Raw genomic sequence first — 57,323 nt, 5'->3', positions numbered from 1 at the left:
CGTCGACTCCTCGTGGGTGGCCTCGGTCAGGCCCTCCCACAGCACCGCGTCCGCGCCCTCTCCCGGCGCCTCGTCCTCGGCCTCCTCGGCCCGCCGGGACAGGGAGAGGTCGATGGTCTCCACGGCGATCGAGCCGGTGTCGTCCAGGCCGAGGCGCCGTAGCCCGGCGATGAGTTCGTCGCCCGCCTCGCGGGCCACGTCGCACAGCACGACATCGCCGGCGGGGTCGCGGGCGGCGCGGGGCAGGACCACGAGGTGGGTGGTGCCGACCGTCGTCTCGATCAGGCGGACCACCTCGTCGGTCCGCTCCGCGGGGGTGATCAGGCGCAGATGCAGCATGTGCCCATCCAACAGGTACCGCTACAGCTTGCGGAGCCTGAGGCGCTGGACCTTGTGGTCCTGGCCCTTGCGGAGGATGAGGGTGGCCCGGCCCCGGGTGGGGGCGATGTTCTCCACCAGGTTGGGCTTGTTGATGGTCCGCCAGAGCGTGCGGGCGTAGTCCAGGGCCTCCTCCTCGGAGACCTGGGTGTACTTGCGGAAGTACGAGTTCGGGTTCTGGAACGCCGTCTGGCGCAGCTTCTTGAAGCGGTTGAGGTACCAGCTCTCGATGTCGTCGGTGCTCGCGTCGACGTACACGCTGAAGTCGAAGTAGTCGGCGAGACCGACCCGGGTGCGGCCGTCCTTGCCGGGCAGGGCTGGCTGGAGGACGTTCAGGCCCTCCACGATCAGGATGTCCGGGCGGCGGACGGTGAGCTTCTCGCCGGGCACGATGTCGTAGATGAGGTGCGAGTAGACCGGCGCGGACACCTCGCCCTTGCCGGCCTTGATGTCGGCGACGAAACGGGTGAGGGCCCGGCGGTCGTAGGACTCGGGGAAGCCCTTGCGCGACATCAGGCCGCGGGCCTCCAACTCCCGGGTGGGCAGCAGGAAGCCGTCCGTCGTGACCAGCTCCACGCGCGGGTGCTCGGGCCAGCGGGAGAGCAGGGCCTGGAGCAGGCGGGCGACCGTGGACTTGCCCACGGCGACCGAGCCGGCGACCCCTATGACGAACGGGGTCCCGGACTGGGAGCCCTTCTCGCCGAGAAAGGTGTTCAGCGCGCCCCGGAGGCCGTCCGTGGCACCGACGTAGAGATTGAGGAGCCGGGAGAGCGGGAGGTAGATGTCCCGCACCTCGTCCAGGTCGATGACGTCGCCGAGGCCACGGAGCTTCTCCACCTCCTCGGCGGTGAGCGGCAGCGGCGTCTTGTCGCGCAGCGCGCTCCACTCGGCGCGGGTGAGATCGACGTAGGGAGTCGCCTCCGGCCTGTGCCGGTGGGCGCTCCGGGGCATCGAGGAGACCGGTGAGATCACAGTCCATTGTTAACGGAGTTTGAACGGCACGGCGGGTGGGGTCCGTCACGCACGTCGTTCCGGCCGCCACGGGCCTTCGTACGACGGTGGGAATTTCCGATTTCGGGCAGACTCAGGCCGTTTTTGATCGTTGTCGGCCCGTAGGCTGCCGCTCATGTGCGGAATCGTGGGATACGTAGGGTCGCAGTCGGCGCTCGATGTCGTGATGGCCGGGCTGAAGCGGCTGGAGTACCGGGGTTACGACTCGGCCGGTGTCGCCGTACTGGCGGACGGCGGGCTGGCCGCCGCGAAGAAGGCCGGGAAACTGGTCAACCTGGAGAAGGAACTGGTCGAACGGCCGCTGCCGGCCGGGACGACCGGCATCGGTCACACGCGCTGGGCCACGCACGGCGGCCCCACGGACGCCAACGCGCACCCGCACCTGGACAACGCGGGCCGGGTCGCGGTGGTCCACAACGGCATCATCGAGAACTTCGCGGTGCTGCGCGCCGAACTGGCCGAGCGCGGCCATGGGCTGAACTCCGAGACGGACACGGAGGTCGTCGCCCATCTGCTGGCCGAGGAGTTCTCGGCGACCGCCGACCTCGCCGAGGCCATGCGGCTGGTGTGCCGGCGGCTGGAGGGCGCGTTCACGCTGGTCGCGGTGCACGCTGACGATCCGGACGTGGTGGTCGGCGCCCGCCGGAACTCCCCGCTGGTGGTGGGCGTTGGAGAGGGTGAGGCGTTCCTGGCCTCCGACGTGGCCGCGTTCATCGCCCACACGCGGTCGGCGATCGAGCTGGGCCAGGACCAGGTGGTGGAACTGCGGCGCGACGGCGTCACGGTCACGGGCTTCGACGGCCGCCCGGCCGAGGTCCGCTCCTACCACGTGGACTGGGACGCCTCGGCGGCCGAAAAGGGGGGGTATGACTACTTCATGCTCAAGGAGATCGCCGAACAGCCCAAGGCGGTCGCCGACACGCTGCTCGGGCGCATCGACCCGTCCGGCTCGCTGACCCTGGACGAGGTGCGGATCAGCCCCTCCGAGCTGCGCGAGATCGACAAGGTCGTCATCGTGGCGTGCGGTACGGCCTTCCACGCGGGCCTGATCGCCAAGTACGCCATCGAGCACTGGACGCGGATCCCGTGCGAGGTGGAGCTGGCCAGCGAGTTCCGCTACCGGGACCCGATCCTGGACGGGCGGTCGCTGGTGATCGCCATCTCCCAGTCCGGCGAGACCATGGACACCCTGATGGCGCTCCGGCACGCCCGCGAGCAGGGCTCGAAGGTGCTGGCGATCTGCAACACCAACGGCTCGACGATCCCGCGCGAGTCGGACGCCGTGCTGTACACGCACGCGGGCCCCGAGGTCGCCGTCGCCTCCACCAAGGCGTTCCTGACCCAGCTGGTCGCCTGCTACCTGGTCGCGCTGTACCTGGGCCAGGTGCGGGGCACCAAGTGGGGCGACGAGATCCAGGCGGTGATCAAGGACCTGTCCCGCATCTCGGAGGAGGTCGAGCGGGTCCTGGAGACCATGGAGCCGGTGCGGGCGCTGGCGCGGACGCTGGCCGACAAGGACACGGTGCTGTTCCTCGGCCGGCACGTGGGCTACCCGGTCGCCCTCGAAGGCGCGCTCAAGCTGAAGGAACTGGCCTACATGCACGCCGAGGGCTTCGCGGCCGGCGAGCTGAAGCACGGCCCGATCGCGCTGATCGAGGAGGACGTGCCGGTGGTCGTCGTCGTCCCGTCCCCGCGCGGCCGGTCGGTCCTGCACGACAAGATCGTCTCCAACATCCAGGAGATCAGGGCGCGGGGCGCGCGGACGATCGTGATCGCGGAGGAGGGCGACGAGGCGGTCGTCCCGTACGCCGACCACCTGATCCGCATCCCGGCCACGCCCACCCTGCTCCAGCCGCTGGTGGCCACGGTCCCGCTCCAGGTCTTCGCCTGCGAGCTGGCCACGGCCCGGGGCAACGAGGTGGACCAGCCCCGCAACCTGGCCAAGTCGGTCACGGTGGAGTGAGGGGACAGTGAGGGGACGGGGCCTCGTCGAGCGAGGTTTCGTCAGTGGACGGAGAAGCCGCCGTCCACGTGGATGGACTGGCCCGTGACGTAGGCGGAGGCGCGGCCGGCCAGGAACACGGCCGCGCCCGCGAAGTCCTCGGCGAGGCCGTTGCGGCCGGCCATCGTGCGCGCGGCCAGCGCCGCCACCCTCTCGGGGTCGGACTGGAGCCGCCTGTTCAGCGGGGTCAGCACGAAGCCCGGCACCAGGGTGTTGCAGGTGACGCCGTGCGGCGACCATGCCTCGGCCTGGGAGCGGGCCAGGGACTCCAGGCCGCCCTTGGAGACGCCGTAGGCGCCGCTCTGCACGAAGGCGCGGTGCGCCTGCTGGGAGGTGACGTGGATGATCCGCCCGAAGCCCCGCTCGGCCATGCCGGGGCCGAACCGCTGCCCGAGCAGGAACGGGGCCTCCAGGTTCACCGCCATGGTGGTGTCCCAGACGTCCTCGCCCAGCTCGTCCATCGGCGGGCGGAGGTTGACCCCCGCGGAGTTGACGAGGATGTCGGGCTCACCGAAGACGGCCGCGGCCTCCTCGGCCGCCGCGCGCACCCCGTCGCGGGTGCCCAGATCACCGCTGACCCAGGCGGCCCGGCAGCCGTCCGCCGTCAACTCGTCCACCGTGGCGGACAGTTCCGTCTTCCGCCGCGCCACGATCACCACGCTCGCCCCGGCCCGGGCCAGCGCCCCGGCGATGGCCCGCCCGATACCGGAACTGCCTCCGGTCACCACGGCGACACGGCCGTCCAGGGAGAAGAGGCCGGAGAGGTAGGCATGCGAGGACGTCATGCCGGAAGCGTAGAGCGCGGGTTCCGGCGGTCGTGCGGCGCCCGGCGTCCGACGTGGTGTCGCGGTGCCGTCCGTCAGCGGGGTCGTAGGGTGCTCGGCATGAGCATCATCGGGGTGGGCATCGACGTCGCCGAGATCGACCGGTTCCGGGCGTCCCTGGAGCGGACGCCGGGCCTGGCCGACCGGTTGTTCGTGGAGCGGGAGCTGCTGCTGCCCAGCGGGGACAGACGCGGCATCGCCTCGCTCGCGGCCCGGTTCGCCGCCAAGGAGGCGCTCGCGAAGGCGCTGGGCGCGCCGTCCGGGCTCCAGTGGACCGATGCCGAGGTGTACGTGGAGGACACCGGGCAGCCACGGCTGCGGGTGAAGGGCACCGTGGCCGCGCGGGCCGCCGAGCTGGGCGTGCGGGCCTGGCACGTGTCGCTCAGTCATGACGCGGGCGTGGCCTCGGCCGTGGTGATCGCCGAGGGCTGACCGGTCCCGGCCCGGGTGTGGGCGGTGGGGGTTACGGGGCAGACTCGGTGCCATGCGTACTGCGTACAGCGTGGAGACGGTAAGGGCCGCCGAGCGGGCGTTGATGGCACGGCTGCCGGAGGGCGCGCTGATGCAGCGGGCCGCCGCCGGGCTGGCCGCCGCCTGCGCCGAACTGCTCGGGCGGGTGTACGGCAGCCGGGTGGTGCTGCTCGTCGGCAGCGGGGACAACGGCGGGGACGCCCTGTACGCGGGGGCCCGGCTGGCCCGGCGCGGCGCCGGGGTGACGGCCGTCCTGCTGACGCCCGGCCGGGCCCATGCCGGGGGACTGGCGGCCTTGCGGCGGGCGGGCGGCACGGTGGCCACCGCGGACTCGGCCGCTGTGGACGAACTGGTCCTGCGGGCCGACCTGGTGGTGGACGGGATCGTCGGGATCGGGGGCAAGGGCGGGCTGCGGCCGGACGCCGAGCGGCTCGCCGGGGTGGTGGCGCGGTCCCGGGCCGCCGTCGTGGCCGTGGACCTGCCCAGCGGTGTCGACGCGGACACCGGGGAGGTGCGGGGGGCCGCGCTCCGGGCCGACCTGACCGTCACCTTCGGCGCGTACAAGCCGGGGCTGCTGGTGGATCCGGCGCGGGAGTACGCGGGAGTGGTGCGGCTCGTCGGCATCGGTCTCGAACCGCCGCCCGCCGACGCCGTACTGGAGGCTCTGCAACACGCCGACGTGGCACGGCTGTTGCCGCTGCCGACGGGGGAGAGCGACAAGTACCGGCGCGGGGTGGTCGGGATCGCCGCCGGGTCGGCGCGCTATCCCGGGGCCGCCGTGCTCGCGGTGTCGGGCGCGCTGCGGGGCGGGGCCGGGGCCGTACGGTACGTCGGGCCGGCCGGGGACGCGGTCATCGCGCGCTTCCCGGAGACCCTCGTCTCCGACGCCGGGCCCGCGAAGGCCGGGCGGGTGCAGGCCTGGGTGGTCGGGCCCGGCGCCGGCGACGACGCGGCTGCCGTCGCCGAGGTGCTGGAGGCGGACGTGCCGGTGCTGCTGGACGCGGACGGGCTGCGGCTGGCCGACCGGGACGCGGTGCGGCGGCGTACGGCGCCGACGCTGATGACCCCGCACGCGGGGGAGGCCGCCGCGTTGCTGGGGGTGCGGCGCGAGGAGGTCGAGGCGGCCCGGCTGGCCGCGGTGCGGGAGCTGGCGGCGGTGTACCGGGCGACCGTGCTGCTGAAGGGGTCGACGACACTGGTCGCCGACTCCGCGGGCGGACCGGTGCGGGTGAACGCCACGGGGACGCCGTGGCTGGCCACGGCCGGGAGCGGGGACGTGCTGTCCGGGCTGGCCGGGTCCTTGCTGGCGGCGGGGCTGCGGGCGGCGGACGCCGGGAGCGTGGCGGCGTACCTGCACGGACTGGCGGGCCGATTCGCCGCGGAGGGCGCGCCCACGGGGGCACATGACGTCGCGTCACACATCCCGCAGGCATGGAGGGACGTACGGGACTGACCGGACCGCCGGGGTGTGGCCGACGGCGGTGCAACGCCCTGGGAAGCGGCGAGAGGCGGGACCGATCCGGCCCACGTCCGGGGGGACCGGCGCCGGCCGGGACGGTGCGGCGCGACCGACGGTGGTGCAACTTCCCAGGGGTGCGGGGGGCTGTGTGTCCAGCCCTCGCGAACCCGTGGCCCGGTGACGGCCGAAGCCTGGTGGCGGGTTCGCCCGGGGCGGTGTGATGTGGCGGACGGTGGTGCAACTCCCCAGGGGTGCGGGGAGCTGCGCGTCCAGCCCCCGTGCACCCGCACCCCGGTGACAGCCAGAGACGCAACGGCGGGACCCCGGCCCGCGTCCCACGGAGGGTGGCTCTGAGAGACTGGGGGTGCCATGAGTGAGACACCAGCTGTGCCGACCGCCGCCCTGCGCGCCCGCGCCGAGATCGATCTGGGCGCCCTGCGCGCCAATGTGCGGGCCCTGCGCGCCCGGGCCGAGGGCGCCGCCGTGATGGCCGTCGTCAAGTCCGACGGATACGGCCACGGCGCGGTGCCGTGTGCCCGCGCAGCCCTCGCGGCGGGCGCGAGCTGGCTCGGCACGGCCACGGCCGAGGAGGCCCTCGCGCTGCGCGCGGCCGGGCTGCCCGGCCGCATCCTGTGCTGGCTGTGGGTGCCCGGCGGACCCTGGCGGCAGGCGATCGAGGCCGACATCGACGTCTCGTTGAGCGGCATGTGGGCCCTGCGGGAGGTCGTCGAGGCCGCCCGGGCGGCGGGGCGCCCCGCGCGCGTGCAGCTCAAGGCCGACACCGGGCTCGGCCGCAACGGCTGCCAGCCGGGGGAGGACTGGGCCGAGCTGGTGGGTGCCGCCCTGCGCGCGGAGGCCGAGGGGCTGGTCCGCGTCACCGGAGTGTGGTCGCACTTCGCGTGCGCCGACGAGCCGGGGCACCCGTCCGTCACCGCCCAGCTCACCCGGTTCCGGGAGATGCTGGCGTACGCCGAGGACCAGGGCGTACGGCCCGAGGTGCGGCACATCGCCAACTCGCCGGCCACCCTCACGCTGCCCGAGTCCCACTTCGACCTGGTCCGCACGGGCATCGCCCTGTACGGCGTGTCGCCCAGCCCGGAGCTGGGCACCCCGGCGGACTTCGGGCTGCGCCCGGTGATGACGCTCAGCGCCTCGCTGGCCCTGGTCAAGCGCACCCCGGCCGGGCACGGCGTCAGCTACGGCCATCACTACGTCACGCCCGGCGAGACCACGCTCGGCCTGGTGCCCGTCGGCTATGCGGACGGCATCCCGCGGCACGCCTCGGGCACCGGCCCGGTGCTGGTCGGCGGCAAGTGGCGGACGATCGCCGGGCGGGTCGCCATGGACCAGTTCGTGGTGGACCTGGGCGGTGACGAGCCCCCGGTGGGCAGCGAGGCCGTGCTGTTCGGGCCCGGCGACCGCGGTGAGCCCACGGCCGAGGACTGGGCGCAGGCCTGCGGCACGATCGCGTACGAGATCGTCACACGCATCGGAACGCGCGTTCCCCGCGTCTATGTCAACGCGTCCATGTGAACGCCCCCAAGTGAACGCGCCCATGTGAGCGCATTCATGTGATCGCGCAAGAACCCGGGTGACCCGTTCCGCGGCGGCACCCATCCAGGCGAACTGTAGTACGGCGAAGAGGAGCGGTACGTGAGCGAGAGCAGCGCGGAGGTCGTGGCGGACGTCGTCGCCTCGGCGGCTGCCGCCTCCGCCGCGGGGGCGGCCGGGAGCTGGCGCAGGGCGACCGGCATCGCCGGTGCCGCGATAGGCGTGCTCGCCGCGGGAGCGGCGGCCGGTGTCGCCATCGAACGGATGACGGTGGGGCGCGGAATGCGCCGCAGGGCCCGGCTGGCGCTGGACGCGGCGGGCCCCTACGGCACCCTGCGCGGCACCCCCGGCAAGGCGTACGCCGACGACGGCACCGAGCTGTACTACGAGGTCGACGAGGCCGAGCCCGACGCCGGCCCGAACGTCTCGCCGCGCCGGCGCCGGCTCTTCGGCCGCAAGGCGCCCGCCCCGGTCACCGTCGTCTTCTGCCACGGCTACTGCCTCAGCCTGGACTCCTGGCACTTCCAGCGGGCGGCCCTGCGCGGGGTCGTACGGACCGTGTACTGGGACCAGCGCAGCCACGGGCGGTCCGGGCGGGGCGTGGCCCAGACCCGGGACCGGGAGCCGGTCACCATCGACCAGCTCGGCCGCGATCTGAAGGCCGTGCTCGACGCCGCCGCACCGGACGGGCCCCTGGCGCTGGTCGGTCACTCGATGGGCGGCATGACCATGATGGCCCTCGCCGCGCAGTACCCCGAGCTGATCCGGGACCGGGTCGTCGCCACCGCCTTCGTCGGGACCTCGTCCGGGCGGCTCGGCGAGGTCAACTTCGGGCTGCCGGTGGCCGGCGTCAACGCGGTCCGCCGGATCCTCCCCGGGGTGCTGAAGGCGCTCGGGCAGCAGGCGGAGTGGGTCGAGAAGGGGCGCCGGGCCACCGCCGACCTGTTCGCCGGGATCATCAAGCGGTACTCGTTCGCGGGCCGGGACGTCGACCCGGCCGTGGAGCGCTTCGCCGAGCGGATGATCGAGTCGACGCCGATCGACGTGGTCGCCGAGTTCTACCCGGCGTTCACCGACCACGACAAGACCGGGGCGCTCGTCTGCTTCCGCGACATGCCGGTGCTCGTGCTGGCCGGCGTCCAGGACCTGGTCACGCCCAGCGAGCACAGCGAGGCCATCGCCGACCTGCTGCCCGACGCCGAGCTGGTGCTCGTGCCGGACGCGGGGCACCTGGTGATGCTGGAGCACCCGGAAGTGGTCACCGACCGCCTCGCCGACCTGCTCACCCGCGCGGGTGCGGTGCCCGCAGGGGCTACCGTAAGTGGCTATGGAAGCACCAGCAGCACCGCACAACCCCGCTGAGACCCAGCTGACCGTCACCTCCCCGGAGCAGATGCGGGAGCTGGGCCGCCGACTGGCCAAGCTGCTGCGCGCGGGCGACCTGGTGATGCTCACCGGCGAGCTGGGCGCGGGCAAGACCACGCTGACCCGCGGGCTCGGTGAGGGCCTGGGCGTGCGCGGCGCGGTCACCTCGCCGACCTTCGTGATCGCCCGGGTGCACCCGTCCCTCGGCGACGGCCCGCCCCTGGTGCACGTCGACGCCTACCGGCTCTCCGGCGGCCTGGACGAGATGGAGGACCTGGACCTCGACGTCTCGCTGCCCGACTCGGTGATCGTCGTGGAATGGGGCGAGGGCAAGGTCGAGGAACTGACCGAGGACCGCCTCCAGGTGGTCATCCACCGCGCGGTCGGCGACACCACGGACGAGGTACGGCACGTGACGGTCACCGGCCTGGGCGAACGCTGGTCCGAGACGGACCTGGAGCCGCTGTCCGGCTGAGACCGCGGACACGTTCCGACAAGCCGTCGGCAAGATATTGCGCAGGGCATCCCGGGCGTGGTCACATGGTACCCAGCCCGTACTTAGGTCTGCCTAAGTACGTCCGCCGTCGTAGCTCAGGAGGCGTCCATGCCCACGGTGCGACCGGTGTCCATGCGCGATCTGCTGGCGGCCTGCGCTGCGGCGGACGCGGTCTCCAGGCCGCCGCGGCCCGAGCACCCCGACGGGGCGCGGGGCCCTGCCGAGCAGGTGGCCGCCGCCGCGTGGACGCGCCCGGCCGAGACGGCCCCACAGCCGTCCGACAGCGCGTCCGGGCACGGCGCCTAGCGAATCACCACGACCTTCACGCCGATCGTCGCGAAGTTCCACATCGCGGTCCCGTCCGCCCGTGTCTCCCGGATGCCGCCCGTCTTCACGCCGGAGTCGGCCGCCATGCCCTCCGCAGCGCCGTTCACCGCCGCGCTGAACCCGACGGTCACCCCGTCCACGCTGGTGAACCGCACCACGTGCTCGATGGGGATGCTGTCGGTGCCGGTGGCCGTGCTGGAGCGGGACGTGACCCAGTACGTGCCGACCGGCGGGTCGACGGTGCCCGGCCGCACCGGGAAGGTGCGCTGCACCCGGTTGCCGGGGGTGACCAGCCAGACCCGGTCGTCGTCCACCGAGTACACGACCCGTTCACCCGTTCCGGAGCCGTTCGGCAGGGCGGTCGGGTGGTGCCGGTCCCGGGGTGCCTTGGACGTGGGCGTCGCGTGCACCACCGGCCCCGCGCCCAGGCCCGCCGGGACGGTCGCCTGGGCCCGGTAGGCGAGGAAACCGACCGTTCCCAGCGCCGCCGCGGTGAGGGCGGCCACGATCCCCGAGCTGGTCCCTGCCACCTGCGCCACCTCTGCCTCGTGTGCCTCGTGCCGTCATCCGGTGTAAATGTCGTACTTCGTACAGACCGTAGCAGTCGGTGACCGTCCGTCCCGGACGACCCTGCGGGCGGCGCGGGCGCCGTAGGCTGTTCGCGTGCTCTTGCTCGCTCTGGATACCGCAACACCCGCCGTCACCGTCGCCCTGCACGACGGCACCGACGTCATCGCCTCGTCGAGCCAGGTGGACGCGCGCCGGCACGGAGAGCTGCTGCTGCCGGCCGTCGACCGGGTCCTCACCGAGGCCGGACTGAAGCTGGAGGCCGTCACCGGGATCGTCGTCGGCACCGGGCCCGGCCCCTACACCGGTCTGCGCGTCGGTCTGATGACCGCCGACACCTTCGGCCTGGCGCTCGGCGTCCCCGTGCACGGCCTGTGCACGCTCGACGGCCTCGCCTACGCCGCCGACATCGAGAAGGGCCCCTTCGTCGTGGCGACCGACGCCCGGCGCAAGGAGGTCTACTGGGCCACGTACGCCGACTCCCGGACCCGGCTGACCGGCCCGGCCGTCGACCGCCCGGCCGACATCGCCGAGCGGGTCGCGGGCCTTCCCGCGGTCGGCGCCGGCGCGCTGCTCTACCCGGACACGTTCCCACGCGCCCACGAGCCCGAGCACGTGTCCGCCGCCTCGCTCGCCTCGCTCGCCGCGGAGAAGCTGGCCGCGGGCGAGGAACTCACCGCCCCCCGGCCGCTGTACCTGCGCCGGCCGGACGCCCAGGTCCCCAAGAACTACAAGGTGGTCACCCCCAAGTGACACAGCCGGCACCCCCCCGACTGCGCGAGATGCGCTGGTGGGACATCGACCCGGTCCTGGGGCTGGAGCGGGACCTGTTCCCCGAGGACGCCTGGTCCCGCGGCATGTTCTGGTCCGAGCTGGCCCATTCCCGGGGCCCCGAGGCCACCCGCTGCTATCTCGTCGCCGAGTCCGCCGACGGCCGGGTCGTCGGGTACGCGGGCCTGGCCGCCGCCGGTGACCTGGCCGACGTGCAGACCATCGCCGTCGCCCGCGACCACCAGGGCACCGGCCTCGGTGCCCGGCTGCTGACCGAGCTGCTGCGCGCGGCGACCGCGTTCGAGTGCCACGAGGTGATGCTCGAATGCCGGGTGGACAACCTGCCCGCCCAGAAGCTCTACGAGCGCTTCGGCTTCACCCCCATCGGCTTCCGGCGCGGCTACTACCAGCCGGGCAATGTGGACGCCCTGGTGATGCGCCTGACCACGGAACCCGGCAGCGGCTCGGCCGCGGGCTCCGCCTCAGTACAAGGAACCGATATCAATGACTGACTCACGCGACGAGCCTCTCGTACTCGGCATCGAGACCTCCTGCGACGAGACCGGCGTCGGCATCGTCCGCGGCACCACCCTGCTGGCGGACGCGGTCGCCTCCAGCGTCGACGAGCACGCCCGCTTCGGCGGTGTGGTGCCGGAGGTGGCGTCCCGGGCGCACCTGGAGGCGATGGTCCCCACCATCGACCGCGCGTTGAAGGAGGCGGGGGTCAGCGCCAAGGACCTGGACGGCATCGCGGTCACCGCCGGTCCCGGCCTCGCGGGCGCCCTGCTCGTCGGCGTCTCGGCGGCCAAGGCGTACGCCTACGCGCTCGGCAAGCCCCTGTACGGCGTCAACCACCTGGCCTCGCACATCTGCGTGGACCAGCTGGAGCACGGCCCGCTGCCCGAGCCGACGATGGCCCTGCTGGTCTCCGGCGGCCACTCCTCGCTGCTGCTCTCGACGGACATCACCTCAGACGTCCGGCCGATGGGCTCGACCATCGACGACGCGGCCGGCGAGGCCTTCGACAAGATCGCCCGCGTGCTGAACCTGGGCTTCCCCGGCGGCCCGGTCATCGACCGGTACGCCAAGGAGGGCGACCCGGGGGCCATCGCCTTCCCGCGCGGCCTGACGGGCCCGCGCGACCCGGCGTACGACTTCTCCTTCTCGGGCCTGAAGACCGCCGTGGCCCGCTGGATCGAGGCCAGGCGCGCGGCCGGCGAGGAGGTCCCGGTCCGCGATGTGGCCGCCTCCTTCCAGGAGGCCGTGGTCGACGTGCTGACCCGCAAGGCCGTCCGCGCCTGCAAGGACGAGGGCGTGGACCACCTGATGATCGGCGGCGGTGTGGCGGCCAACTCCCGGCTGCGCGCGCTCGCCCAGGAGCGCTGCGAGGCGGCCGGCATCCGGCTGCGCGTACCGCGCCCCAAGCTGTGCACGGACAACGGCGCGATGGTGGCCGCGCTCGGCGCCGAGATGGTCGCCCGCAACCGGGCCGCGTCCAGCTGGGACCTGTCGGCCGACTCCTCCCTGCCGGTGACCGACCCGCACGTGCCCGGCCACGACCACGACCATGTGCACGAGGTCAGCAAGGAGAACCTCTACTCGTGACCGTCGCCCTGATGTGGGAGGCCCGGGCCGCCGAGGGCCGGGGCGCGGACCTGCTGGCCTGGGTGCGCGAACAGCCCCTCGCCGCCGAGCCGTTGCGCCGCGAGACCTTCCGCGCGCCGCAGGACCGGGTGCTGGTCGTCACGTGGTGGGACGCGTCGTACGACGCCCCGCTCCCCGAACTGCCGGAGCCGGACCCGGAGTTGGTGACCCGGGCGGTGCACCGGTGGCGGTTCGAGGCGGTGGCGGAGGACTGAGTTGGGGAAGCGGTCCCGACTGCGCTATGATCATCACACAGCGAACGGCCGGAACACCGGTCCGGACGCAGTGCGTTGGTGGTCCAAGGAAAGACGCCCCGCTTCCTGCGGGGAAATGCAGGTGCAAGGCCTGCCCGGCGCTCCACTCGACACCCCGCCCCCGGGTTCCCGGCGGCGGGGTGTTCGCGTTTCACGGGACACCGGCTCGAATGTTTCGCCAGATCTTTCGAATGTTCCGGGTGGGCCCTCGTCCGCCGAGGGCTTCGTCAAGCGGTCCGGCGGGGATACGATCGCGGGCATGAAGCCCTCGAAGCCCGCAGGAACGCAGACGGCGACCCTCGCCGAGATCGCCCGTGAGGCGGGGGTCTCCGCTCCGACTGTTTCGAAGGTCCTCAACGGCCGGGCCGATGTCTCCCCCGCGACCCGCACCCGCGTCGAAGAGCTGCTGCGCGCCTACGGCTACCGGCGCCGCCGCGCCGAGGCCTCCCGCTCGCCCCTGATCGACGTCGTCTTCCACGAGCTGGAGAGCGCCTGGGCGATGGAGGTCATCCGGGGCGTGGAGAACGTCGCCCGGGACGCCGGGCTGAGCGTGGTCCTGTCCGAGTCGGCCGGCCGGCTCACCCCCGGCCGCACCTGGGCCGACCAGGTCGCCGCCCGCCGCCCGCACGGGGTGGTGCTGGTGCTCTCCGAGCTCGACGAGTCCCAGCGGGCGCTGCTGACCAGCCGTTCCATCCCGTTCGTGGTGATGGACCCGGCCGGCGACCCGGGCCCGGACGTGCCGTCGATCGGCGCCACCAACTGGCAGGGCGGTCTCGCCGCCACCCGCCACCTGGTCGAACTCGGCCACACCCGGATCGGCGCGATCAGCGGCCCGACCCGGATGATGTGCAGCCGGGCCCGGGTCGACGGCTACCGGGCCGCCCTGGAGACGGCCGGGCTGCCCGTCGACCCCTCCCTCGTCGTGGCCGGCGACTTCCACCACGACGCGGGCTACCGCCTGGGTCTGGAGCTGCTGCGCCGCCCGGACCGGCCCACCGCCGTCTTCGCGGGCAACGACCTCCAGGCGCTGGGTCTGTACGAGGCCGCACGTGAGCTGGGCCTGCGCGTCCCGGAGGACCTCAGCGTGGTCGGCTTCGACGATCTGCCGGTGGCCCGCTGGGTGGGCCCGCCGCTGACGACCGTACGGCAGCCGCTCACCGAGATGGCCGAGGCCGCGGCCCGGCTGGTGCTGGAGCTGGGGAGCGAGCGGGAGGAGCGGGCGGCGACCCGGGTGGAGCTGGCGACGAGCCTGGTGGTGCGGTCGAGCACGGACGTGCCTCCGGCCGCTTAGCGGTGCCTGCGGGCGGGGTCTCCTCCAACGGGCCGGTGCCGGACGGCGGTTCGCTGCCGGACGCCGGTTCGGTGCCGCCAGGATGAGAATTTCCCAAGAAAACCGACCCTGACCGGCTTCCGCTAACAGTCCCCTCACAATTCGGACGTATGTTCCTGTCGTGACGCGACACGAGGAGCAAGGCGACGCGGGCAGACAGGCGGGCCGGCGATCGAGAGCGCTGAGGATCGTCGGCCTCACTCTGACGGGAGCCCTGGTACTGGGCGTGGCGGCGGCCGGCTGGGCCTACTGGCGTCTCGACCGCAACATCCGAAGCGTCGACATCGACAGCGCACTCGGCGACGACCGGCCGGCCAGGGCCGTGGTCACCCCGTCCCCGACCGCCCCGGCGGACGCCTCCCCGCTGCCCACCGGCTCCCTCAACATCCTGGTCCTCGGCTCGGACTCGCGCAGCGGCAAGGACAACCAGGAGCTGGGCGGCGGCGACAGCGGCGGAGCCCGGTCCGACACCGCGATGGTCGTGCACATCGACGCGGGCCGGACGAAGGCCACCGTCGTCAGCATCCCGCGCGACACCCTCGTCACCCGCCCGTCCTGCCCGCTCACCTCCGGCAGCACGGCACCGGCGTACGGCGCCATGTTCAACAGCGCCTACGCGGTCGGCGGCCCGGTGTGCGCGGTGAAGACCGTCGAGACCCTCACCGGGGTCCGCATGGACCACTACCTGGAGATCGACTTCTCCGGCTTCGCCAAGCTGGTCGACGCGCTCGGCGGGGTCGACGTCACCACCGGCCAGGACATCGACGACGACAAGAGCCACCTGCGCCTCAAGGCCGGCACCCACCACCTCGACGGCAAGCAGGCCCTCGCCCTCGCCCGCACCCGGCACGGCATAGGCGACGGCAGCGACCTGGGCCGCATAGGGCTCCAGCAGACGCTGGTCAAGGCCCTGCTGGAGCAGATGGCCGGTGCCGGCCTGCTCTCCGACCCGGCCCGGCTGTACCAGGTCGCCGACGCCGTCACCACCAGCCTCACCACAGACACCGGCCTGAACTCCCTGAACGAGCTGGTGAGCCTCGGCCGGAGCCTGAAGGGACTGACCGCCGACCGGGTGCGGACGGTGACCATGCCGGTCGTCACGGCGCCCTCCGACCCCAACCGGGTCGTCGCCCAGGAGCCGGCGGCGGACGACCTCTGGGCCTCCCTGCGCTGAGCCGGAGAAATCCCGGAGATTTTTTCCGCGGGTGTGTCGATCCGGGTGTCTCCCGTTCGACGCAAGGGGTGAGCGGCGGGAACGGACCCGCCGCCGCGACCGAAGGAGTCACCATGCCCCGCTACCTGTCCCTCGTGCGCATCGACGAGTCCACCGGCCCCGCCGGGGGCCCCAGCGCGGAGCTGATGCAGCGGATGGGCGAGCTGATCGAGGAGATGACCAAGGCCGGTGTGCTGCTCGACACCGCCGGGCTCACCCCGTCCGCCGAGGCGGCCCGAGTCGACTGGGACGGCGAGAAGGCCGCCGTGACCGACGGCCCGTTCACCGAGTCCAAGGAGGTCGTCGGCGGCTACGCGCTCATGCAGTGCAAGGACCGGGCCGAGGCGCTGGAGTGGACGCAGCGCTTCCTGAAGATCCACGGCCCGGAGTGGCGGCTCGCCTGCGAGCTGCGGGAGATCGCCGAGGGCTGAGCCCGTTTGGCCCACCGCCGTCCAGGGTGTTGCATGGTGGGCTGTGGAGACACAGCCCACCACGGCGCACGCCATCGAGACCGTCTTCCGCCTGGAGTCGCCCCGGGTGATCGCCGGGGTCGCCCGGATCGTCCGGGACGTCGGCATCGCCGAGGAACTGGCGCAGGACGCCCTGGTCGCCGCCCTGGAGCGGTGGCCGCTGGACGGGGTGCCGGACAACCCCGGCGCCTGGCTCATGGCCACCGCCCGGCACCGGGCCGTCGACCTGGTCCGGCGCCGCGAGACCTACACCCGCAAACTCGCCGAGCTCGGCCGCGACCTGGCCACGGCCCCGCCGTCGTACGACGCACCGGCCGACCCGGACGACATCGACGACGACCTGCTCCGGCTGGTCTTCACCGCCTGCCATCCGGTGCTGTCGCCCAAGGCCCGCATCGCGCTGACCCTGCGCCTGCTCGGCGGCCTGACCACGGCCGAGATCGCCCGCGCCTACCTGGTCCCGGAGCCGACGGTCGCCCAGCGGATCGTCCGTGCCAAGCGCACCCTGGCGAAACGGAACGTCGCCTTCGAGGTGCCGTACGGCCCCGACCGCGAGGCCCGCCTCGGCTCCGTGCTGGACGTCATCTACCTGGTCTTCAACGAGGGGTACGCGGCCACCGCCGGCGACGACTGGCTGCGCCCCGGCCTGTGCGAGGACGCGCTGCGGCTGGCCCGGGTGCTGTCCGCGCTGATGCCCAAGGAGCCCGAGGTGCACGGTCTGACCGCGCTGCTGGAGTTCCAGGCGTCCCGCGCCGCCGCCCGCACCGGCCCCGACGGCACACCGGTGCTGCTGGAGGACCAGAACCGCAGCCGCTGGAACCGCATGCTCATCGCGCGCGGCATCCGTGCCCTCGACCGCGCCGGGGCCACCGCGAGCGGCCCCCCTGGCCCGTACACCCTCCAGGCGGCCATCGCCGCCTGCCACGCGCGCGCGTACACGTACGAGGAGACGGACTGGCGCGCCATCGCCACCCTGTACGGCCTGCTGGCCGTCCGCGCGCCCTCCCCGGTGGTCGAGCTGAATCGCGCGGTCGCCGTGTCGATGGCCGACGGCCCGGCGGCGGGCCTGAGGCTGGTCGACGCCCTGGCCGCCACGCCCGCGCTGCGCGGCTACCACCTGCTGCCCAGCGTCCGCGGTGACCTCCTCTCCCGCCTCGGCCGCACCGCCGAGGCCCGCGAGGAGTTCCTCCGGGCGGCGGCCCTGACCCACAACGAGAGGGAACGGCAGCTGCTGTCGCGCAGGGCGCGCGCGTGCGGCTGAGCGTCAGCCGAGCGGGCGGCCGATCAGCATCGTCGGTGCCCCGGCGACCCGGGTGAGGAAGACGGTGGCCGCGTTCGGCCCCTGCGGTCTCACCTTCCGGCGCAGCTCCTCCGGCTCGACCGCCGAGCCGCGCTTCTTCACGGTCAGCGTGCCGACCTCGCGCTCCCGCAGCAGGGCCTTGAGCTTCTTGACGTTGAACGGGAGCCGGTCGGTGATCTCGTAGCCGGTGGCGTACGGCGTGGGCCGGGCCTCGTCGGTGGTGACGTACGCGATGGTCGGGTCCAGGAGCCCCCCGCCGACCTCCTCGGCCACTTCGGCGACCAGGTGCGCGCGGATCACGGCGCCGTCCGGCTCGTACAGGTACCGCCCCACCGGCCGCACCCCGGGATCGGGCAGCCCGCGGCCGAGCAGCGTGCGCGGGCCCGGCAGCAGCGTGGCCCGCACCGCGCCCGGCGCCCCGGTCCCGAACCACAGCACCGCTTCCTTCACGTCGCCGCCGTCGGAGATCCACTCGGCCTCGGCCGCGGCCGGGACCACCTCGTGCGGGATGCCCGGCGCGATCTTCAGCGCGGCGCGGGGTGCCTGGAGGGCCGTCCCGATCGCCCAGGACAGCGGCGGCGAGTACGCCTCCGGGTCGAACACGCGGCCGCGCCCGCCCCGGCGCGCCGGGTCCACGAACACCGCGTCGTACCCGGCGGTGTCCACCTCCGTGACGTCGGCCTCGCGCACCTCGATCAGGCCGGCCAGCCCCAGCGCCTCGGCGTTCGCCCGCGCCACGGCCGCCGTCAGCGGGTCCCGGTCCACGGCCAGCACCCGGATCCCGGCCCGCGCCAGGGCGATGGCGTCCCCGCCGATCCCGCAGCACAGGTCGGCGACGGAGGCCACGCCCAGCTCCTTCAGCCGCCCGGCCCGGTACGCCGCCACGGAGGCCCGCGTCGACTGCTCGACCCCGTTGGGCGTGAAGAACATGCGCCCGGCGTCCTCGGCCCCGAACTTCGCCACCGCCCGCTGCCGCAGCCGGGCCTGGCCGAGCGCGGCCGAGACCAGTTCGGCCGGGTGGTCGCGGCGCAGCCGGGTGGCCACGGCCAGCTCCCGCGCGGGCTCGGTGTCGCGGACCTCGTCGAGGAGGGCGCGGCCTTCGGGGGTGAGGAGCAGAGCGAGGTCGTTCACCGGGTCATTGTGGGCCAGTCGGTGGATGGTGCGCCTCCGGCGGCGGTGTCGTCCGGGGTCGCGGGCCGGGGCCTGGGAGGATCCGGCACCATGCGAGCAGTAGTACAAAATGACAAAAGTCGGACTCGTTTCCGGCGGCTGGCCCTCGGGGGCGGAGCCGCCGCGCTGGCCGCCGCCACCCTGCTCTCCGCCTGCGCCGGGCCCGAGTCCGTGCGCAGCGCCTCCGGCCACGGCGGCCCCGCCAAGCCCCAGGACCCGGCGGCGCGCCGGGCCGCCGAACACGCCCGGCTGGCCGCCGCCGCCCGGCGCTGGGGGCTGGACCAGGTCCCGCTCACGCCTCCGCCGCCCCCCGCGGCGAAGCCGAGGATCACCGCCCGCGACGGATTCGAGGTGGACCACCAGGAGGACTGGAACCTGCCCCCCGTCTTCACCACGGTCCCCACCCGCGACAAGGTCGTGTTCCTGACGATCGACGACGGCGCCGAGAAGGACCCGCGGTTCCTCGCCATGATGCGCGAGCTCAAGATCCCGTACACCGCGTTCCTCAGCGACTACCTGGTCAAGGACGACTACGCCTACTTCCGGAAGATGCGGTCCTACGGCAACACCCTCAACAACCACACCCTGCACCACCCCTACCTGCCGGGCCTGTCCTACGAGGAGCAGAAGGACGAGATCTGCGGCATGCAGGCCGTCATGAAGAAGCAGTTCGGCAAGGCACCCACCGTCTTCCGTCCCCCGTACGGCAACTACAACCAGGACACCCTGGTCGCCGCGAAGGAATGCGGCATCACGTACGCGCCGATCTGGAACGAGGAGGTCTTCGTCGACCACTGGGAGTACCGCGAGGACGACAAGCGGCTGCGCCGCGGCGACATCGTCCTCACCCACTTCCGCGGCCGGGACGACTGGGACGGCACGATGGTGGACGACATGCGCCGCTTCCTGAACAAGGTCACGCGCGAGGGCTACGCCGTGGCCCGCCTGGAGGACTACCTGTGAGGCGGGCTCGGGGCAGGGCCGCGGCCCTCGCCGCGGCCCTGCTCCTGACGGGCTGCGCCCAGTCCGTCGACCCCATCGAACGCCTCGGCAAGAAGGCCGCCGAAGGGGTACGCCCGCACATCACCGACCCCGACCACCGCTACCGCGCCTGGGGCCTGACCCGGCCCCTCGCCCGCGCCCCGGTGCACCCGGCCCGCCCGCTCGCCGAGCACCAGGGGGCCGGCGCCCCGCCCCCCGTGGTCGACCGCGTCCCCACCCGTGACCCGGTCGTCTTCCTCACCTACGACGACGGCGCCGAGCGGGACCCCCGCTTCGTCGACATGGTCCGCGAACTCCGGCTGCCGGTCACCCTGTTCCTCACCGACAGCGTCGCCGCCCCCGGCTACGGCCACTTCGCCCGGCTGCGCGCCCTCGGCGCCGGCATCGAGAACCACACCGTCGACCACCGGGCCCCGGCCGGATTGCCGTACGCCGGCCAGCGCGCCGAGATCTGCGGCCAGCAGGACCGCCTCCGCACCGCCCTCGGCGTCCGCCCCCGCCTCTTCCGCCCGCCCTACGGTTCCTACGACCGCACCACCCTGCGCGCGGCGGCGGACTGCGGCATCTCCGCGCTCGTCCTGTGGCGCGCCGCCCTGACCCCGGCCGGCCTCGCCTACACCCACGGCCCCCACCACCTGGGCCCCGGCGACATCGTCCTGGTGGGCCCCGACGACTCGAGGGGGCCGGCCCTGCGGAAACGCACGGCGGGGGTGCTGAGGGAGGCGCAGGGGCGGGGGCTGACGGTCGGGCGCCTCGAGGACTACCTGTGAGGACCGGCCGCACACCGCGATTCCGGCCGACGCGCCGCGGGCAATTGGCACTCCGCTTGACCGAGTGCTAATCGCGGTCATAGTCTCGGCTCTGGCACTCCCCCCTGGAGAGTGCCAGACAAACGCGACGGGCAGGTCCGGCACCCGCGACGACGGATCGACCTGGTCGCCACCTCAGACAGTTAACCCCGTGAGATCTCCGAAGGGGGAGGTCGGATCGTGACGACCGCCAGCTCCAAGGTTGCCATCAAGCCGCTCGAGGACCGCATCGTGGTCCAGCCGCTGGACGCCGAGCAGACCACGGCCTCTGGCCTGGTCATCCCGGACACCGCGAAGGAGAAGCCCCAGGAGGGCGCCGTCCTCGCCGTGGGCCCGGGCCGGTTCGAGAACGGCGAGCGTCTGCCGCTCGACGTCAAGGTCGGCGACGTCGTGCTGTACAGCAAGTACGGCGGCACCGAGGTGAAGTACAACGGCGACGAGTACCTCGTCCTCTCGGCTCGCGACGTCCTCGCGATCATCGAGAAGTAATCACCTCAAGCGACTCTCCGCTTAGAGCTGCGCCCCTGGCCCCCGCGACCGATAAGAAGCCGGGCGCCCGGGGCGCAGCGTCTTTTCACCCACAGATTTCCGAGAGGGCTCCCGCTGTCATGGCGAAGATCCTGAAGTTCGACGAGGACGCCCGTCGCGCCCTTGAGCGCGGCGTCAACAAGCTTGCCGACACCGTGAAGGTGACGATCGGCCCCCGTGGCCGCAACGTCGTCATCGACAAGAAGTTCGGCGCGCCCACCATCACCAACGACGGTGTCACGATCGCCCGCGAGGTCGAGATCGAGGACCCGTACGAGAACCTCGGCGCTCAGCTGGTGAAGGAGGTGGCGACCAAGACCAACGACATCGCTGGTGACGGCACCACCACCGCCACGGTCCTCGCCCAGGCGCTGGTCCGCGAGGGCCTGAAGAACGTCGCCGCCGGTGCCTCCCCGGCCGCCCTGAAGAAGGGCATCGACGCCGCGGTCAAGGCCGTCTCCGAGGACCTGCTCGCCTCGGCCCGCCCGATCGACGAGAAGTCCGACATCGCCGCCGTCGCCGCGCTGTCCGCCCAGGACCAGCAGGTCGGCGAGCTGATCGCCGAGGCGATGGACAAGGTCGGCAAGGACGGTGTCATCACCGTCGAGGAGTCCAACACCTTCGGCCTGGAGCTGGACTTCACCGAGGGCATGGCCTTCGACAAGGGCTACCTGTCGCCGTACTTCGTGACGGACCAGGAGCGCATGGAGGCCGTCCTGGAGGACCCCTACATCCTCATCAACCAGGGCAAGATCTCCGCCATCGCCGACCTGCTGCCGCTGCTGGAGAAGGTCATCCAGGCCGGCTCCTCCAAGCCGCTGCTGATCATCGCCGAGGACGTCGAGGGCGAGGCCCTGTCGACCCTGGTCGTCAACAAGATCCGCGGCACCTTCAACGCCGTCGCGGTGAAGGCCCCCGGCTTCGGCGACCGCCGCAAGGCGATGCTCCAGGACATGGCCGTCCTCACCGGCGCCACCGTCATCTCCGAGGAGGTCGGTCTCAAGATCGACCAGGTCGGCCTCGACGTGCTCGGCTCCGCCCGCCGCATCACCGTCACCAAGGACGACACCACGATCGTCGACGGCGCCGGCAAGTCCGAGGACGTGCAGGGCCGCGTCGCCCAGATCAAGGCCGAGATCGAGAACACCGACTCCGACTGGGACCGCGAGAAGCTCCAGGAGCGCCTCGCCAAGCTGGCCGGCGGCGTGTGCGTGATCAAGGTCGGCGCCGCCACCGAGGTGGAGCTGAAGGAGAAGAAGCACCGTCTGGAGGACGCCATCTCCGCGACCCGCGCCGCGGTCGAGGAGGGCATCGTCTCCGGTGGTGGCTCCGCCCTGGTCCACGCCTCCAAGGTGCTCGACGGCAACCTCGACAAGTCCGGCGACGAGGCCACCGGTGTCTCCGTGGTCCGCAACGCCGTGGTCGAGCCGCTGCGCTGGATCGGCGAGAACGCCGGCCAGGAGGGCTACGTCATCGTGTCCAAGGTCAAGGACCTGGACAAGGGGCAGGGCTACAACGCCGCCACCGGCGAGTACGGCGACCTGATCAAGGCCGGCGTCATCGACCCGGTCAAGGTCACCCGCTCCGCCCTGGAGAACGCCGCCTCCATCGCCTCCCTGCTGCTCACGACCGAGACCCTGGTCGTCGAGAAGAAGGAAGAGGAGCCGGAGGCCGCGGGCCACGGCCACAGCCACGGCCACGCGCACTGAGCCCAGCGCTCTTGAGCGAAGGCCCGGCACCCCGGTGAGGGGGCCGGGCCTTCGCCCTGTCCGCTGCTCCAAGCGGCCCGACGCGGCTACTGCTCCAACGCGTCGAGCGCGCCCAGTTGCTGCATCAGCCCGAGCTGGTCGTGCTGCCACCACAGCTCGGCGATCTTGCCGTTGTCGCCGAACCGGAACAGCGCCATCCCGGTCATGGTGACCTGCCTGCCGGTGGACGCGATCCCCAGGAAATCGCCCTGGTGCGTGGCGTACCAGGTCCACCGCGCGCAGGCCCGGTCGCCCTGGGTGAGCACATCCTCGACCGTGAACGCGAAGTCGAAGGCGCCGCGCCACATCCGGAACTCGGCGCGGACGTTGTCCAGCCCGATGGTGTCCTGCGGGTTCATCGGATCATGGCTGTGGATGTCCTCGTCCAGCAGGTCGTTGAGCGGCGGCAGCTCGCCCTCGGTGCACAGCGCCTCGAAGAACGAGCGCACCATGCCCTCGGACAGGCTCTCGTCGCGTACGACGTCCAGGTCGATGAACGTCGGCATCTCGTCGCACAGCGCGACCAGCCCCCGGAAGATCCGGTCGGTCTCCGGGAGGTTCGAGTTCCGCATCGCGTCCTCGTACGACGGGAACTCCACCACTTCGACGACGTGCGACGCGTCCGAGCGGTCCGTGCCCATCACCGCGTGCGTCGCCGTCCGCCTGCCCTTGGTCTGCTGGACCCAGTCGTCCATGAGCCGGTTCATCTCGTCCAGCCGGCTCGTCCTGCACTCGATGAGCTGTACGAAGGTCATGCGCCGCCTCCGGCCCCCCTGGTCCGGTACCGTCCCGCCCATTTTCCCACCGGGACGGCGGCGCCACCCGCCCGCTACCGCGGCCCGTACTTGCGCCCGGTCCGGGAGCTGACCCCGCCCAGCAGCCCGCGCGGCGCCACCTTCACCAGCCCCATCAGCGCCTTGTACCGGGGGTCGGGGATGGACAGCGTCTTGCCGCGCGCGAGGTCGGACAGGGCCGCCGCGACCAGCTTGTCGGCGTCCAGCCACATCCAGCCCGGGATGTTGTCCGTGCCCATCCCGGCCCGCTGGTGGAACTCGGTGCGCACGAACCCCGGGCACAGCGCCATCAGCCGGACCCCGCTGCCGGCCAGGTCCTTGGCCGCGCCCTGGGTGAACTGCACGACCCACGCCTTGGACGCGCCGTAGGTGCCGCGCGGGACGAACGCGGCCACCGAGGCGACGTTCACCACTCCGCCCCGGCCGCGCTCGCGCATCGCCTCGGCCGCCGCCGACGTCAGCCGGAGCACCGCCTCGCAGTGCACCTTGAGCATCCGTAGCTCGTCCGCCATCGGAACCTCCAGATAGCGGCCCTTGTTGCCGAAGCCGGCGTTGTTGACCAGCAGGTCGACCGGGTTCTTCCGGTCGCCGAGCCGGTCGGCCACCGTCTCGATGCCCTTGTCCTGCGCCAGGTCGGCGGTCAGCACCTCCACCTCGATGCCGTGCCGGTCGTGCAGTTCCGTCGCCTGCTCGCGCAGCCGCTTGGTGTCCCGCGCGACCAGGACGAGGTCATGCCCGTCAGCCGCCAGCCGCCGCGCGAACGCGGCACCGATCCCCGCGGTCGATCCCGTAATCAGAGCCGTTGTCATGGCCCAAGCGTAGTGACCCGGACCGACAGCCTCAGCGGTCCGCGCGCCGTGCCCGGTGCTCTGTGGGCGGGTTACCGGACTCCGTGCTCGGCCACGTACGCCCGGGCCTTCGCCAGCGTCTCGGGGTGCAGCGCCGTGCCCGCCGCGAGCAGCCGGGGCAGCAGCTCGCGCTCGGTGGTGACCGCGCGGAACTGCATCGCCGCCGTCACGCCGTGGTCCGGCCGGTGCACGATCTCGACCGGATCGCCCGCCCGGATCTCACCCGGCTCGATCACCCGGAGGTAGGCACCCGTTGCGCCCTTCTGCGTGAATCTCCTGACCCAGCCGCGCTCGCCCAGATGGCCCTGGAAGGTGGCGCACGGAATGCGGCCGGAGGTCACTTCCAGTACGACGGTGGGACCGATCCGCCAGCGCTCTCCGATCAGCGCCCCGGAGACCTCCAGACCGTCCGTCGTGAGGTTCTCGCCGAAGCACCCGTTGGCCAACGATCTGCCGAGTTCGCGCTCCCAGATGTCGAGGTCCTCCCGGGCGTACGCGTACACCGCCTGGTCGTCCCCGCCGTGGTAGCGCGTGTCGCACACCGCGTCCCCGGCGAGCCCGCCCGCGCCGACGCCCTTGGGCCCGGGCGCCGCCACCGGCACCGGGCCGTCGGCCGGGTGCTTGTCTATGCCGGTGAGGCCGTCCGGCTGGTTCGTGTAGGGCACATGCCGGGGCCGGCCCAGATTGACCGAGAGAAGCTTCATCCCGGCACGGTAAGCGATCCGGGCCCAAAGCGTCGACGCATTATCGGACACTCCTCCCAAGGTTGCCTTATGCTCGTCGGGTGATCGAGGCCCGTCATCTCCGTGTCCTGCGCGCCGTCGCCACCACCGGTTCCTTCTCGGCGGCCGGACGCCAGCTGGGTTGCACCCAGCCCGCCGTCAGCCAGCAGATGAAGGCCCTGGAAGCCTCGGTCGGCACCCCGCTGCTGGTCCGCACCGGGCGCGAGATGCGCCTGACCCAGGCCGGTGAGGCCCTGGTCCGGCACGCCTCCGGCATCCTCGCCGGGCTCACCGCGGCCGAGGAGGAGGTCGCCGCCATCGCCGGCCTGCGCGCGGGCCGGGTCCGGCTGGTCTCCTTCCCCAGCGGCAGCTCCACCCTGGTCCCCACCGCCCTGGCCGCCCTGCGCGCGGGCCACCCCGGCACCCGCGTCTCCCTGGAGGAGGCCGAACCGCCGAGGTCCGTGGAACTGCTCCGCGAAGGCGACTGCGACCTGGCCCTGGCCTTCCGCTACGAGGGGGCGGCGGTCGCCGAGGACTGGGACGACCTCGTCGTGCGCCCCCTGCTGACGGACCGCCTGGTCGCCCTGGTGCCCGAACGGCACCGGCTCGCGCGCGCGGACAGCGTCGCCATCGGCGAGCTGGCCCACGAGCCCTGGATCGCGGGCTGCCCGCGCTGCCGCGGCCAGCTGGTCGAGGTGTGCGAGGGGGCCGGATTCACCCCGCGCATCGACTTCGCCACCGACGACTATCCGGCCGTGATCGGCCTGGTCGGCGCCGGCCTCGGCGTCGCCGTCCTGCCCCAGCTGGCCGTGGAGTCGGTACGGCCGCGGGGCGTGCGCACGGTACGGCTGGAACCGGCGGTACGGCGGGAGATCGTCGCCCTCACCCTGCCCGACCTGGCCCAGGTGCCGGCGGTGTCGGCCACGCTGGAGCAGCTGGCGCGGGCGGCGCGGGCGGCAGGGCGCGGCCAGGCGTAGCCGGAGAAGAGGGGGTCACGGAGCCGCGGGGCGTCGCGGAGGCGAAGGGTGGCGCGGAGAGCGAGGGGCGACGCGGAGAGCGAGGGGCGACGCGGAGGCGAGGGGGCCGCCCCGACGAGGCACGGGCACGCGCGTGCGTGCCCGGTAAGGAAGCGGATGTTTTGCCGATGGTGATGCAGAAACGTTCCTTCAGTGCTCCGAAGCGGTGTCCCCGCTGGTGGTCGAGGCCGCCACCAGGCGGTTGCGTGCCCGCCCCATCAACTCCTCGCGCTCGTCCTCGGTCAGGCCGCCCCAGACGCCGTACGGTTCGCGCACCGCCAGCGCGTGCGCCGCGCACTCCGCACGGACCGGGCACCTCATGCAGACCTCTTTGGCCGAGTTCTCGCGAGCGCTCCGAGCCGCCCCGCGCTCGCCCTCCGGGTGGAAGAAGAGCGAGCTGTCCACCCCGCGGCAGGCAGCCAGCAGCTGCCAGTCCCACAGGTCCGCGTTCGGTCCGGGAAGGCGGGAGAAATCTGCCATTACGTGACCCCTTGTCGCCGTTCTGGGCGGATACGGTGCCAACGACCGTACATCTCCGGTCTAAGGAGATGAAAATATGACTCATTGCGAATCTAGCCCCGGACACTGCAAAACGGGAAGAAAAAGGGCCGAATGGGGCATAGGTTGTGATGAAAAGTTGTGGGTCCGTCGAGCATGTCGGCACCGTGTCGACGCCCTCACGTAGAGTGCCGAAGACGGCACGCGGGCCCGTAACTCTTTCGAGTGACCGTCGTTGAGAGTGCGGATGCGGTTGAGAAAACAAGCGCTCGGGCAGGCGTCCGAGACGGTCGACCGCACAGGTGACGATTCCGTACCAGCCTGGAGGCTCAAGGTGACGCGCATCAGCTGCGGAGGGCGGTCATGACATCCGTCCTCGTCTGCGACGACTCCCCGCTTGCCCGAGAGGCGCTCCGCCGCGCGGTCGCGACCGTGCCCGGTGTCGAGCGCGTGACGACGGCGGCCAACGGCGAGGAAGTCCTCCGCCGCTGGGGCGCCGACCGCTCCGACCTCATCCTGATGGATGTGCGCATGCCCGGCCTGGGCGGCGTCGAGACCGTGCGCCGGCTGCTGTCCGCCGACCCGGGCGCGCGCATCATCATGCTCACCGTCGCCGAGGACCTCGACGGGGTGGCCCTCGCCGTCGCCGCCGGTGCCCGGGGATACCTGCACAAGGACGCCTCGCGCGCGGAGTTGCGCGCCACGGTGACCCAGGCGCTGGCCGACCCCACCTGGCGACTCGCCCCGCGCCGGCTGCGCTCGGCGGAGATGGGCGCCGCGCCCACGCTCACCGCGCGTGAGATCCAGGTGCTGGAGGGCATGAGCCACGGCCGCTCGAACGCCGAGATCGGCCGCGAGCTGTTCCTCTCCGAGGACACCGTCAAGACGCACGCCCGGCGCCTGTTCAAGAAGCTCGGCGCCTCGGACCGGGCGCACGCGGTGGCCCTCGGCTTCCGCTGGGGACTGGTCCGCTAGCGACCGCGAAGCCGGACGGGCCGCTCGGCGCCGGGGCGTTCCGGTGCCGTCCGTGCCCGCGGCTCCCGTGCGGGTGTGCGGCCGACCGCGCTCGTCGGGCGCGGCTGGGTGTGCCCCGGTTACCCCTGGTCTCGTGTGCCCCCGGGGCGTGACGCCCGCCGGTGGTGTGCGGGCGGACGCGGTGCGGGGCACTGGTCGTACGGGCGGTGGCGCGCCGGGCCACCGTGCCGTTACTGCCGTGCCGTGCCGTGCCGTTCGGCGGACGGACGGGGCTGTCCGGGTGATTCCGGTCGTCCCGGTCCGCCCTGGTCACCCGGCTGCGCCAGCCGTCAGGGTCCCGCACCGGCGGGCGAGCCGCCATAGAGACCGGCGGCGAATCGTCGTACAAGTCGGTGGCGGACGCCGCGGAAGTCGGCAGGCGGGCTCGCCTGCCGGTGGAACGCGTCGACGGGCAACCGCCCCGGCGCACAACGGTGCGGAACGCGACGCGTGACCACGCCGGCGCACCACACCGCCGAACGCCCCGAGTGGCGCGTGTACGACGGCCCGCCGGACGCGCGCTGCTCGTTTCGGCGCGGATGCCGCATCCTTGAGGGTGTGGAGTCTCTCGGGGACGAGTCGGTCGAGCGGAAGGGGAGGGCGCAGGGAATGAGTGCCGGCGCACCTGCTCATAACGCTTCGGTGCACAACCACGAGCACGATGCGACGGACCGGACGGCCGCAAGGCACCATGGACCGATGCGCGACGACGAGGCGGGCACGGCCCACGGGGCGATCGGTGCGCTCGTGCATCGTGCCGTCGACGGGGACGAGCAGGCCACGCACGATCTGCTCGCCCGTGTCCACCCCTTGGCGCTGCGCTACTGCCGCACCCGGCTGTCCCGGCTGCCCGGCGACGCACGCCACTTCGTGGAGGACCTCGCCCAGGAGGTCTGCGTGGCGGTCCTCCTCGCCCTGCCCCGCTACCGCGACACCGGCCGCCCCTTCGAGGCGTTCGTCTTCGCCATCGCCTCCCACAAGGTCGCCGACCTCCAGCGGGCGGCGATGCGCCACCCGGGATCGACCGCGGTGCCGTCCGACGAGATGCCCGAGCGGCCCGACGACTCCCTCGGCCCCGAGGAGCGCGCCCTGCTCAGCAGCGATGCCGAGTGGGCGAAGAAGCTGCTGGCCAACCTCCCCGAGAACCAGCGCGAACTGCTCCTGCTGCGTATCGCCGTGGGCTTGACCGCGGAGGAGACGGGGCAGATGTTGGGAATGTCACCCGGCGCGGTCCGCGTGGCCCAGCACCGGGCCCTGAGCCGCCTGAGGGCGCTCGCCGAACAGTGAACCCCCTGCGCGGAGCCTGGAGTAGCCCCCGCGCCGAACAGGTACGCCGCCGTTTCCGTACGAACATACGAAGCCTGAGGCGACCCCGTACCGTGGAATTTGCTAGCTACGCTTCCCGTTAGCATGGACATCCGCACCGATCAAGGCCATTTGGGGAAGGTGTCATGACTGCAAACGTCGACGGAGTGCCCGGTAAATTCGCGACACTCGGGCTGACCTACGACGACGTGCTGCTGCTGCCGGGCGCATCCGAGGTGCTCCCCAACGCGGTCGACACCTCGTCCCGCATCTCCCGCAACGTCCGGGTGAACATCCCGCTGCTGTCGGCCGCGATGGACAAGGTGACCGAGTCCCGCATGGCGATCGCGATGGCCCGGCTGGGCGGCGTCGGCGTCCTGCACCGCAACCTCTCCATCGAGGACCAGGTCAACCAGGTCGACCTGGTCAAGCGGTCGGAGTCCGGGATGGTCACCGACCCGATCACGGTGCACCCGGAGGCCACGCTCGCCGAGGCGGACGCCCTCTGCGCGAAGTTCCGCATCAGCGGCGTCCCGGTCACCGATCCGGCCGGCAAGCTCCTCGGCATCGTGACCAACCGCGACATGGCCTTCGAGAGCGACCGCACCCGGCGTGTGCACGAGGTCATGACCCCGATGCCGCTGGTCACCGGAAAGGTGGGCATCTCCGGCCCCGAGGCCATGGAGCTGCTGCGCAAGCACAAGATCGAGAAGCTGCCGCTGGTGGACGACGAGGGCGTCCTCAAGGGCCTGATCACGGTCAAGGACTTCGTCAAGGCCGAGAAGTACCCCAACGCCGCGAAGGACGCCGAGGGCCGGCTGCTCGTCGGTGCCGCGGTCGGTGCCAGCCCGGAGGCGCTGGAGCGCGCCGAGGCGCTCGCCGGCGCCGGTGTGGACTTCCTGGTCGTCGACACCTCGCACGGCCACAACAGCAACGCCCTGAGCTGGATGTCGAAGATCAAGTCGAGCGTCAGCGTCGACGTGGTCGGCGGCAACGTCGCCACGCGTGACGGTGCCCAGGCGCTGATCGACGCCGGTGTGGACGGCATCAAGGTGGGGGTGGGCCCCGGCTCCATCTGCACCACCCGTGTCGTCGCCGGTATCGGTGTCCCCCAGGTCACCGCCATCTACGAGGCGTCCCTCGCGGCCCGTCCCGCCGGCGTCCCGCTGATCGGCGACGGCGGCCTCCAGTACTCCGGCGACATCGGCAAGGCGCTGGCCGCCGGCGCCGACACGGTGATGCTGGGCAGCCTCCTCGCCGGCTGCGAGGAGTCCCCGGGCGAGCTGCTCTTCATCAACGGCAAGCAGTTCAAGTCGTACCGCGGCATGGGCTCGCTGGGCGCCATGCAGTCGCGCGGCCAGGGCAAGTCGTTCTCGAAGGACCGCTACTTCCAGGCCGACGTCACCGCCGACGAGAAGCTCGTGCCCGAGGGCGTCGAGGGCCAGGTGCCCTACCGCGGCCCGCTCGCCAACGTGCTGCACCAGCTCGTCGGCGGCCTGCGCCAGACCATGGGCTACGTCGGCGCCGCCACCATCGAGGAGATGGAGTCCAAGGGCCGGTTCGTGCGGATCACCTCGGCGGGCCTGAAGGAGAGCCACCCGCACGACATCCAGATGACGGTCGAGGCGCCGAACTACAGCAGCAAGAAGTAACCACAGCGGCGAGAAGTGACGCCCACGCGCGCGTGCGGCTCGTGCCACGGCGGTCCCGGAGCATCCGGGGCCGCCGTTGTCGTACCCGTCGGCGATACTGGAAGGCGCTGCAACGCATAGGGAAAGGCCACCAACGTGACTGAGATCGAGATCGGGCGCGGCAAGCGCGGCCGCCGGGCGTACGCCTTCGACGACATCGCCGTCGTCCCCAGCCGCCGTACGCGGGACCCGAAGGAGGTCTCGATCGCCTGGCAGATCGACGCCTACCGCTTCGAGCTGCCGTTCCTGGCCGCCCCCATGGACTCCGTGGTCTCCCCGGCCACCGCGATCCGCATCGGCGAGCTGGGCGGCCTCGGCGTGCTCAACCTGGAAGGCCTGTGGACGCGGTACGAGGACCCGCAGCCGCTGCTGGACGAGATCGCCGAGCTGCCCGCCGAGCAGGCGACGCGCCGCCTCCAGGAGATCTACGCGGCACCGGTCAAGGAGGAGCTGATCGGCGCCCGCATCAAGGAGGTGCGCGACTCCGGCGTGGTCACCGCCGCCGCGCTCTCCCCGCAGCGCACCGCCCAGTTCTCCAAGGCGGTCGTGGACGCGGGCGTGGACATCTTCGTCATCCGGGGTACGACGGTCTCGGCGGAGCACGTGTCGTCCTCGCACGAGCCGCTGAACCTGAAGCAGTTCATCTACGAGCTGGACGTCCCGGTGATCGTCGGCGGCTGCGCCACGTACACGGCGGCCCTGCACCTGATGCGCACGGGTGCCGCGGGTGTCCTCGTCGGCTTCGGCGGCGGCGCCGCGCACACCACGCGCAACGTCCTCGGCATCCAGGTCCCGATGGCCACGGCCGTCGCCGACGTGGCCGCGGCCCGCCGGGACTACATGGACGAGTCCGGCGGCCGGTACGTGCACGTGATCGCGGACGGCGGTGTCGGCTGGTCCGGCGACCTGCCCAAGGCCATCGCCTGCGGCGCCGACGCCGTGATGATGGGCTCCCCGCTGGCCCGGGGCACGGACGCGCCCGGCAAGGGCCACCACTGGGGCATGGAGGCGGTCAACGAGGAGCTGCCCCGCGGCCAGAAGGTCGACCTCGGCACGGTCGGCACGGTCGAGGAGATCCTCACCGGTCCGTCCCACACCCCGGACGGCTCGATGAACTTCTTCGGCGCCCTGCGCCGCGCCATGGCCACCACCGGCTACAGCGAGCTGAAGGAGTTCCAGCGGGTCGAGGTGACGGTGGCGGACAGCCAGCACCGGCGGTAGTCGCCGGGACGGTCGCCACGACACCGGAAGGGCCGGTCATCCCCAGCGGATGACCGGCCCTTCCGCATGCCCAGGCATGGTCAAGTGCGCCTGAAGGGGGCACGTTACACGAAAGGGGGCGCGCGGTTGCGTTCGCGGCGAATGTGGGCCGAACGGGCGTAGTGGGGCGGTAGTGTCCGTGATCGGCGACCCAGTTCCGCTGGGTGCCCCCTTCCAAGGACATGGACCGGACCCCGCCCTCGGGGCCCGGCCCGAATTCCAAGCGGACCGCCTACCGGGTCTCTGGGCGGATCGTGGAAGGGGGCGCCCATGGGACGCCACCGCAAGCCCACCCACTGGGACCGCATTCGGCTTCGGCTGGTGAAGTTCCGGAGGAGGTGCGTCTTGTGGATCTACGGGAAGTGAGCGGCCACCCCCAGACGGAATAGGGGTGGACACTCCGATCACTTCCAGGAGCCTGCCGCAGTGACCCCTGCGGTGGGCTCCACCTGATCCCAAGGTACCGGCGCCGAATCCCCCACGCCACCAACTCCCAGCCCCGGCACCCCCACGCGCCCCCCTTCACAACCGATGCGCCGCCCCCGTGGGCGTGGCCCCCCGCGTGTCCAGCAGCAGCTGGGCCTTCACCGAGAGTCCCTGCAAGTCGTACGTCCGGTGCTGCTGGAGCAGGATCGTGAGGTCGGCGTCGGCCGCCGCCTCGTACAGGGAGTCCGCGCGCGGCACGGGCCGGTCCAGGACGCTCCACTCGGGCACGTACGGGTCGTGGTAGCTCACGGCCGCGCCCAGCCCCATCAGCCGTACGGCGACCTCCTGGGCCGGGGTGCCCTGCTGGTCGGCGAGGTCGGGCTTGTAGGTGACGCCGAGGAGCAGCACGCGCGCCCCGCGCGCGGACTTGCCGTGTTCGTTCAGGAGCGTGGCGGCGCGCTGGACGACGTACCGGGGCATCCGGCTGTTGACCTGCTGGGCCAGCTCGACCATGCGCAGGGTGCGGGTCGCGTGCCCGGTGAGGTCCAGCGGGACCCCGTGCCCGCCGACGCCCGGACCGGGCCGGAACGCCTGGAAGCCGAAGGGCTTGGTCTCCGCGCACCGGATGACGTCCCACAGGTCGACACCCAGCTCGTGGCAGAGCACGGCCATCTCGTTGACGAGCGCGATGTTGACGTGCCGGAAGTTGGTCTCCAGCAGTTGCACGGTCTCCGCCTCGCGCAGCCCACGCGCGCGTACCACCTTGTCGGTGAGCCGGCCGTAGAACGCGGCGGCCGACTCGGTGCAGGCGGGGGTGAGGCCGCCGATGACCTTGGGGGTGCTCGCGGGGGTGTGGTCGCGGCTGCCGGGGTCGACCCGGCTGGGGGAGTAGGCGAGGTGGAAGTCGCGGCCGGCGCGCAGCCCCGAGCCCTCCTCCAGCAGCGGGCGCAGGAACTCCTCCGTGGTCCCCGGGAGCACCGGCGACTCCAGGATGACCGTGGTGTGCGGGCGGAGCCGCGCGGCCAGGGTGCGGGCGGCGGCCTCGACCTGGCCGAGGTCGAGTCCGCCGTCGGCGCCGCGCGGGGTGGGCGCGCAGATCACCGCGGTGCGCACCCGGCCGAGCTGGGCGGGGTCGGTGACGGGGCGGAATCCGGCGGAGTGCATCCGGCGCAGCTCCGCGGGGCTGAGTGAGCCGGCCTCGGGGCCGGTGGCATAGCCGACGGTGGGGATACCGGCGGCGACGGCGGCCTGGGCGAGCGGCAAGCCGTAGGGACCGAGTCCGATGACGGCGAGGTCTGCGGGCATGGAGTGGGCCGTCCTTCCCAGTAGCCGAAGCGGGACAGGTGCGCAACCGCTGTGGAGAAGACGAGCGAGTGCACTGTCAGACTAGGTACATATATGACCGTTATGTGTGATTGTGTTTGTGTGTCTTCCCAGGGTTGTGTGCAAGTTGTCCACAGGGCGGGAGTCCGTGGTGGCTGAAGTCGGGCAGCCCGGTCAGAATTTGGGCATGAGGAGGGGATGAACCGGGCTTCGCCCACCGGGTGCGGCCGACGCGAGCGAGTCTGCGACAGCGGGAGGCAGCGGTGAGGACAGCGACTCTGGGACCGGCGCAGCGCGCCGGGGCACTGGCGGCGATGGCGGAGCGCGAGCTGGACGTGCTGGTGGTCGGCGGCGGAGTGGTGGGCGCCGGTACCGCGCTGGACGCCGTGACGCGTGGCCTGTCCACCGGCCTGGTCGAGGCCCGCGACTGGGCGTCCGGCACCTCCAGCCGGTCCAGCAAGCTGATACACGGCGGCCTGCGCTATCTGGAGATGCTCGACTTCGCCCTGGTCCGCGAGGCCCTCAAGGAGCGCGGACTGCTGCTGGAGCGCCTCGCCCCGCACCTGGCCAAGCCGGTCCCGTTCCTCTACCCGCTCCAGCACAAGGGCTGGGAGCGGCTGTACGCGGGCTCGGGCGTCGCGCTGTACGACGCGATGTCCATGGCCCGCGGCCACGGCCGGGGCCTGCCCGTGCACCGCCACCTCACCCGCCGCCACGCCCTGCGGGTGGCCCCCTGCCTGAAGAAGGACGCCCTGGTCGGCGCCCTCCAGTACTACGACGCCCAGGTGGACGACGCCCGCTTCGTCGCCACCCTGGTGCGCACGGCCGCGTCCTACGGCGCGAAGGTGGCCAACCGCGCGCGCGTGACCGGGTTCCTGCGCGAGGGGGAGCGGGTCGTCGGCGCCCGGGTGCAGGACGTGGAGGCCGGCGGGGAGTACGAGATCCACGCCCAGCAGGTCGTCAACGCCACCGGTGTGTGGACCGACGACACGCAGGCCATGGTCGGTGAGCGCGGCCGGTTCCACGTCCGCGCCTCCAAGGGCATCCACCTGGTCGTGCCCAAGGACCGCGTCCACTCCACCACCGGCCTGATCCTGCGCACCGAGAAGTCCGTCCTCTTCGTCATCCCCTGGGGCCGGCACTGGATCATCGGCACCACCGACACCGACTGGGACCTGGACAAGGCCCACCCGGCCGCGTCCAGCGCCGACATCGACTATCTGCTGGAGCACGTCAACTCGGTGCTGGCCGTGCCGCTCAGCCGCGACGACGTCGAGGGGGTGTACGCGGGGCTGCGCCCGCTGCTGGCCGGCGAGTCCGACGCCACCAGCAAGCTGTCCCGCGAGCACACGGTCGCCCACCCGGTGCCGGGACTGGTGGTCGTGGCGGGCGGCAAGTACACGACGTACCGGGTGATGGCCAAGGACGCCGTCGACGAGGCCGTGCACGGGCTCGACATGCGCGTGGCCGACTGTGTCACGGAGGAGACCCCGCTGCTCGGCGCGGAGGGCTACCAGGCGCTGTGGAACGCGCGAGCGCGGACCGCCGCGCGCACCGGACTGCACGTGGTCCGCGTGGAGCACCTGCTGAACCGGTACGGCTCGATGGCCGAGGAGGTCCTGGACCTCATCGCCGCCGACCCCTCGCTCGGCGAGCCGCTGCACGCCGCCGACGACTACCTGCGTGCCGAGGTGGTGTACGCCGCGTCGCACGAGGGCGCCCGGCACCTGGACGACGTCCTCACGCGTCGCACCCGCATCTCCATCGAGACCTTCGACCGCGGCACCCGCAGCGCCCGCGAGGCGGCCGAGCTGATGGCCCCCGTCCTCGGCTGGGACGAGGACCAGATCGCCCGCGAGGTCGAGCACTACGAGAAGCGGGTGGAGGCCGAGCGGGAGTCCCAGCTCCAGCCGGACGACCACACGGCGGACGCCGCGAGGCTGGGCGCACCGGACATCGTGCCGCTGTAGCAGCGACCGACGTTCACTCGAACGAGTGGCCGTTTTGGGGATCTCCGCTCGAATCCCGGTCGTTCTACCAGGTGCGAGGGCAGAACCCGGCAGCGAGCGGCGCGGGTTCGAGGTGCGGGTCTGCGATCGTGTCCGTGTCCACCCGGAAGGTGAGGACCCGGCGGCCGTCGGCGGTGGCTGCGCTGCGCACGTAGCTCCCGGACATCCGGCCGTTGTGCCCCCCCACACCGTGGTGCCGCACGGCAGCTTCACCGGAAGCAGCCCCGTGCCGTACGAGCCGTGTGCGGCACGGGTGTCGAGCATCTCGCGCAGCCGGCGCGAGGGCAGCAGCCGGCCACCGAGCAGGGCCGCGTGGAAGCGGTCCGGGTCGGCCGGTGGGGTCACCGGCTCACCCGCCGCGCCGGCCACGCGCGGGTCGAGCTCGGTGACGTCGGAGCCGTCGGCGGCGTTAGGCGCGGCCGTGCGGTGAGGGCAGTGATGCGTCGAATTAGGGAAAGGAGGTACCCGTCAGACCCAGATGATCCAGAGGAGCGATGGCGCGGTGTTCGGCCTCGGCCGCGCGGGAGTGACCGGTGACCTGGCGGACGACCGGGCCGAGCAGGACGTAGTGGGTGCTGGAGGAGGAGCAGCGGCCCGGACGGGCCGGGGGGAGGGCGAGAGCGATGCGTACGGCCTGAGGTGGAGTCAAGCGCACGGCCTCCCGGGTGGCTTGGGTGAGGTCGGCCAGTCCGCTGGTGTGGGTGGGCAGCGCCCGCGGGGTGGTTGGTGCCGCGCCCGCGGAGCAGACCCGGCAGGTGGTGTGCCCCACGCTGACGCGCAGCGGCAGGACCGCGTCCGTGGCCGTCACCGGGGAGGTGTGCCCGGAGGTGTTCCGGACGGCGGCCGGGGCGAGCAGCAGCGCGAGGGACACCGGTATGGACGGCGCTGTCCGAAGCGTCGGCATGCCGGTTCCTCCCTCCTTGCGGCCCATCATCCCGGTAAGCGGAACGCCTGCTTCAGGCGGGCTTCCGGGGCGGCGGGGGCGGCCTCAGGCCAGGGACACCCTGGGCGTCGGGCACTTGCCGGGTGAGAGACAATGGAGGCTCTGTCAGGGCGGGTTGTATGAGGGGACGCATGTCGGAGGCGGAGCGGGCGGGTACATCTCGTCAGGAGACTCGTCAGGACAAGAACGAGCGGCGTCTCCTCGCGGGGCGGTACCGGCTGGGAGACGTGCTGGGCCGTGGCGGTATGGGCACGGTCTGGCGCGCCGAGGACGAGACCCTGGGCCGGACGGTCGCCGTCAAGGAGCTGCGGTTCCCGTCGAACATCGACGAGGAGGAGAAGCGGCGCCTGATCACGCGCACCCTGCGCGAGGCCAAGGCGATCGCCCGGATCCGCAACAACAGCGCGGTGACGGTCTTCGACGTGGTCGACGAGGACGACCGGCCCTGGATCGTCATGGAGCTGGTCGAGGGCAAGTCCCTCGCCGAGGTCATCCGCGAGGACGGCGTGCTGGAGCCGAAGCGCGCCGCCGAGGTGGGGCTCGCCGTCCTCGACGTGCTGCGCTCCGCGCACCGGGAGGGCATCCTGCACCGGGACGTGAAGCCGTCCAACGTGCTGATCGCCGAGGACGGCCGGGTCGTGCTCACCGACTTCGGTATCGCGCAGGTCGAGGGCGACCCGTCCATCACCTCCACCGGCATGCTCGTCGGCGCCCCCTCCTACATCTCCCCGGAGCGGGCCCGTGGCCACAAGCCGGGACCGGCGGCCGACCTCTGGTCGCTCGGCGGCCTGCTGTACGCGGCGGTCGAAGGCACCCCGCCCTACGACAAGGGCTCGGCGATCGCCACGCTCACCGCGGTGATGACCGAGTCCCTGGAGGAGCCGAAGAACGCGGGACCGCTGCGGGACGTCATCTACGGCCTGCTGACCAAGGACGCGGCCAAGCGGCTGGACGACGCCGGGGCGCGGGCCATGCTCAACGCCGTGATCCAGGCGCCCGAGCCCAAGCCGTTGGACGCCACGCAGGTGGTCCCGCTGCCGGCGCAGTCCGGTGGGCCCGAGGGCAGGCGGGGCGAGGAGGGCGGCGAGAAGCTGCGAGGCGCCCTGCGGTCGGTCCGCAAGGCGGCCGGGGCGGCCACGGCGGCAGCCACCGCGCGGACCAAGAGCGGGAACGAGCCGTCCGCGCCGGGAACGGGTGGCGCGGTGGGTGCCGGGGGCGCTGGAGGCGTGGCTCCCGGCGGGGCGCGGCCCGGGTCCTCCGGTGGGCCGGGGACTGTGCCCGCCGGGCGGCCGGGCGGTCCGGCGTCGGGTGCCGCCGGTGTGCCGAACTCCAGCGCGAACAAGCAGGGTTCCGGCTGGCCCGTGGTGCCGCCGCCGGACCTGGACCTGCCGACGCGGCCGGTGCCGAGGGCGCCGCTGACCGATGTGGTGTCGAAGCGCACGCTGCTGATCATCGCCGTGGTGGTCGTGCTCGCGGTGCTCGGGACCGTGCTGGCCTTCGCCCTGGGGGGCGACGACGGCAAGGCCGACAAGAGCGGCGGGGCCAAGGCGGCGGCCAGTGCCGACGCGTCGGCCAAGCAGGACAAGGGCACGGGCGGCACGGACAACGCGACCCGGACGGACGGGGCGAGTTCGGCCTCCGCGACCACCGGGCCGACGACGGACGCCGGGGCGAGCCGGTCCGCCGGTACCGGTTCCGACTCCGACTCTGACTCCGCCGACGACTCCGGCTCCTCCGGCGCGAAGGGGGGCGGGAGCGCCCCGGTGGTCTCCACCCGCAAGGGCGGCCAGGGGTACTCGATCGGGCTGCCCAAGGGGTGGAAGTACGGGTCCAGCGGAGCCGCCGGTGACCGCTACACCGGGCCCGGCGGGCAGAAGCTGCTCGTCGCCTGGACCGGCACGCCCAAGGACGACCCGGTGGCGGACTGGAGGAACCAGGAGCACTACATGGTGCGCTCCCAGTACCACAAGATCCGCATCGAGAGGGTGGACTACCGCGGCTGGAACACCGCCGACTGGGAGTTCACGTACGTCGAGGGCGGCACCGAGTACCGCACGATCGACCGGGGTTTCGTGGTGAACGACCACCTCGGTTACGCGCTGATGTACACCGCGAAGAGCGCCGACTGGAGCGGCGAACTCCGCAAGGACACCTGGAAGACGTTGACGAGGTCCTTCAAACCCAAGTCGTAGACGCCGTGCGTCGGTTTCGTTCGTGAGAATCCGTCATCCTCTCAATGCGGGTTGCCTCCGGCACGTATCGTGAAGGGTCGCGGACCGTACGCGGCCGAATGCGTGTGCGAAACGGCTCGTGAGGCGAACGGACGTGACCAACCGGGCGGCCGGGGGAGGCAAAGTGGACGACTACGCGGGTCGGGTGCTCGCCGACCGCTACCGCCTGCCGCTGCCGCCGTCCGAGGAGTACGAACTCACTGAGACCCGCGCCTTCGACACCTACAGCGGTCAGGAAGTCCTCGTCCGGCAGGTGCCGTTGCCGGAGGTGGTCGAGGCCGAGGTGCTCGACGCGGAGGGGCTGCCCGCCGGGTTCACCGCACGGGAGCGCGCGTCCCGCCGGGCGCCGGAGGCGAGGGCCGCCACCCGGCAGCCCGCCGATCCGGCGGTGCGGCGCGCCGTCGAGGCCGCGCAGGCGGCGGCCGGCATCCCCGACCATCCCCGGCTGGACCAGGTCTTCGACGTGTTCGCCGAGGGCGGGTCCCTGTGGATCGTCAGCGAACTGGTGAACGCGCGTCCGCTGGCCGCCCTGCTCGCCGAGAGACCGCTGACGCCGTACCGGGCGGCCGAGGTCGCCTCCGACGTGCTCATGGCGCTCCGGGTGCTGCACGCCCATGGCTGGGTGCACCGCAACGTCACCGTCCGCACGGTCCTCGTCTGCGACGACGGCCGCGTGATGCTGACGGGCCTCGCGGCCGGCGCGGCGGAGGAGGCGCTGTGCGGATACGACCCGGTGCCGGCTCCCGAGGACCAGGACGGCGGCACGGGGGAGGGGTTCGCCGCAGCGCCGGGTTCCGTCGGCGGCGGAGCCGTGGGCGTCGGACCCGGCACGGGAGCCGGCGAGGTCCCCACCGGCGGAGGGCCGGCCGCGGACGCCGATCCGGAGGCCGCGCGGCGGGCCGCCATCCAGGCACGGGCGGCCGGAGCGCTCCCGGCGCCGGGAGCGAACGGGGTGTCCGGTACGGCGGGTCAGCCGGCTCTGGAGAGCGGTGCCGACATCCGGGCCGCCCGGGCCGGGGCCATCGCCGCGTACCGGGCGGGCGCCCGAGCCGCCGCCCGGGTGCACGAGGCCCAGCAGGGCGAGCGCGCCGCCCTGCCGGGCGCGCGGCCACCCGTCGACGACGACACCGACACCGGCGCGGCACCGCCGTACCCCTCCGGCGAGGGCACCGGCCCCACGGCGCCGCCCGGCCGGATAGCCGACCCCTACGGGGTGCGCGGCGCCCCCTGGCACGGCGCCGGACCGCGCCCCGGCTCCGGCGGCACGCCCCCGACCCCGGACGGCGGGGCAGGGCGGCCGGGCCTGCCGCCGGCGGACCCCGGCACCGGGCAGGCGTTCGTGCCGGGTCAGGGGTACGGGGCCGGGCGGCAGGCGTCGGCGCCTGGCCAGGGCTACGGCCCGGGGCGTGCGTCGGCGCCGGGTGGTGAGCTGGGCCGGCAGGTGCGAGGCGGATCCGGGGCCGGCTACCCGGGCGCCACCCCGCCGTACTCCGAACTCGCCCCCGCCCCCCCGTCCGGCACCGCCCCCGTACCCGGCACCGCCTCCGGCGCCGGTCTCTCCGTGCCGCCGGGCGGTGGTTGGGATCAGCCCGGGGCCGCGCGTCGTGGGCCCGGGACCGCGCTTGCCGCCGAGCGGGCGCGGCAGGTGCGGATGACCGTGGTGGGCCCGGTGACCGAGCGCTGGGCACCGGAGCAGGCCGGGCCCGTGCACGAGAACTGGCAGCTCGCGGCGCCGATCGGCCCGGCCACTGATCTGTGGGCGCTGGGCGCGCTGCTGTTCCGGGCCGTGCAGGGGCACGCGCCGTACCCGGAGGAGTCCACGGCCGAGCTGGTGCAGCTGGTGTGCGCCGAGCCGCCCGCCTTCGCCGAGGAGTGCGGGCCGCTGCGGCCGGTCGTGGAGTCGTTGCTGCGTCAGGACCCCACCGAGCGGCCGGACGTCGAGGAGCTGAGCGGCTGGCTGCGGTCGCTGGTGCGGTCCGCGCCCGAGCCGGACGCCGGCACCCATGTCGTCCCCACGCCGCCCGCCGACCCGAGCCGGCTGCCGATCGTCCGGCGCCGTGGCGAGCTGGTGCGCCGGCGGCGCGCCGGACTGCCCGAGGCCCATCCGCACGGCCGGCACAAGCGGGCCCGGGACGGCGAGGGTTCGCCGCGCAGCCTCGGCCGGACCCTGCTCCTGCTGATCCTGCTCCTGCTGGCCGGCGCGATCGCCTACGCGATGCTCTTCATGCCGAAACAGGGCGAGAGCGGCGCGGCGGGCGGCGACCGTGCCGGCGGCGCCGGGCAGACCGGCCCCGCGCCCTCGCACACCCCGCAGCCCTCCACCGGGCAGAGCGCGCCCGGCGGTGACGCCTCCGCGCCCGCGACCGAGACACAGACGGGCGGTGACCCCGCCGTCCCCGACGGGTTCACCCTGCGCAAGGACCCGGACGGCTTCAAGGTCGCCGTCGCCCAGGGCTGGGAGCGCAGCCCGAAGAACGGCAGCGGCCAGGTGGTCTACGCGCACGGGAACTTCGAGCTGATCGTCGTACCGGGACGGGACGGCACGTCCGCGTACGGCAGCGATCCGATGGTCTATCAGCGGGACAAGGAGCGCGAACTCCAGCCGTACCGCGACTCCAGCTGGGCCACGGCCACCGGACTGCGGACCATCGAGGTGGGCGGACGGACCATGGCCGAGGGGCAGTTCACCTGGACCGACGGGCAGGGCCGGGACCTGTTCGTGCGGAACATGGCGCTGCTGCTGAACGGCCGCTACCACGTCGTGCAGGTGCGTGGTCCGGAGGCGGAGCGGGACGAGGTGACGCGGTTGTACGAGCAGGCTACCGCGACGTATCGCTACACCGGTTGAGCAGCGTGTACCCGGGGCCGGGCGTTGCCGGCGCGGTTCCCTCTCCCGCACGGAAATGACCATCGTCACAGTGCGGTGTCCTTGGCACCCCGCTGGTTCCCTGGGGGCAGGCCGGTCCTTACGCTGACCCTGTCAAGAGCATTGCGGGGCAACGTGAATCAGATGCAGGGCCTGCTCATAGCGGGCCGCTACCGGCTCGCCGACTCCATCGGCAGCGGCGGCATGGGCCGGGTGTGGCGCGCCCACGACGAGGTGCTGCACCGGAAGGTCGCCGTCAAGGAGCTGACCGCCGCGCTCTACGTCTCCGACAGCGACCGGGCCGTGCTGCTCGCCCGCACCCGGGCCGAGGCCCGGGCCGCCGCGCGCATCAACCACTCCGCCGTCGTCACCGTGCACGACGTCCTGGAACACGACGGCCGCCCGTGGATCGTGATGGAGCTGGTCGAGGGCGCCTCGCTGGCCGACGCGGTCAAGGAACGGGGACGCGTGGAACCGGCGGAGGCCGCGCGGATCGGGCTGTGGGTGCTGCGGGCGCTGCGCGCCGCGCACTCCGCCGGGGTACTGCACCGGGACGTCAAGCCCGGCAACGTCCTCCTCGGCGCGGACGGCCGGGTCCTGCTCACCGACTTCGGCATCGCCCAGATCGAGGGCGACACCACCATCACCCGCACCGGGGAGGTCGTCGGCTCGGTCGACTACCTGGCCCCGGAGCGGGTGCGCGGCCACGACCCCGGCCCGGCCTCCGACCTGTGGGCGCTCGGCGCCACGCTGTACACGGCGGTCGAGGGACGCTCGCCGTTCCGGCGGACCTCCCCGCTGAGCACCATGCAGGCGGTCGTCGAGGAGGAGGCGGACGCGCCGCGCCACGCCGGTCCGCTCACCCCGGTCATCGCCGCGTTCCTGCGCAAGGACCCGGCCCGGCGGCCGGGCGCGGAGGAGGCCGAGCAGATGCTCGCCGAGGCGGCGGAGGGCCGCCGGCCGCGCACGGCCCAGGCGTTCGTCCCGACCCAGGGCTCGGGCATCCCCGCGACCACCGACCGCCACCAGGGCCCGGCCTCGGGCACCACCCCGCCCGGCCACGGCGACCCCACATCGGGCGGAGGCTACGGCTCCGGGACCTCGCCCACCGGCTACGCCCCGGGCGCGTCGGGCGAGGGCTACGGACCGAACTCCGCCGGCCAGGGCTACCGCTCCGGTGGCCCGACGGCCGCGTACGGTTCCGGATCCGCCGCCTCCCCGTACGGTTCCGGATCCGCCACCTCCCCGTACGAAGCCGGAGCCCCCGTGCCCGGACACGACCCGGGTTCCGCCGGCGCGTTCACGGTCCCGGGGCCCGCGCCCGCCCGGCCCCGCCGACGGCTGCGCACCCTCGCGCTGGTCGTCGCCGTGGCCGCGGTGCTCGGCGCTGCCGGGGCGGTGGCGATCCAGTACTGGGGCGGGCAGAAGCCGGGGGCCGGCGGCGAGGTGAGCCCGGCGCCCGCCGGCAGCGAGACGGCCGGGACCGACGGCACGCTCCCCGCCGGCTGGAGGACGTACCACGACCCGCTGGGCTTCAGCCTCTCCCTGCCCAAGGGCTGGAAGCGCGAGGTGTACGGCATCCAGGGAGACCTCAAGCAGATCGACTACACGCCCGACAACGGCAAGCACTTCGTCCGCATCGCCATCGACGGCTCACCGGACTTCGCCGACCCCCTCTCCCACCAGCAGGACCTGGAGCAGCAGCTCCAGCGGCTGGTCGACTACCGGCGCGTCACGATGAAGGAGAACATCTACCGCGACCGCAAGGGCGCCCGGTGGGAGTACACCTGGACCGCGCTGAAGAAGGACCCGCCGTACGTCCCCGGGCCGCGGCACGCGGTCGAGGAGACGTACTTCTCGCGGCAGGGCACCGAGTACGCCCTCTACATGTCCTCGCCGGCCGAGGACTGGGCCACGACCAGCAAGCAGTTCACCTGGGTGCTGCGCGGCTGGCAGCAGCCGGACGAAGGCTGAACCGGCGTCAGCGGTCGCCGGGTCGGCCGAAATTGGCAGGCTGACCGGTGTGTCTTGGCCGGTCGGAGTCCCGGGGGGCGCGGGTCCCGTGCGGCATGATGGGCGCATGGGGACCGAGGGAGCCGGCTTCCGGCTGATCGCGGGCCGTTACCGCCTGGAGGAACGCATCGGGCGCGGCGGCATGGGCGTCGTGTGGCGGGCGAGCGACCAGGTGCTGGGCCGTCAGGTGGCGGTCAAGGAACTCCTGCCCGACGACGCGCTCCCGGACGACGACGCGCGCCGCCGCCGTGACCGTACGCTCCGTGAGGCGCGCGCGGTCTGCCAGTTACGGCACCCGCACATCATCGTCGTGCACGATGTGGTGGAGCAGGACGAACGGCCCTGTCTCGTCATGGAGTTGATCGACGGCGGTTCGCTCGCCGACCGGATCGACCGGGACGGGCCGGTCGACGCCGCCGAGGCCGCGCGGATCGGCATCGCCCTGCTGAGCGCGGTGCGCACCGCGCACGAGGCGGGGGTGCTGCACCGGGACATCAAGCCCGCGAACGTGCTGATCGAGTCGGGTACCGACCGGGTCGTCCTCACCGACTTCGGCATCGCCCAGGTCGAGGGCGCCACCACGCTCACCGAGACCGGCTCGTTCGTCGGCTCGCCCGAGTACACCGCGCCGGAGCGGATGTCCGGGCTGCGCACCGGGCCGGAATCCGATCTGTGGTCGCTGGGCGCGCTGCTGTGCACGGCGCTCAGCGGCGAGTCGCCGTTCCGCCGCGACTCGCTCGGCGGCATCCTGCACGCCGTCGTCTCCGACGACATCCGCCCGCCGGCCGAGGCCGAGCCACTGCTGCCCGTCGTCCTGGGGCTGCTGGAGCGCGACCCGGACCGGCGGCTGGACGCGGCGGAAGCCGAGCGGATGCTGTGGACCTATCTGGAGACCGGCCGGACACCGCCCGCTCCGGGTGACCCGGGCCCGGCCGGGGCGCACGGCGGCGGGCTCATCCACCGGATCGGCGGGAGCCTCACGCCGAAGTCCCCGGCACCGTACACGCCGACGCAGCGGGACCTGCCCCACGGCGGGCCGCCGCCGGCCGGCCCGGTCCGGCCGCTCGAACCGCCCCCGGCGCGTTCCTCCCCGCGCGGCCTGCTGGTCGCGGCACTGCTCGTCGCCGCGCTGGCCGGGGCCGGCGTGTCGGCCGCGGCGCTGCTGCTGCACGGGAACGGGGGCGGGGGCGGCGGCACCCCGGGCGGTACCGCGACGAGCCCGGCGACCAGGACCGGCACGGGTGGCACGGCGGTGTCCCCGTCGCCGACCGGCACGGGCCGGGGAGGTACGGCCGCCTCCCCGTCGCCGACCGGGACCGGGCCGGCACCGCCCCCCACCCCGTCGCCCATGCCCAGCGCCGACTCGCGCACCGCGCCCTCCGGTTACCGCACGGCCCGTGACCCGGCCGGTTTCTCCCTCGCCGTGCCGGAGGGCTTCACCCGCAGCCCGGAGGGGCCACGCGTCTTCTACCTCTCGCCGGGCGGGACCTTCCGCCTGGGCATCCGGGTCGGCGGGTCCCAGCCGGGCGGCCCCGAGGCGGCGATGAGCCGCTCCGCCGCCGACGGCCCCTCCACCAACCCCGGGTACCACGACGGCCGGGTCATCCGGACCACGCACCACGGGCACCCGGCCGCGCTCTGGGAGTTCACCTGGGACGGCTTCAGCGCGGCGGAGGGCCCGCGCCACACCTACGACCTGTGCTGGGAGGAGAACGGCCGGCTGTACGACGTGTGGGTGTCGGCGCCGGTCGGGCAGGTGCGGGAGGCGCGGGAGTACTTCGACGTGGCGGTCGGCACGTTCTCGTTCACGGGTGTGTGACCGGTTCGCCCTCCCGGTGCCCCGCTGCCCGGCGCGCGGACGGCGACCGGCCGCCCGGGGATCAGGAAGCCCTGAGCCCCCGGTACGCGCTCGGGTGTGATCCCGAATTCCCGGCTGAACGCGTGCGAGAGGGCGTAGGGGCTGCCGTACCCCGTCTCCCGCGCCACCGTGGGGAGCGGCGCGTCCGTCTCGCGCAGCCGGGTCGCCGCGAGGGTCAGCCGCCACCAGGTGAGGTAGGCCATCGGCGGCCGGCCGACCAGCGCGGTGAAGCGGCGCGCCAGCGTGGCCCGGGAGACGCCCGCCTCGGCGGCCGGCCGGCGGTCCAGGGGGCGCCCGCTCGCCGCGCGACTCGACCCGCAGGACGGCGGAGCCCGGCGTGTGCCCGGGGCGGACTCCAGCACGAGGTGCTCGTCGACGCGGTGGGTGTCCTCCCCCAGCACCGCCTGCCCGGCCCGGTCCACGGGCCGTGCGCCGCCCGCGTAGCCGCCCGCCGGGCCGGATGCTTCTGCCTCGGCCCGGGGCAGGCGGCGCGCACCCGGCAGCGGGTACTGCAACGGGCGGCGCAGGAACGGGCGTTGGTGGACCCGGCGCACTTCGGCGGGGCCGGGGCGGTGGAGGTGCGCGAAGCCGCGCACGGCTTCAGCCTGCACCGGTGGGCCGCGTGACCGCCCACCTGCGTCCCCCGGCCCGTCTCCGACCTCCCGCTTCGACAACGGTGTGGTGCGCACGGTACTGATGTGACATGACTGAAGACGGCGAACACCCGCCCGACGCACGTCTGATCGGCGGTCGTTACCGGCTGGCCGGGCGCCTCGGTTCCGGGCCGTCCGGGACCGTGTGGCGCGCCCGGGACGAACAGGGGCATGCGCTGGTCGCCGTCAAGGAGCCCCTGCTGCCCGGCGACCCTGCCGTCGACGAGGACAGCCGGCGCATCGCGCACCGGCTCCACCACGAGGCCCGCGCCGCCACCAGGGTGCGGCACCCCTCGGCCGTGACGGTGTACGACGTCGTCACCGAGGACGGCATCCCGTGGATCGTCATGGAGCTGGTGGCCGGCGAGTCCCTGCGCGAGGTGCTGCGCCGCGGCCCGCTCCCCGCCGAAGAGGCCGCGCGCATCGGGCTCGCCGTGCTCGGCGCGCTGCGCGCCGCCCACGCCGTCGGGATCGTGCACCGGGACCTCAAACCGGCCAACGTGCTGCTGGAGTCCGGGACCGGGCGGGTCGTCCTCACCGACTTCGGCATCGGCGACGGGCACGCGGAGGACGCGCCCGCCGGCTTCGTCGCGCCCGAGCGGGCGGCGGGGCCCGGTGCCGGCCCCGCCTCCGACCTGTGGTCCCTGGGCGCCCTGCTCCGCGCCACGCTGGGCGGCACGGCCCCCGGCCCGCTGGGCCCGCTGCTGGACCGGCTGCACGCCGACGAGCCCGCGGCCCGGCCGGACGCGGCGCAGGCCGAGGCCGCGCTCCGCGAGTGCCTGGGGCTCACCGCCGTACCGGAACCGGCGCGCGAACCCCGCCCGCCGGCCCCCGACCCGGCCGCCGAGCCCGCACCGGCCCCCGACCCCAACCCCGCAACCGCGCCCGAGCCGACGCCCCGCCGTACCCCCCTCACCGCCCTCGGGCTCCTCCTGGCGAGAAAGACCGAGGTCGACTGAGCGTGCGGTGCTCCGGACCAACGCCCTGATCAGCGCATTCGCTGCCAGTGATCACTGGCAGTGTGTGAGTACTCGGTGAATCCGCGTTACCGACGGGTACACAAAGCCTCCGCCGCGGCATACCCTGCGCGTCATGACGGACACGCAGGCCCTGGACATCGCCGGTACCAACCCGCTCGCGCCCGCGCCCGAAGGCGCCCGCACCGCCGCCGACGTGGTCACCCCGGAGCTGGTGGCCCAGCTCACCAAGGGCGTCGTCGGCTCCGGCCGCACCGCCAACCACACCCCGTTCACCGGCGAGAAACTGGCCGATCTGCCCGAGTCCGACCCGGGGGACGTCGCCGAGGCCTTCGGGGCGGCCCGCGCCGCCCAGGCCGTGTGGGCGAAGGTCCCGGTCCGGCAGCGGGCCGCCGTCCTGCTCCGCTTCCACGACCTGCTGCTGGAGCGGCAGGCCGAGGTCCTCGACCTGATCCAGCTGGAGACCGGCAAGGCACGTCTGCACGCGCACGAGGAGGTGCAGGCCGTCGCCGTCGCCGCCCGCCACTACGGCCGCCGGGCCGCCGCCTACCTGAAGCCCAGGCGGCACGCGGGCGCCGTGCCGACGCTGACGAAGGTCACCGAACTGCGCCACCCGCGCGGGGTGGTGGGCCAGATCGTCCCCTGGAACTACCCGCTGGAGCTGTCCGTCGGCGACGCCCTGCCCGCCTTCGCCGCCGGCAACGCCGTCGTGATGAAGCCGGACACGGAGACCTGCCTCACCGCGCTGTGGGCCCGTGACCTGCTCATCGAGGCCGGCCTGCCCGAGGCGGTCTTCCAGGTGGTCCTCGGCGAGGGCCCGGTCGTCGGCCCGGAGCTGGTCAAGCACGCCGACTACGTCTCCTTCACCGGCTCCACCCGCACCGGCCGCGAGGTCGCCGTCGGCGCCGCCTCCCGCCTGGTCGGCGTCTCCCTCGAACTCGGCGGCAAGAACGCCATGCTGGTGCTGGAGGACGCCGACATCGAGAAGGCCGCCGCCGGAGCCGTACGCGCCTGCTTCTCCTCCGCCGGCCAGCTGTGCATCTCCATCGAGCGGCTCTACGTCCACGAGTCGGTCGCCGACGCCTTCCTGGAGCGGTTCGCCGCCCGCACCAGGGCCATGCGGCTCGGCAACTCCCTCGCCTACGGCGCCGACATGGGCTCGCTGGTCGGCGAACGCCAGCTCCAGACCGTGCGGCGGCATGTCGAGGAGGCCGTCGCCAAGGGCGCGAAGGTGATCGCCGGCGGGGCGGCCCGCCCCGACGTCGGCCCCTACTTCTTCGAGCCCACCATCCTCGACGGCGTCGAGACCTCCATGGCCGTCTGCGAGGAGGAGACCTTCGGCCCGGTCGTCTCGGTCTACCGGTTCAAGAGCGACGACGAGGCCGTCGAACGCGCCAACGCCACGCCGTACGGCCTGAACGCCTCCGTGTGGACGACCGACGCCCGCCGCGGCCGGGACGTCGCCGCCCGCCTGCGCACCGGCACGGTCAACGTCAACGAGGGCTACGCCTCGGCCTACGGCAGCGTCCAGTCCCCGATGGGCGGCATGAAGGACTCCGGCCTGGGCCGCCGCCACGGCTCCGAGGGCCTCCTCAAGTACACGGAGGCCCAGACCGTCGCCCAGCAGCGGCTGCTGCCGATGGCGCCCTCGCTGGGGATGGACGACGAGTCCTACGCCCGCTTCATGAGCACGAGCCTGAAGCTGATGAAGGCATTCCGGTTCCGCTGACCGACCCGGGGGCGCGGGGGACCGCGACCGGCCACGACGACCCGCAGCCGCCACTCGACGAGGAGTACACGTGCCGCAAGACGCCTACGACTACGACGTCCTGATCGTCGGCTCCGGCTTCGGCGGCTCGGTGTCCGCCCTCCGGCTCACCGAGAAGGGGTACAGGGTCGGGGTACTGGAAGCCGGGCGCCGCTTCACCCGCGCCACGCTGCCCAAGAACTCCTGGGACCTGAAGAACTACCTCTGGGCCCCGAAACTCGGCATGTTCGGCATCCAGCGCATCCACCTGCTGGGCAATGTGATGGTGCTGGCCGGCGCGGGCGTCGGCGGCGGCTCCCTCAACTACGCCAACACCCTCTACGTGCCGCCGAAGCCCTTCTTCGAGGACCCCCAGTGGCGGCACATCACCGACTGGCAGCAGGAGCTGGGGCCGTACTACGACCAGGCCCGGCGCATGCTCGGGGTGCGGCTCAACCCCACCATGACCCCCTCCGACGTCCACCTGAAGGCGGCGGCCGAGCGGATGGGCGTCGGCGACACCTTCCACCTGGCCCCGGTGGGCGTGTTCTTCGGTGACGGCGAGGACGCCGACGGCAAGGCGAGGGCCCGGCCCGGCGAGCAGGTGAACGACCCGTACTTCGGCGGGGCCGGCCCCGACCGGAGGGCCTGCACCGAGTGCGGGGAGTGCATGACCGGCTGCCGGCACGGCGCGAAGAACACCCTCAACGAGAACTACCTGTACCTCGCCGAGAAGGCCGGCGCCGTCGTGCACCCCATGACGACGGTCGTGTCCGTCACGGACGACTCGCGCGGCGGCTACGCGGTGGCGACCCTGCCGACGGACCGGAAGAAGACGGGCGAGGGCCGGCTCTTCACCGCCCGCAAGGTGGTCCTCGCGGCCGGCACCTACGGCACCCAGACCCTGCTGCACCGCATGAAGGCCGGCGGCCAGCTGCCGTACCTGTCCGCCCGGCTCGGCGACCTGACCCGCACCAACTCCGAGGCCCTGGTCGGCGCGCAGACCGACAACCGCCGCTACCGCAGGGCCACCGGCGCGCCGCGGGCCGACTTCACGCGGGGCGTCGCCATCACGTCCTCGATCCACCCCGACGAGAACACCCACATCGAACCCGTCCGGTACGGCAGGGGCTCCAACTCGATGGGCGGCCTGTCCATCCTCCAGGTGCCCTACGCCGAGGGCTCCTCACGGGTCCTCGCCTGGCTGGCGAACGCGGCCCGGCACCCGATGCTGGTCGCCCGCTCCCTGTCCAACCGGCGCTGGTCGGAGCGGACCATCATCGGCCTGGTCATGCAGTCCTTGGACAACTCGCTGACCACGTACCTCAAGCCCGGCGGCGTCGGCCGGGGCCTGCTCACCGCGCGGCAGGGACACGGCGCGCCGAACCCCAAGCAGATCCGGGCCGCGACCGAGGCCGCCTCCGCGCTCGCCGCCGAGATCAACGGCTTCGCCGGCAGCAACGTCGGCGAGCTGATGGGCACCCCGCTCACCGCGCACTTCCTCGGCGGCTGCCCGATCGGCGACTGTCCGCAGACGGGTGTGATCGACCCGTACCACCGGCTCTACGGCCACCCCGGCATCTCGGTCGTGGACGGCGCCGCGGTCTCGGCGAACCTGGGGGTGAACCCCTCGCTGACGATCACCGCGCAGGCCGAGCGGGCGATGTCGTTCTGGCCGAACAAGGGCGAGGAGGACCCGCGGCCGGCGCCCGGAGCGGCGTACGAGCGGCTGAAGCCGGTGGAGCCGCAGACCCCGGCGGTCCCGGCGGACGCGTTCGGCGCGCTGCGGCTGCCGTTCCTGGGGATGCCGGCGGTACCGCCGAAGAAGTGACCGGGCGGGCACCCACCGGCCGGCCGGAACGGCACAGAGGGACCTGCATCCCCCTCCGAAGGCAGGTCCCTCTCACCGTTTTCCTGATCCGCAGGTTTGATCAGCGAAAAGCGTGAAGGGTTGCTCCGGAGACCCGGGATTCGCGTGTGAACCGAGTCACATCCCGGGGTGTGGGCATGACGAAGGGCCCCGCGGGACGGAGAGGCCGCGGGGCCCTTCTTCCAGTCAGCACCGGCGTCAGGGCAGCGCCGGTGCCGGGGAGCGGCGCCGGGGGTCGCGCCGCTGGTTCCTGTGCCCTGTGTGCGGTTGTCGGTGTTCCGCCGGCCGGCCCCGGGCGTCCCCGGAGCCGGCCGTTCCCTTGGGTGACCGGGCTGCTGTCCCCTGCCGTCCGGTCACCTCCTGGAGCGAGGTCCCACGGCGTACGGCACGACCCGTACGCCTCATCGCTCCAGCGAGCCACGCGTGGTTCTTTCGGGCCCGCCCCTGGCTGGCACGGACACCCCCCTCAACGAAGCGTGCGCGGACCGGTCACGCGCCGTACGGGTGAGAGCGGGACCGAACTCAGATACGACCCCGGCTGAGCTCCAGCAGGGTCATGGCCAGTGCGGTGCCCGGCTTGCCGAGCGCGTCCCGGTAGCGGCCGAGGATCTCCATCTCGCGGGACAGGTGCACCCGCCGCCCGCCGGAGGCGATACGGGTCTGCTGGACGACGGCGGAGACGGCCATCCGCTCCTGCACGAGACCGATGATCCGGTCGTCGAGCGCGTCGATGCGGTCACGGGCGTCGGCGATGATCGCCTCCGGTGCGGCGTCCTGTCCGGTGCCGGGTGCGGTGTCCGGTGCGGTGGTGGTCATGTCGGGCTCCTCGCTGGGATGAGTGCCCGGGAACGACACGGCCCGGAGAAACGACAGACGCCCCGGGGCCTTGTCGGCCCGGGGCGCCTGGGAAGTCGCTTGGCGTCAGCTCAAGCAGCACGACCATGGCAGCCGGCGGGCCGGGTGCCATAGGTAAAGACGAAGGTCGAGTGCTTGCGCATGCGGTCAGTATGCCACGGCGGCTTCCCTCGGAAGGTCGCCCGGCCACCCCGTTAGAATCGGAAGCACAGACCCCCGCCCGACCACCAGAAGGCACCCCGTGTCATCAGCGACCCAGTCTGCCGCCACCCCCGACACCGTCCTGGTCGTCGACTTCGGCGCGCAGTACGCCCAGCTCATCGCCCGACGCGTCCGCGAGGCGCGGGTCTACAGCGAGATCGTGCCCAGCACCATGCCGGTCGCCGAGATGCTCGCCAAGAACCCCGCGGCGATCATCCTCTCCGGCGGCCCCTCGTCCGTGTACGAGGAGGGCGCCCCCACCCTCGACCGCGAGATCTTCGAGGCCGGCGTCCCCGTCTTCGGCATGTGCTACGGCTTCCAGCTCATGGCGCAGGCCCTCGGCGGCACGGTCGACAACACCGGCGCCCGCGAGTACGGCCGTACGGACCTGCACGTCTCCAGGAACTCCTCCACCCTCTTCGAGGGCACCCCGGCCGAGCAGCACGTGTGGATGTCGCACGGCGACGCCTGCTCCGCCGCGCCCGAGGGCTTCGCGGTCACCGCCTCCACGGACGTCGTCCCGGTCGCCGCGTTCGAGAACGACGACAAGAAGCTCTACGGCGTCCAGTACCACCCCGAGGTCATGCACTCCACGCACGGCCAGCAGGTGCTGGAGCACTTCCTGTACCGCGGTGCCGGCCTGGAGCCGAACTGGACCACCGGCAACGTGATCGAGGAGCAGGTCGAGGCCATCCGCGAGCTGGTCGGCGACAAGCGCGCGATCTGCGGGCTGTCCGGCGGCGTGGACTCCGCCGTCGCCGCCGCCCTCGTCCAGAAGGCCATCGGCTCCCAGCTGACCTGCGTGTACGTCGACCACGGCTTGATGCGCAAGGGCGAGACCGAGCAGGTCGAGAAGGACTTCGTCGCGGCCACCGGCGTACAGCTGAAGGTCGTCGACGCCGAGGAGCGCTTCCTCAAGGCGCTCGCCGGGGTCAGCGACCCCGAGGAGAAGCGGAAGATCATCGGCCGGGAGTTCATCCGCGTCTTCGAGCAGGCGCAGGCCGAGATCATCGCCGACGAGGGCCCGGCCGTGGAGTTCCTGGTCCAGGGCACCCTCTACCCGGACGTCGTCGAGTCCGGCGGCGGCACCGGCACCGCCAACATCAAGTCGCACCACAACGTCGGCGGCCTGCCCGAGGACCTTGAGTTCAAGCTGATCGAGCCGCTGCGCAAGCTGTTCAAGGACGAGGTCCGCATGGTCGGCCAGGAGCTGGGCCTGCCGGAGGAGATCGTCCAGCGCCAGCCCTTCCCGGGCCCGGGCCTGGGCATCCGCATCGTCGGCGAGGTCACCAAGGAGCGGCTGGACCTGCTGCGCGAGGCCGACGCCATCGCCCGCGAGGAGCTGACCGCGGCCGGCCTGGACCGCGACATCTGGCAGTGCCCGGTGGTCCTGCTCGCCGACGTCCGCAGCGTGGGCGTCCAGGGCGACGGCCGCACCTACGGCCACCCGATCGTCCTGCGCCCGGTCTCCTCCGAGGACGCGATGACGGCCGACTGGTCGCGTCTGCCGTACGACGTGCTGGCGAAGATCTCCACCCGCATCACCAACGAGGTCCGTGACGTCAACCGGGTCGTCCTCGACGTGACGAGCAAGCCGCCGGGCACGATCGAGTGGGAGTAGGCCCTACACGCGCCTGAGCGTGCGCAGGGGCTCGCCGGGTCTCCAGACCTGGGTAACCAGATACGTGTCGTCCTCGACGTAGGTCCGTACGACCTCCGTCAGCTCGGTGCGGAAGAGGTGGAACGGCTGCGGCGGTTCCACCTCTTCCACGTACGCGGCCCTGGCCCCGCCGTCCTCGACCTCGTACGCCCGCCCGCCGACCCGGACGTCCCCGCCGCCCATGTCCGTTCCCGCGCCCGGGTTGGCTTGGAGGGTGAACCGGGGGTCGCGGCGCAGGTCGAGGGCTTTCACCGAGCCCGGCATCATGCCGAGCCACAGCTCCCCGCCCAGGAAGCGGACCTCGATCCCGGAGGTGCGGGGCGAGCCGTCCTTGCGGAGGGTCGCGAGGACATGGTGCCGGTGGGCGCCGAAGCGCTCCTCGGCGGTCTTCGCCAGACCGGGTACGGCGGTGCTGAAGGCTGCCCAGTTCATACGCGCCAGTCTCACCGGCAATCCCGACATCCCCTGTCGGGTATGCGCGGCATCTTCACAGCACGGCTCTGCCCTTTCGCGCCGGACGGCGGTACCTTCCGGCCCGTACCGCAATCCCCGTACGGGAGGATCCATGCACGGGCCCACGCCGCCCCTGCCGCTGCCCACCGACCGGCTCCGGTTCGCCATGCCGCCGATGCACGACTCGCCCGAGGACGAGCGCCGGCACCGCAAGGAGCGGCTCGCGGGCGCCCTGCGGATCTTCGGGCGGGCGGGTTTCGAGGACGGTGTGTCGGGACACATCACGGCCCGCGACCCGGAGTTCACCGACTGCTTCTGGGTCAACCCCTTCGGGATGCCGTTCAAGCACGTCACCGTCGGCGATCTCGTCCTCGTCAACCAGGACGGGCAGGTCGTCGAGGGCCGCTACCACGTCAACCAGGCCGCGTTCACCGTGCACGCCCAGGTGCACGCCGCCCGCCCCGACGTCGTCGCCGTCGCCCACTGCCACTCCGTGCACGGCCGCGCCCTCGCCGCCCTCGGTGACCTCATCGACCCCATCACCCAGGAGAGCTGCGCCTTCTACGAGGACCTCGCCCTGTACGACGCCTACACCGGCGTCACCGTGGACGCCGAGGAGGGCCGCCGGATCGCCACCGCGCTCGGCTCCCGCAAGGCCCTGGTGCTGCGCAACCACGGGCTGCTCACCGTCGGCGACTCGGTCGACGCGGCGGCCTGGTGGTTCCTGTCCCTGGACCGGTCCTGCCAGGTGCAGCTGCTGGCGAAGGCAGCGGGCCGCCCGGTGCTCATCGACCACAAGCTCGCCGTCGCCACCCGCGAACAGCTCGGCGGCGACCTCGTGGCCTGGATCAACTACCAGCCCCTGTGGCAGGACATCAGCCGCAGCGAACCGGACCTGCTCGGCTGACGCACCGCGAGCGGTGCGGTCCGTGGCCGATCCGCCGGGTCAACACGGCGGTACCGGCTTCACCCCCGGTGAGCCGGCCCCGGCGCGCGGGAGGGCCCGCGTAGGGCACAATTCGCTGTCAACACAGGGGAGTTGCCCGGCCGTCGTACCCCACCACGGGGCCGGCGGCCGGATCGGCAGGTCGCGGGGAAGGCGGGCGTCGGGCGTGGCGGTGCGGGAGGCGAGAGGGCACACGGATGCCGACGGCGTCCACGAGGGCGGCTGCACGTGCGGGGACTGTCCGCACGGCGCCCGCGAGGGACACCGGCGGGCCGTCGCCGCGTTCCTGCGCCGGCGCGACGAGTTCGCCGCCGGCCGGGGACTGCCCGCGGCCGTCGCCCACTCCGCCTCCGCGTCCCGCCAGTGGGTCTCCGAGGAACTGACCCAGCGGGCCGAGGCCGTCGCCGAACGGAGCCGGGCCGAGGGCGCGGCCCGGCTCGGCCGGCTGTGGCTGCGGACGCTGTACGCGGTCTGGGGCGCGGTCATCGCGCTGCTGCTGGCCGAGGCGCTCACCGCGATCGGCGCGGGCTGGACCGGCGCCCGCACCGCGGCCCTGCTCGCCGCGCTCGTCGTCGCCGCCGCGCTCACCGCCGCCTGCTTCTTCCACCGGGCGCGCGGCGGAGCGCTCGCACCGGTGATCGGCGAGGACAACCGCGTCTCCACCTCCCGTACCGTCGCCGCCTGCTGGGTCCTGTTCGTCGCGTACGCCGTCCTGCTGCTCGCCGCCCGTCTGGCCGCAGCCTCCGACCACGCCGAACGCGACGCGCTGCTCCTGGGCCTCGACCTGGCGCGCGGTGCCGGCATGGTGACCGTCCTCGCCGTGGTGTGCGGCGTCGCCGTGCTGGTCCGCCGGGTGGTGGGCCTGCGCATCCTCGCCCAGCGGCTGCAAAAGGTGCCCGCCCACCGCCCGCGCGCCGCCGACCTGCTCACCGACGACTCCGGCCGGGGCGCCTTCACCGACATCCAGTACGTCGCCATCAGCGCCGTCGCCCTGCTGTTCGCCGCCGTACGACTGGCCCGCCGCCCCGACCAGCTGCCCGACCTCCCCTGGGGCCTGGGCGTGATCGTGCTGATCTCGGCCGCGACCTACCTGGCCGGCAAGTACGCCGAGGGCGGCCGGCCGGTGATCCTCTCGGTGGTCCGCGCCCGCGAACCCGGCGACCTCGACGGCCCGATCCGCACCGGCGACGACATCGAGATCCGCGGCAGCGGCTTCGTGCCGCCCGGTGCCCAGAGCGCCGACCGGCTCTCCCGCATGGTCGTCCGCATCGGCGCGGTCGACGTGCACGTCCCCCTGGTCCCGGTCACGGGCGGCTTCCGCAACCCCACGGACAACGCCCTGACCGTGCCCGTACCGGCCGAGGTGGAGCCCGGCGCGGTGGAGGTGCAGGTGGTGACCGCGGCCGGCGTGACGACCAACCGGTGCGTCGTCCAGGTGACGGAGTGAACGGGTGGGGAGTGAACGGGTGGGGAGTGAGCGGGTGACGGGGTGAACGAGTGGGGGAGTGAGCGGGTGAGGGCGTGAACGGCCCGTCCGGAGACGGGTTTTCGTCCTTTCGCCCGGCTCCTGCCGTGATCCTCGCTACAGTTGCCGCCAACCGCGGCGGGCGACGCGGGAGCGGTGGGGGGTACGGGGATGCGGGAACTGAGCGCGCCGATACGCGCGGTCATCCATGCGGCGATGTCCGAACCGGACGCGCTGAGGCTGTGGTCGTCCGTCGCGCCGGAAGAGGTACTGGCGTCGGAGACCCACCGCAACATCGCGCTGCACGTCTTCGACCACCGCGACCGGCTCGCCCCGGCGCACGCCGCCGCGGACCCGGACGTCCTCGACGCCGTGTACCTGGCGGGCACCTACTACCTGGAGCGCGTGCAGCACCTGCCCGAAGGGGAGAGCTGGGAGGGGTACGCCTGCACCTTCCTCTTACGGATCGTGCACGCGGTGCGGCCCGCCGCCGTACCGCAGCCGCTGCGTGACGCCTTCGCCGAGCGCCCGCCGGAGGACGTGCCGCCGTACGAGACCGTGCACGCCGTGGGCAGGGCACTGCTCGCCGCCGGCACCGCCGGGCAGGACCCGGAAGCGGTCCTGGCGGCCGGCGCGCTCCTGGCTCACGCCTGGGAGGAAGCCCGCGGCGGGGAGTCCGGGCCGCACATCGCCTTCGGCTTCGCCACCGGCCTTGTCGCGATGGCCGACCTCGGCGTCGGCCCGCAGGACGCGCGAGCGCGCGGGATCACCCTCATGCGCCTGGCCCTCGCCGAGCTGCCCGCCGACGACCAGTTCCGCGACGCGATGCTGACCGCCCTCGCGTCGGAGCTGGCCAAGGCACCGCGTCAGACGCCGGACGAGGCAAGTCTGGCGGCCGACGTGACCGCCTATATGCGGCAGGGCGGCCTGGAACGCCTCGAAGCGGCCGTCGACCGGCTCCGCACGGCCCTGGCCACGTCCGCGACCGG

Annotated in this window: 48 protein-coding genes and 2 pseudogenes (2 of these 50 cut by a window edge); 36 read left to right on the top strand and 14 right to left on the bottom strand. The window is 73.1% G+C overall.

Annotated features, from left to right (window positions below; genetic code table 11):
• Both IE294_RS14115 and coaA read right to left on the bottom strand, forming a co-directional pair.
• Positions 1 to 339: the beginning of a DUF389 domain-containing protein gene (locus IE294_RS14115; RefSeq protein ID WP_189885889.1), read on the bottom strand. The gene continues 594 nt to the left of window position 1, outside the view; only the first 339 of its 933 coding nucleotides appear in the window; the start codon lies at positions 337 to 339; its stop codon lies beyond the left edge, outside the window.
• A 21-nt stretch (positions 340 to 360) separates the two neighbouring features.
• On the bottom strand, positions 361 to 1,329 hold the full coding sequence (gene coaA, locus IE294_RS14110) for a type I pantothenate kinase (protein ID WP_189886170.1): 969 nt from the start codon (positions 1,327 to 1,329) through the stop codon (positions 361 to 363).
• Between the two features lie 175 nt (positions 1,330 to 1,504).
• On the opposite strand from coaA, the gene glmS reads away from it, so the two are divergent.
• Positions 1,505 to 3,352 (top strand): glutamine--fructose-6-phosphate transaminase (isomerizing), encoded by a 1,848-nt coding sequence (gene glmS / locus IE294_RS14105; RefSeq protein ID WP_189885887.1) that lies wholly within the window; start codon positions 1,505 to 1,507, stop codon positions 3,350 to 3,352.
• A gap of 41 nt (positions 3,353 to 3,393) precedes the next feature.
• Here glmS and IE294_RS14100 read toward each other — a convergent pair whose 3' ends face one another.
• On the bottom strand, positions 3,394 to 4,176 hold the full coding sequence (locus IE294_RS14100; protein ID WP_189885884.1) for an SDR family NAD(P)-dependent oxidoreductase: 783 nt from the start codon (positions 4,174 to 4,176) through the stop codon (positions 3,394 to 3,396).
• A 99-nt stretch (positions 4,177 to 4,275) separates the two neighbouring features.
• Between IE294_RS14100 and IE294_RS14095 the strand changes: the two genes are divergently transcribed.
• From IE294_RS14095 to IE294_RS14070, 6 genes are all read left to right on the top strand, one after another.
• On the top strand, positions 4,276 to 4,647 hold the full coding sequence (locus IE294_RS14095; RefSeq protein ID WP_189885882.1) for a holo-ACP synthase: 372 nt from the start codon (positions 4,276 to 4,278) through the stop codon (positions 4,645 to 4,647).
• A gap of 52 nt (positions 4,648 to 4,699) precedes the next feature.
• Positions 4,700 to 6,139 carry an NAD(P)H-hydrate dehydratase gene (locus tag IE294_RS14090; RefSeq protein WP_189885880.1) on the top strand — a complete coding sequence of 480 codons (1,440 nt, stop codon included), beginning with the start codon at positions 4,700 to 4,702 and terminating at the stop codon, positions 6,137 to 6,139.
• A 375-nt stretch (positions 6,140 to 6,514) separates the two neighbouring features.
• Positions 6,515 to 7,678 (top strand): alanine racemase, encoded by a 1,164-nt coding sequence (gene alr / locus IE294_RS14085; protein WP_189885878.1) that lies wholly within the window; start codon positions 6,515 to 6,517, stop codon positions 7,676 to 7,678.
• A gap of 120 nt (positions 7,679 to 7,798) precedes the next feature.
• Positions 7,799 to 9,058, top strand: coding sequence for an alpha/beta fold hydrolase (locus IE294_RS14080; protein ID WP_189885876.1), 1,260 nt, complete (start codon positions 7,799 to 7,801; stop codon positions 9,056 to 9,058).
• Complete coding sequence (tsaE, locus tag IE294_RS14075) at positions 9,024 to 9,536, top strand: tRNA (adenosine(37)-N6)-threonylcarbamoyltransferase complex ATPase subunit type 1 TsaE (protein ID WP_189816475.1); 513 nt, start codon at positions 9,024 to 9,026, stop codon at positions 9,534 to 9,536. The genes IE294_RS14080 and tsaE overlap by 35 nt, the downstream gene beginning before the upstream one ends.
• 129 nt (positions 9,537 to 9,665) lie before the next feature.
• Entirely contained in the window at positions 9,666 to 9,863 is a 198-nt protein-coding gene (locus tag IE294_RS14070; protein ID WP_189885873.1) for a hypothetical protein, read from the top strand.
• Here IE294_RS14070 and IE294_RS14065 read toward each other — a convergent pair.
• Positions 9,860 to 10,414 (bottom strand): hypothetical protein, encoded by a 555-nt coding sequence (locus IE294_RS14065; RefSeq protein WP_189885871.1) that lies wholly within the window; start codon positions 10,412 to 10,414, stop codon positions 9,860 to 9,862. The genes IE294_RS14070 and IE294_RS14065 overlap by 4 nt on opposite strands.
• Before the next feature lie 133 nt (positions 10,415 to 10,547).
• Here IE294_RS14065 and tsaB point away from each other — a divergent pair, with 133 nt between their 5' ends.
• The 8 genes from tsaB to IE294_RS14025 all read left to right on the top strand — a co-directional run bounded on the left by tsaB (position 10,548) and on the right by IE294_RS14025 (position 17,394).
• Positions 10,548 to 11,204, top strand: a complete 657-nt coding sequence (tsaB, locus tag IE294_RS14060; protein WP_189816478.1) for a tRNA (adenosine(37)-N6)-threonylcarbamoyltransferase complex dimerization subunit type 1 TsaB — start codon at positions 10,548 to 10,550, stop codon at positions 11,202 to 11,204.
• Positions 11,205 to 11,233: 29 nt separating this feature from the next.
• Positions 11,234 to 11,734, top strand: coding sequence for a ribosomal protein S18-alanine N-acetyltransferase (gene rimI, locus IE294_RS14055; RefSeq protein ID WP_014674410.1), 501 nt, complete (start codon positions 11,234 to 11,236; stop codon positions 11,732 to 11,734).
• The gene (gene tsaD, locus IE294_RS14050; protein ID WP_189885869.1) at positions 11,727 to 12,827 is read left to right on the top strand and encodes a tRNA (adenosine(37)-N6)-threonylcarbamoyltransferase complex transferase subunit TsaD; all 1,101 of its coding nucleotides are present in this window, start codon (positions 11,727 to 11,729) and stop codon (positions 12,825 to 12,827) included. The genes rimI and tsaD overlap by 8 nt, the downstream gene beginning before the upstream one ends.
• Positions 12,824 to 13,081, top strand: coding sequence for a hypothetical protein (locus IE294_RS14045; RefSeq protein WP_189885859.1), 258 nt, complete (start codon positions 12,824 to 12,826; stop codon positions 13,079 to 13,081). The genes tsaD and IE294_RS14045 overlap by 4 nt, the downstream gene beginning before the upstream one ends.
• Positions 13,082 to 13,379: 298 nt before the next feature.
• Positions 13,380 to 14,411: a LacI family DNA-binding transcriptional regulator gene (locus tag IE294_RS14040; RefSeq protein ID WP_189816481.1), complete on the top strand. Its 1,032-nt coding sequence runs from the start codon at positions 13,380 to 13,382 to the stop codon at positions 14,409 to 14,411.
• Between the two features lie 160 nt (positions 14,412 to 14,571).
• Complete coding sequence (locus IE294_RS14035) at positions 14,572 to 15,624, top strand: LCP family protein (RefSeq protein ID WP_189885857.1); 1,053 nt, start codon at positions 14,572 to 14,574, stop codon at positions 15,622 to 15,624.
• Positions 15,625 to 15,737: 113 nt separating this feature from the next.
• Positions 15,738 to 16,094 carry a YciI family protein gene (locus IE294_RS14030; protein ID WP_189885855.1) on the top strand — a complete coding sequence of 119 codons (357 nt, stop codon included), beginning with the start codon at positions 15,738 to 15,740 and terminating at the stop codon, positions 16,092 to 16,094.
• A gap of 43 nt (positions 16,095 to 16,137) precedes the next feature.
• A complete protein-coding gene (locus IE294_RS14025; RefSeq protein ID WP_189885853.1) occupies positions 16,138 to 17,394 on the top strand; it encodes an RNA polymerase sigma factor in 1,257 nt (418 codons plus the stop codon).
• Positions 17,395 to 17,397: 3 nt separating this feature from the next.
• Here the strand turns inward: IE294_RS14025 and IE294_RS14020 are convergent, their stop codons facing one another.
• Positions 17,398 to 18,564 carry a THUMP-like domain-containing protein gene (locus tag IE294_RS14020; protein WP_189885851.1) on the bottom strand — a complete coding sequence of 389 codons (1,167 nt, stop codon included), beginning with the start codon at positions 18,562 to 18,564 and terminating at the stop codon, positions 17,398 to 17,400.
• 90 nt (positions 18,565 to 18,654) lie between these two features.
• Here IE294_RS14020 and IE294_RS14015 point away from each other — a divergent pair, with 90 nt between their 5' ends.
• The 4 genes from IE294_RS14015 (at position 18,655) to groL (ending at position 22,651) form a co-directional block, all read left to right on the top strand.
• Positions 18,655 to 19,566: a polysaccharide deacetylase family protein gene (locus tag IE294_RS14015; protein WP_189885831.1), complete on the top strand. Its 912-nt coding sequence runs from the start codon at positions 18,655 to 18,657 to the stop codon at positions 19,564 to 19,566.
• Positions 19,563 to 20,375, top strand: a complete 813-nt coding sequence (locus IE294_RS14010) for a polysaccharide deacetylase family protein (protein WP_189885829.1) — start codon at positions 19,563 to 19,565, stop codon at positions 20,373 to 20,375. Before IE294_RS14015 ends, IE294_RS14010 begins: the two co-directional genes overlap by 4 nt.
• Positions 20,376 to 20,594: 219 nt before the next feature.
• Positions 20,595 to 20,903, top strand: a complete 309-nt coding sequence (groES, locus tag IE294_RS14005; protein WP_004955293.1) for a co-chaperone GroES — start codon at positions 20,595 to 20,597, stop codon at positions 20,901 to 20,903.
• A 119-nt stretch (positions 20,904 to 21,022) separates the two neighbouring features.
• Positions 21,023 to 22,651, top strand: coding sequence for a chaperonin GroEL (gene groL / locus IE294_RS14000; protein WP_189885827.1), 1,629 nt, complete (start codon positions 21,023 to 21,025; stop codon positions 22,649 to 22,651).
• Positions 22,652 to 22,737: 86 nt separating this feature from the next.
• Here the strand turns inward: groL and IE294_RS13995 are convergent, their stop codons facing one another.
• The 3 genes from IE294_RS13995 to IE294_RS13985 form a co-directional block, all read right to left on the bottom strand.
• On the bottom strand, positions 22,738 to 23,445 hold the full coding sequence (locus IE294_RS13995) for an ester cyclase (protein ID WP_189885825.1): 708 nt from the start codon (positions 23,443 to 23,445) through the stop codon (positions 22,738 to 22,740).
• 74 nt (positions 23,446 to 23,519) lie between these two features.
• On the bottom strand, positions 23,520 to 24,293 hold the full coding sequence (locus IE294_RS13990) for an SDR family NAD(P)-dependent oxidoreductase (protein ID WP_189816490.1): 774 nt from the start codon (positions 24,291 to 24,293) through the stop codon (positions 23,520 to 23,522).
• A gap of 71 nt (positions 24,294 to 24,364) precedes the next feature.
• Positions 24,365 to 25,036, bottom strand: coding sequence for an MOSC domain-containing protein (locus tag IE294_RS13985; RefSeq protein WP_189885822.1), 672 nt, complete (start codon positions 25,034 to 25,036; stop codon positions 24,365 to 24,367).
• An 80-nt stretch (positions 25,037 to 25,116) separates the two neighbouring features.
• Here IE294_RS13985 and IE294_RS13980 point away from each other — a divergent pair, with 80 nt between their 5' ends.
• Positions 25,117 to 26,031: a LysR family transcriptional regulator gene (locus tag IE294_RS13980; RefSeq protein WP_059262991.1), complete on the top strand. Its 915-nt coding sequence runs from the start codon at positions 25,117 to 25,119 to the stop codon at positions 26,029 to 26,031.
• Positions 26,032 to 26,220: 189 nt separating this feature from the next.
• Here the strand turns inward: IE294_RS13980 and IE294_RS13975 are convergent, their stop codons facing one another.
• Positions 26,221 to 26,550 carry a WhiB family transcriptional regulator gene (locus tag IE294_RS13975; protein WP_015493322.1) on the bottom strand — a complete coding sequence of 110 codons (330 nt, stop codon included), beginning with the start codon at positions 26,548 to 26,550 and terminating at the stop codon, positions 26,221 to 26,223.
• Between the two features lie 381 nt (positions 26,551 to 26,931).
• Here IE294_RS13975 and IE294_RS13970 point away from each other — a divergent pair, with 381 nt between their 5' ends.
• From IE294_RS13970 to IE294_RS13955, 4 genes are all read left to right on the top strand, one after another.
• The gene (locus IE294_RS13970) at positions 26,932 to 27,543 is read left to right on the top strand and encodes a response regulator transcription factor (RefSeq protein WP_003948568.1); all 612 of its coding nucleotides are present in this window, start codon (positions 26,932 to 26,934) and stop codon (positions 27,541 to 27,543) included.
• A 738-nt stretch (positions 27,544 to 28,281) separates the two neighbouring features.
• A complete protein-coding gene (locus IE294_RS13965) occupies positions 28,282 to 28,869 on the top strand; it encodes a sigma-70 family RNA polymerase sigma factor (RefSeq protein WP_014674427.1) in 588 nt (195 codons plus the stop codon).
• A 164-nt stretch (positions 28,870 to 29,033) separates the two neighbouring features.
• The gene (guaB, locus tag IE294_RS13960) at positions 29,034 to 30,539 is read left to right on the top strand and encodes an IMP dehydrogenase (protein ID WP_189885820.1); all 1,506 of its coding nucleotides are present in this window, start codon (positions 29,034 to 29,036) and stop codon (positions 30,537 to 30,539) included.
• Positions 30,540 to 30,674: 135 nt separating this feature from the next.
• Positions 30,675 to 31,799, top strand: coding sequence for a GuaB3 family IMP dehydrogenase-related protein (locus tag IE294_RS13955; protein WP_189885818.1), 1,125 nt, complete (start codon positions 30,675 to 30,677; stop codon positions 31,797 to 31,799).
• 561 nt (positions 31,800 to 32,360) lie between these two features.
• Here IE294_RS13955 and IE294_RS13950 read toward each other — a convergent pair.
• Positions 32,361 to 33,569: a nucleotide sugar dehydrogenase gene (locus IE294_RS13950; protein WP_189885816.1), complete on the bottom strand. Its 1,209-nt coding sequence runs from the start codon at positions 33,567 to 33,569 to the stop codon at positions 32,361 to 32,363.
• A gap of 281 nt (positions 33,570 to 33,850) precedes the next feature.
• Between IE294_RS13950 and IE294_RS13945 the strand changes: the two genes are divergently transcribed.
• Positions 33,851 to 35,557, top strand: coding sequence for a glycerol-3-phosphate dehydrogenase/oxidase (locus tag IE294_RS13945; protein WP_189885814.1), 1,707 nt, complete (start codon positions 33,851 to 33,853; stop codon positions 35,555 to 35,557).
• A gap of 64 nt (positions 35,558 to 35,621) precedes the next feature.
• Here IE294_RS13945 and IE294_RS13940 read toward each other — a convergent pair.
• Positions 35,622 to 36,354, bottom strand: a pseudogene (locus IE294_RS13940) (serine hydrolase); the annotation flags it as partial.
• Positions 36,355 to 36,670: 316 nt separating this feature from the next.
• On the opposite strand from IE294_RS13940, the gene IE294_RS13935 reads away from it, so the two are divergent.
• The 4 genes from IE294_RS13935 (at position 36,671) to IE294_RS13920 (ending at position 45,468) form a co-directional block, all read left to right on the top strand.
• Entirely contained in the window at positions 36,671 to 38,731 is a 2,061-nt protein-coding gene (locus tag IE294_RS13935; protein ID WP_189885812.1) for a serine/threonine-protein kinase, read from the top strand.
• 163 nt (positions 38,732 to 38,894) lie between these two features.
• On the top strand, positions 38,895 to 41,618 hold the full coding sequence (locus IE294_RS13930) for a serine/threonine kinase C-terminal domain-containing protein (protein WP_189885810.1): 2,724 nt from the start codon (positions 38,895 to 38,897) through the stop codon (positions 41,616 to 41,618).
• Positions 41,619 to 41,780: 162 nt separating this feature from the next.
• Positions 41,781 to 43,610 carry a serine/threonine-protein kinase gene (locus tag IE294_RS13925; RefSeq protein ID WP_189886167.1) on the top strand — a complete coding sequence of 610 codons (1,830 nt, stop codon included), beginning with the start codon at positions 41,781 to 41,783 and terminating at the stop codon, positions 43,608 to 43,610.
• 106 nt (positions 43,611 to 43,716) lie between these two features.
• Entirely contained in the window at positions 43,717 to 45,468 is a 1,752-nt protein-coding gene (locus IE294_RS13920; RefSeq protein WP_189885808.1) for a protein kinase domain-containing protein, read from the top strand.
• Between the two features lie 92 nt (positions 45,469 to 45,560).
• On the opposite strand, the pseudogene IE294_RS13915 reads toward IE294_RS13920, so the two are convergent.
• Positions 45,561 to 45,785, bottom strand: a pseudogene (locus tag IE294_RS13915) (helix-turn-helix transcriptional regulator); the annotation flags it as partial.
• A gap of 425 nt (positions 45,786 to 46,210) precedes the next feature.
• Between IE294_RS13915 and IE294_RS13910 the strand changes: the two are divergent.
• From IE294_RS13910 to IE294_RS13900, 3 genes are all read left to right on the top strand, one after another.
• Positions 46,211 to 47,119 (top strand): serine/threonine-protein kinase, encoded by a 909-nt coding sequence (locus IE294_RS13910; RefSeq protein WP_189885806.1) that lies wholly within the window; start codon positions 46,211 to 46,213, stop codon positions 47,117 to 47,119.
• Between the two features lie 133 nt (positions 47,120 to 47,252).
• Complete coding sequence (locus tag IE294_RS13905) at positions 47,253 to 48,866, top strand: succinic semialdehyde dehydrogenase (protein ID WP_189885804.1); 1,614 nt, start codon at positions 47,253 to 47,255, stop codon at positions 48,864 to 48,866.
• Between the two features lie 70 nt (positions 48,867 to 48,936).
• Positions 48,937 to 50,715 (top strand): GMC family oxidoreductase N-terminal domain-containing protein, encoded by a 1,779-nt coding sequence (locus IE294_RS13900; RefSeq protein WP_189885802.1) that lies wholly within the window; start codon positions 48,937 to 48,939, stop codon positions 50,713 to 50,715.
• A gap of 561 nt (positions 50,716 to 51,276) precedes the next feature.
• Here IE294_RS13900 and IE294_RS13895 read toward each other — a convergent pair.
• Positions 51,277 to 51,570, bottom strand: a complete 294-nt coding sequence (locus IE294_RS13895; protein ID WP_189885800.1) for a chorismate mutase — start codon at positions 51,568 to 51,570, stop codon at positions 51,277 to 51,279.
• Between the two features lie 280 nt (positions 51,571 to 51,850).
• Here IE294_RS13895 and guaA point away from each other — a divergent pair, with 280 nt between their 5' ends.
• Positions 51,851 to 53,431 (top strand): glutamine-hydrolyzing GMP synthase, encoded by a 1,581-nt coding sequence (gene guaA / locus IE294_RS13890; RefSeq protein WP_189885799.1) that lies wholly within the window; start codon positions 51,851 to 51,853, stop codon positions 53,429 to 53,431.
• A gap of 3 nt (positions 53,432 to 53,434) precedes the next feature.
• Here the strand turns inward: guaA and IE294_RS13885 are convergent, their stop codons facing one another.
• A complete protein-coding gene (locus tag IE294_RS13885; protein ID WP_189885797.1) occupies positions 53,435 to 53,902 on the bottom strand; it encodes a pyridoxamine 5'-phosphate oxidase family protein in 468 nt (155 codons plus the stop codon).
• Between the two features lie 133 nt (positions 53,903 to 54,035).
• Here IE294_RS13885 and IE294_RS13880 point away from each other — a divergent pair, with 133 nt between their 5' ends.
• The 3 genes from IE294_RS13880 to IE294_RS13870 form a co-directional block, all read left to right on the top strand.
• Complete coding sequence (locus IE294_RS13880) at positions 54,036 to 54,830, top strand: class II aldolase/adducin family protein (RefSeq protein WP_189885795.1); 795 nt, start codon at positions 54,036 to 54,038, stop codon at positions 54,828 to 54,830.
• Positions 54,831 to 55,035: 205 nt separating this feature from the next.
• Complete coding sequence (locus tag IE294_RS13875) at positions 55,036 to 56,316, top strand: hypothetical protein (protein WP_189885793.1); 1,281 nt, start codon at positions 55,036 to 55,038, stop codon at positions 56,314 to 56,316.
• Positions 56,317 to 56,550: 234 nt separating this feature from the next.
• A protein-coding gene (locus tag IE294_RS13870; protein ID WP_229917157.1) for a CHAT domain-containing protein crosses the window boundary here: on the top strand, positions 56,551 to 57,323 show its 5' portion. The gene runs 2,236 nt beyond the window's last position; only the first 773 of its 3,009 coding nucleotides appear in the window; it begins with the start codon at positions 56,551 to 56,553; the stop codon falls past the right edge of the window.

Source organism: Streptomyces canarius (assembly GCF_014650735.1).
Classification (GTDB): Bacteria; Actinomycetota; Actinomycetes; order Streptomycetales; family Streptomycetaceae; genus Streptomyces; species Streptomyces olivaceoviridis.
The sequence above is the reverse complement of the archived record's forward strand: the minus strand, read 5'-3'. Positions and strand labels throughout refer to the sequence as shown.

Coding starts and splice junctions, on each gene's coding strand:
- coaA (WP_189886170.1), bottom strand. CDS start 1,329: ATGCCCCGGAGCGCCCACCGGCACAGGCCGGAGGCGACTCCCTACGTC.
- glmS (WP_189885887.1), top strand. CDS start 1,505: ATGTGCGGAATCGTGGGATACGTAGGGTCGCAGTCGGCGCTCGATGTC.
- IE294_RS14100 (WP_189885884.1), bottom strand. CDS start 4,176: ATGACGTCCTCGCATGCCTACCTCTCCGGCCTCTTCTCCCTGGACGGC.
- IE294_RS14095 (WP_189885882.1), top strand. CDS start 4,276: ATGAGCATCATCGGGGTGGGCATCGACGTCGCCGAGATCGACCGGTTC.
- IE294_RS14090 (WP_189885880.1), top strand. CDS start 4,700: ATGCGTACTGCGTACAGCGTGGAGACGGTAAGGGCCGCCGAGCGGGCG.
- alr (WP_189885878.1), top strand. CDS start 6,515: ATGAGTGAGACACCAGCTGTGCCGACCGCCGCCCTGCGCGCCCGCGCC.
- tsaE (WP_189816475.1), top strand. CDS start 9,024: ATGGAAGCACCAGCAGCACCGCACAACCCCGCTGAGACCCAGCTGACC.
- IE294_RS14070 (WP_189885873.1), top strand. CDS start 9,666: ATGCCCACGGTGCGACCGGTGTCCATGCGCGATCTGCTGGCGGCCTGC.
- rimI (WP_014674410.1), top strand. CDS start 11,234: ATGCGCTGGTGGGACATCGACCCGGTCCTGGGGCTGGAGCGGGACCTG.
- tsaD (WP_189885869.1), top strand. CDS start 11,727: ATGACTGACTCACGCGACGAGCCTCTCGTACTCGGCATCGAGACCTCC.
- IE294_RS14040 (WP_189816481.1), top strand. CDS start 13,380: ATGAAGCCCTCGAAGCCCGCAGGAACGCAGACGGCGACCCTCGCCGAG.
- IE294_RS14030 (WP_189885855.1), top strand. CDS start 15,738: ATGCCCCGCTACCTGTCCCTCGTGCGCATCGACGAGTCCACCGGCCCC.
- IE294_RS14015 (WP_189885831.1), top strand. CDS start 18,655: ATGCGAGCAGTAGTACAAAATGACAAAAGTCGGACTCGTTTCCGGCGG.
- groL (WP_189885827.1), top strand. CDS start 21,023: ATGGCGAAGATCCTGAAGTTCGACGAGGACGCCCGTCGCGCCCTTGAG.
- IE294_RS13995 (WP_189885825.1), bottom strand. CDS start 23,445: ATGACCTTCGTACAGCTCATCGAGTGCAGGACGAGCCGGCTGGACGAG.
- IE294_RS13990 (WP_189816490.1), bottom strand. CDS start 24,293: ATGACAACGGCTCTGATTACGGGATCGACCGCGGGGATCGGTGCCGCG.
- IE294_RS13985 (WP_189885822.1), bottom strand. CDS start 25,036: ATGAAGCTTCTCTCGGTCAATCTGGGCCGGCCCCGGCATGTGCCCTAC.
- IE294_RS13975 (WP_015493322.1), bottom strand. CDS start 26,550: ATGGCAGATTTCTCCCGCCTTCCCGGACCGAACGCGGACCTGTGGGAC.
- IE294_RS13970 (WP_003948568.1), top strand. CDS start 26,932: ATGACATCCGTCCTCGTCTGCGACGACTCCCCGCTTGCCCGAGAGGCG.
- IE294_RS13965 (WP_014674427.1), top strand. CDS start 28,282: ATGCGCGACGACGAGGCGGGCACGGCCCACGGGGCGATCGGTGCGCTC.
- guaB (WP_189885820.1), top strand. CDS start 29,034: ATGACTGCAAACGTCGACGGAGTGCCCGGTAAATTCGCGACACTCGGG.
- IE294_RS13950 (WP_189885816.1), bottom strand. CDS start 33,569: ATGCCCGCAGACCTCGCCGTCATCGGACTCGGTCCCTACGGCTTGCCG.
- IE294_RS13935 (WP_189885812.1), top strand. CDS start 36,671: ATGTCGGAGGCGGAGCGGGCGGGTACATCTCGTCAGGAGACTCGTCAG.
- IE294_RS13925 (WP_189886167.1), top strand. CDS start 41,781: ATGCAGGGCCTGCTCATAGCGGGCCGCTACCGGCTCGCCGACTCCATC.
- IE294_RS13920 (WP_189885808.1), top strand. CDS start 43,717: ATGGGGACCGAGGGAGCCGGCTTCCGGCTGATCGCGGGCCGTTACCGC.
- IE294_RS13910 (WP_189885806.1), top strand. CDS start 46,211: ATGACTGAAGACGGCGAACACCCGCCCGACGCACGTCTGATCGGCGGT.
- IE294_RS13905 (WP_189885804.1), top strand. CDS start 47,253: ATGACGGACACGCAGGCCCTGGACATCGCCGGTACCAACCCGCTCGCG.
- IE294_RS13895 (WP_189885800.1), bottom strand. CDS start 51,570: ATGACCACCACCGCACCGGACACCGCACCCGGCACCGGACAGGACGCC.
- IE294_RS13885 (WP_189885797.1), bottom strand. CDS start 53,902: ATGAACTGGGCAGCCTTCAGCACCGCCGTACCCGGTCTGGCGAAGACC.
- IE294_RS13880 (WP_189885795.1), top strand. CDS start 54,036: ATGCACGGGCCCACGCCGCCCCTGCCGCTGCCCACCGACCGGCTCCGG.